The organism is Pseudoalteromonas sp. PAR1, from assembly GCF_947311895.1.
GTDB classification, from domain to species: domain Bacteria; phylum Pseudomonadota; class Gammaproteobacteria; order Enterobacterales; family Alteromonadaceae; genus Pseudoalteromonas; species Pseudoalteromonas lipolytica_C.
Genome location: NZ_CAMZMY010000012.1, coordinates 1 through 57,671 on the forward strand (window position 1 = coordinate 1; position 57,671 = coordinate 57,671).

At 41.2% G+C, this 57,671-nt stretch carries 45 protein-coding genes; 24 read left to right on the plus strand and 21 right to left on the minus strand.

Features of this window, described 5'->3' with window-relative positions:
• The first annotated feature begins 247 nt into the window (after positions 1–247).
• The 5 genes from QL229_RS11480 to QL229_RS11500 all read left to right on the plus strand — a co-directional run bounded on the left by QL229_RS11480 (position 248) and on the right by QL229_RS11500 (position 4,075).
• Complete coding sequence (locus tag QL229_RS11480) at positions 248–1,351, plus strand: AMP-binding protein (RefSeq protein ID WP_281546916.1); 1,104 nt, start codon at positions 248–250, stop codon at positions 1,349–1,351.
• A gap of 81 nt (positions 1,352–1,432) precedes the next feature.
• Positions 1,433–1,852, plus strand: coding sequence for a DUF3429 domain-containing protein (locus tag QL229_RS11485; protein ID WP_135926904.1), 420 nt, complete (start codon positions 1,433–1,435; stop codon positions 1,850–1,852).
• Positions 1,853–1,906: 54 nt separating this feature from the next.
• The gene (locus QL229_RS11490) at positions 1,907–2,278 is read left to right on the plus strand and encodes a hypothetical protein (protein WP_135926903.1); all 372 of its coding nucleotides are present in this window, start codon (positions 1,907–1,909) and stop codon (positions 2,276–2,278) included.
• Positions 2,279–2,282: 4 nt separating this feature from the next.
• A complete protein-coding gene (locus QL229_RS11495; protein ID WP_138557784.1) occupies positions 2,283–3,083 on the plus strand; it encodes a class I SAM-dependent methyltransferase in 801 nt (266 codons plus the stop codon).
• Between the two features lie 2 nt (positions 3,084–3,085).
• Positions 3,086–4,075: a Gfo/Idh/MocA family oxidoreductase gene (locus tag QL229_RS11500; protein WP_138557785.1), complete on the plus strand. Its 990-nt coding sequence runs from the start codon at positions 3,086–3,088 to the stop codon at positions 4,073–4,075.
• Between the two features lie 16 nt (positions 4,076–4,091).
• Here QL229_RS11500 and QL229_RS11505 read toward each other — a convergent pair whose 3' ends face one another.
• Positions 4,092–5,447, minus strand: a complete 1,356-nt coding sequence (locus tag QL229_RS11505) for a flagellin (protein WP_171040421.1) — start codon at positions 5,445–5,447, stop codon at positions 4,092–4,094.
• 289 nt (positions 5,448–5,736) lie between these two features.
• On the opposite strand from QL229_RS11505, the gene QL229_RS11510 reads away from it, so the two are divergent.
• The 4 genes from QL229_RS11510 (at position 5,737) to QL229_RS11525 (ending at position 12,739) form a co-directional block, all read left to right on the plus strand.
• Complete coding sequence (locus QL229_RS11510; protein ID WP_138557787.1) at positions 5,737–7,308, plus strand: methyl-accepting chemotaxis protein; 1,572 nt, start codon at positions 5,737–5,739, stop codon at positions 7,306–7,308.
• A gap of 212 nt (positions 7,309–7,520) precedes the next feature.
• Complete coding sequence (locus QL229_RS11515; RefSeq protein ID WP_138557788.1) at positions 7,521–8,405, plus strand: DMT family transporter; 885 nt, start codon at positions 7,521–7,523, stop codon at positions 8,403–8,405.
• A 167-nt stretch (positions 8,406–8,572) separates the two neighbouring features.
• Positions 8,573–10,219 (plus strand): hypothetical protein, encoded by a 1,647-nt coding sequence (locus tag QL229_RS11520; protein ID WP_135926896.1) that lies wholly within the window; start codon positions 8,573–8,575, stop codon positions 10,217–10,219.
• 441 nt (positions 10,220–10,660) lie between these two features.
• The gene (locus tag QL229_RS11525; protein WP_281546917.1) at positions 10,661–12,739 is read left to right on the plus strand and encodes a TonB-dependent siderophore receptor; all 2,079 of its coding nucleotides are present in this window, start codon (positions 10,661–10,663) and stop codon (positions 12,737–12,739) included.
• Positions 12,740–12,785: 46 nt separating this feature from the next.
• On the opposite strand, the gene QL229_RS11530 is transcribed toward QL229_RS11525, so the two are convergent.
• Entirely contained in the window at positions 12,786–14,966 is a 2,181-nt protein-coding gene (locus QL229_RS11530; RefSeq protein WP_138557790.1) for a PHB depolymerase family esterase, read from the minus strand.
• 220 nt (positions 14,967–15,186) lie between these two features.
• Positions 15,187–17,163, minus strand: coding sequence for a ligand-gated channel protein (locus tag QL229_RS11535; protein WP_138557791.1), 1,977 nt, complete (start codon positions 17,161–17,163; stop codon positions 15,187–15,189).
• Positions 17,164–17,281: 118 nt separating this feature from the next.
• Between QL229_RS11535 and QL229_RS11540 the strand changes: the two genes are divergently transcribed.
• Positions 17,282–18,190, plus strand: coding sequence for a LysR family transcriptional regulator (locus tag QL229_RS11540; RefSeq protein WP_138557792.1), 909 nt, complete (start codon positions 17,282–17,284; stop codon positions 18,188–18,190).
• Between the two features lie 51 nt (positions 18,191–18,241).
• Here QL229_RS11540 and QL229_RS11545 read toward each other — a convergent pair whose 3' ends face one another.
• Positions 18,242–18,859 (minus strand): LysE family translocator, encoded by a 618-nt coding sequence (locus tag QL229_RS11545; protein ID WP_281546923.1) that lies wholly within the window; start codon positions 18,857–18,859, stop codon positions 18,242–18,244.
• Between the two features lie 91 nt (positions 18,860–18,950).
• A complete protein-coding gene (locus QL229_RS11550; RefSeq protein ID WP_138557793.1) occupies positions 18,951–19,697 on the minus strand; it encodes an SDR family oxidoreductase in 747 nt (248 codons plus the stop codon).
• A gap of 120 nt (positions 19,698–19,817) precedes the next feature.
• On the opposite strand from QL229_RS11550, the gene QL229_RS11555 reads away from it, so the two are divergent.
• Entirely contained in the window at positions 19,818–20,726 is a 909-nt protein-coding gene (locus QL229_RS11555) for a LysR family transcriptional regulator (protein ID WP_138557794.1), read from the plus strand.
• Here QL229_RS11555 and QL229_RS11560 read toward each other — a convergent pair.
• The 3 genes from QL229_RS11560 to QL229_RS11570 all read right to left on the minus strand — a co-directional run bounded on the left by QL229_RS11560 (position 20,700) and on the right by QL229_RS11570 (position 24,343).
• Positions 20,700–20,996, minus strand: coding sequence for a hypothetical protein (locus tag QL229_RS11560; protein WP_138557795.1), 297 nt, complete (start codon positions 20,994–20,996; stop codon positions 20,700–20,702). The genes QL229_RS11555 and QL229_RS11560 overlap by 27 nt on opposite strands.
• A gap of 161 nt (positions 20,997–21,157) precedes the next feature.
• Positions 21,158–21,559: a DUF4345 domain-containing protein gene (locus QL229_RS11565; RefSeq protein WP_281546918.1), complete on the minus strand. Its 402-nt coding sequence runs from the start codon at positions 21,557–21,559 to the stop codon at positions 21,158–21,160.
• Positions 21,560–21,889: 330 nt separating this feature from the next.
• Positions 21,890–24,343, minus strand: a complete 2,454-nt coding sequence (locus QL229_RS11570) for a prolyl oligopeptidase family serine peptidase (RefSeq protein WP_138557796.1) — start codon at positions 24,341–24,343, stop codon at positions 21,890–21,892.
• Between the two features lie 161 nt (positions 24,344–24,504).
• On the opposite strand from QL229_RS11570, the gene QL229_RS11575 reads away from it, so the two are divergent.
• The 4 genes from QL229_RS11575 to QL229_RS11590 all read left to right on the plus strand — a co-directional run bounded on the left by QL229_RS11575 (position 24,505) and on the right by QL229_RS11590 (position 30,472).
• Positions 24,505–25,512: a LacI family DNA-binding transcriptional regulator gene (locus tag QL229_RS11575; RefSeq protein WP_138557797.1), complete on the plus strand. Its 1,008-nt coding sequence runs from the start codon at positions 24,505–24,507 to the stop codon at positions 25,510–25,512.
• Entirely contained in the window at positions 25,509–26,729 is a 1,221-nt protein-coding gene (locus QL229_RS11580; protein ID WP_138557798.1) for a glycosyltransferase, read from the plus strand. The genes QL229_RS11575 and QL229_RS11580 overlap by 4 nt, the downstream gene beginning before the upstream one ends.
• Before the next feature lie 149 nt (positions 26,730–26,878).
• Positions 26,879–28,105: a threonine/serine exporter family protein gene (locus QL229_RS11585; protein WP_138557799.1), complete on the plus strand. Its 1,227-nt coding sequence runs from the start codon at positions 26,879–26,881 to the stop codon at positions 28,103–28,105.
• Positions 28,106–28,228: 123 nt separating this feature from the next.
• On the plus strand, positions 28,229–30,472 hold the full coding sequence (locus QL229_RS11590) for a tetratricopeptide repeat protein (protein ID WP_249930222.1): 2,244 nt from the start codon (positions 28,229–28,231) through the stop codon (positions 30,470–30,472).
• Between the two features lie 53 nt (positions 30,473–30,525).
• On the opposite strand, the gene QL229_RS11595 is transcribed toward QL229_RS11590, so the two are convergent.
• On the minus strand, positions 30,526–32,022 hold the full coding sequence (locus QL229_RS11595) for an arylsulfatase (RefSeq protein ID WP_135926884.1): 1,497 nt from the start codon (positions 32,020–32,022) through the stop codon (positions 30,526–30,528).
• A gap of 357 nt (positions 32,023–32,379) precedes the next feature.
• Between QL229_RS11595 and QL229_RS11600 the strand changes: the two genes are divergently transcribed.
• From QL229_RS11600 to QL229_RS11610, 3 genes are all read left to right on the plus strand, one after another.
• On the plus strand, positions 32,380–33,171 hold the full coding sequence (locus QL229_RS11600; RefSeq protein ID WP_138557800.1) for a hypothetical protein: 792 nt from the start codon (positions 32,380–32,382) through the stop codon (positions 33,169–33,171).
• Positions 33,172–33,206: 35 nt separating this feature from the next.
• On the plus strand, positions 33,207–34,373 hold the full coding sequence (locus QL229_RS11605; RefSeq protein ID WP_281546919.1) for a BamA/TamA family outer membrane protein: 1,167 nt from the start codon (positions 33,207–33,209) through the stop codon (positions 34,371–34,373).
• 110 nt (positions 34,374–34,483) lie between these two features.
• The gene (locus QL229_RS11610) at positions 34,484–34,942 is read left to right on the plus strand and encodes a hypothetical protein (protein WP_135926882.1); all 459 of its coding nucleotides are present in this window, start codon (positions 34,484–34,486) and stop codon (positions 34,940–34,942) included.
• Between the two features lie 84 nt (positions 34,943–35,026).
• On the opposite strand, the gene QL229_RS11615 is transcribed toward QL229_RS11610, so the two are convergent.
• Positions 35,027–36,511, minus strand: a complete 1,485-nt coding sequence (locus QL229_RS11615) for a S41 family peptidase (RefSeq protein ID WP_253040142.1) — start codon at positions 36,509–36,511, stop codon at positions 35,027–35,029.
• 206 nt (positions 36,512–36,717) lie between these two features.
• Between QL229_RS11615 and QL229_RS11620 the strand changes: the two genes are divergently transcribed.
• Positions 36,718–37,191: a hypothetical protein gene (locus tag QL229_RS11620; RefSeq protein WP_135926878.1), complete on the plus strand. Its 474-nt coding sequence runs from the start codon at positions 36,718–36,720 to the stop codon at positions 37,189–37,191.
• Between the two features lie 294 nt (positions 37,192–37,485).
• Here the strand turns inward: QL229_RS11620 and QL229_RS11625 are convergent, their stop codons facing one another.
• Both QL229_RS11625 and QL229_RS11630 read right to left on the minus strand, forming a co-directional pair.
• The gene (locus QL229_RS11625; RefSeq protein WP_138557128.1) at positions 37,486–37,971 is read right to left on the minus strand and encodes an arsinothricin resistance N-acetyltransferase ArsN1 family B; all 486 of its coding nucleotides are present in this window, start codon (positions 37,969–37,971) and stop codon (positions 37,486–37,488) included.
• A 138-nt stretch (positions 37,972–38,109) separates the two neighbouring features.
• The gene (locus QL229_RS11630) at positions 38,110–39,630 is read right to left on the minus strand and encodes an aldehyde dehydrogenase family protein (protein WP_138557127.1); all 1,521 of its coding nucleotides are present in this window, start codon (positions 39,628–39,630) and stop codon (positions 38,110–38,112) included.
• Between the two features lie 177 nt (positions 39,631–39,807).
• Here QL229_RS11630 and QL229_RS11635 point away from each other — a divergent pair, with 177 nt between their 5' ends.
• Entirely contained in the window at positions 39,808–40,716 is a 909-nt protein-coding gene (locus QL229_RS11635; RefSeq protein ID WP_135926876.1) for an AraC family transcriptional regulator, read from the plus strand.
• On the opposite strand, the gene QL229_RS11640 is transcribed toward QL229_RS11635, so the two are convergent.
• Positions 40,706–41,377 (minus strand): YoaK family protein, encoded by a 672-nt coding sequence (locus QL229_RS11640; protein WP_138557126.1) that lies wholly within the window; start codon positions 41,375–41,377, stop codon positions 40,706–40,708. The genes QL229_RS11635 and QL229_RS11640 overlap by 11 nt on opposite strands.
• Before the next feature lie 130 nt (positions 41,378–41,507).
• Here QL229_RS11640 and QL229_RS11645 point away from each other — a divergent pair, with 130 nt between their 5' ends.
• Entirely contained in the window at positions 41,508–42,539 is a 1,032-nt protein-coding gene (locus QL229_RS11645; RefSeq protein ID WP_135926874.1) for a LacI family DNA-binding transcriptional regulator, read from the plus strand.
• Here the strand turns inward: QL229_RS11645 and gtfA are convergent.
• Positions 42,536–44,008 (minus strand): sucrose phosphorylase, encoded by a 1,473-nt coding sequence (gene gtfA, locus QL229_RS11650; protein ID WP_138557125.1) that lies wholly within the window; start codon positions 44,006–44,008, stop codon positions 42,536–42,538. The genes QL229_RS11645 and gtfA overlap by 4 nt on opposite strands.
• Positions 44,009–44,146: 138 nt before the next feature.
• On the opposite strand from gtfA, the gene QL229_RS11655 reads away from it, so the two are divergent.
• Both QL229_RS11655 and QL229_RS11660 read left to right on the plus strand, forming a co-directional pair.
• Positions 44,147–45,367 (plus strand): MFS transporter, encoded by a 1,221-nt coding sequence (locus QL229_RS11655; RefSeq protein WP_135926872.1) that lies wholly within the window; start codon positions 44,147–44,149, stop codon positions 45,365–45,367.
• Between the two features lie 152 nt (positions 45,368–45,519).
• Positions 45,520–47,922: a TonB-dependent receptor gene (locus tag QL229_RS11660; protein ID WP_138557124.1), complete on the plus strand. Its 2,403-nt coding sequence runs from the start codon at positions 45,520–45,522 to the stop codon at positions 47,920–47,922.
• A gap of 47 nt (positions 47,923–47,969) precedes the next feature.
• Here the strand turns inward: QL229_RS11660 and QL229_RS11665 are convergent, their stop codons facing one another.
• The 4 genes from QL229_RS11665 to QL229_RS11680 all read right to left on the minus strand — a co-directional run bounded on the left by QL229_RS11665 (position 47,970) and on the right by QL229_RS11680 (position 53,354).
• Positions 47,970–49,187: a sugar efflux transporter gene (locus QL229_RS11665; RefSeq protein WP_249930192.1), complete on the minus strand. Its 1,218-nt coding sequence runs from the start codon at positions 49,185–49,187 to the stop codon at positions 47,970–47,972.
• Positions 49,188–49,473: 286 nt separating this feature from the next.
• Positions 49,474–50,982, minus strand: a complete 1,509-nt coding sequence (locus QL229_RS11670; RefSeq protein WP_138557123.1) for a trehalase family glycosidase — start codon at positions 50,980–50,982, stop codon at positions 49,474–49,476.
• A 9-nt stretch (positions 50,983–50,991) separates the two neighbouring features.
• Complete coding sequence (locus QL229_RS11675) at positions 50,992–52,245, minus strand: MFS transporter (RefSeq protein WP_253040139.1); 1,254 nt, start codon at positions 52,243–52,245, stop codon at positions 50,992–50,994.
• Positions 52,246–52,346: 101 nt separating this feature from the next.
• Positions 52,347–53,354, minus strand: coding sequence for a substrate-binding domain-containing protein (locus tag QL229_RS11680; RefSeq protein WP_138557121.1), 1,008 nt, complete (start codon positions 53,352–53,354; stop codon positions 52,347–52,349).
• 270 nt (positions 53,355–53,624) lie between these two features.
• Here QL229_RS11680 and QL229_RS11685 point away from each other — a divergent pair, with 270 nt between their 5' ends.
• The gene (locus QL229_RS11685) at positions 53,625–55,895 is read left to right on the plus strand and encodes a TonB-dependent receptor (protein ID WP_281546924.1); all 2,271 of its coding nucleotides are present in this window, start codon (positions 53,625–53,627) and stop codon (positions 55,893–55,895) included.
• A 53-nt stretch (positions 55,896–55,948) separates the two neighbouring features.
• Here QL229_RS11685 and QL229_RS11690 read toward each other — a convergent pair whose 3' ends face one another.
• From QL229_RS11690 to QL229_RS11700, 3 genes are read right to left on the minus strand one after another with little or no spacing between them, the layout of a single operon-like run.
• On the minus strand, positions 55,949–56,572 hold the full coding sequence (locus tag QL229_RS11690; protein ID WP_138557120.1) for a GDSL-type esterase/lipase family protein: 624 nt from the start codon (positions 56,570–56,572) through the stop codon (positions 55,949–55,951).
• On the minus strand, positions 56,572–57,096 hold the full coding sequence (locus QL229_RS11695; RefSeq protein ID WP_138557119.1) for a DsrE family protein: 525 nt from the start codon (positions 57,094–57,096) through the stop codon (positions 56,572–56,574). The genes QL229_RS11690 and QL229_RS11695 overlap by 1 nt, the downstream gene beginning before the upstream one ends.
• 47 nt (positions 57,097–57,143) lie before the next feature.
• Positions 57,144–57,608: an NAD(P)H-dependent oxidoreductase gene (locus QL229_RS11700; protein WP_135926865.1), complete on the minus strand. Its 465-nt coding sequence runs from the start codon at positions 57,606–57,608 to the stop codon at positions 57,144–57,146.
• Positions 57,609–57,671 lie beyond the last annotated feature (63 nt).

Sequence of the window (57,671 nt, forward strand, 5' to 3'; positions counted from 1 at the left end):
TTAAGCTAAAACTTACCCCAAACTACTATGGCGCATTATGACGCCGTTGGGGAGTGGAGAGAGTCCATTCCATTAATCCGCTTTATACTGCTCGTGAAATGCTTCATCAGTTCAATGACGCAGGCGTAAATGCCATCGTAATACTGGACGCACTAACCGATAAACTAGCCACTATCATTAGTCAAACCTCCATAGAAAAAGTGATTGTTACTTCAGCGGTGGTGAACCTTCACTGCAACCGGGCCAATTGTCATTACCTGAACTCATTCACCAAGGGAAAAAACTCGCTCCACTTAAACCACACCAAGCAAGCCGTGATGATATTGCCGTTTTGCAATATACGGGGGGAACAACAGGAGTTGCTAAAGCTGCAATGCTTAGTCATGGCAATATCTTAGCTAATGCCGAGCAAATGAATGAACGCTTTGACGAAATTTTAACCCCTGGCCAAGAAACGGGTATTTGTCCACTTCCGCTTTATCATATTTACGCCTTTACGGTGAATATGGTTGGCCTATTCGCAATGGGGCAATTTAATGTACTTATCCCAAATCCTCGTGATTTAGATGCCTTAGTAAAGCAAATTGAACCATTTGAAATTAATTACTTTTCAGGCATTAACACCTTATTTATTGGCTTGTGTATGCATCCTGGTTTTAAAGCCCTGAATTTTTCAAACCTAAAAATGACAGTCTCTGGGGGCGCAGCTCTAACACACGCAGCTGCTGATGCATGGATGAGCACCACAGGTTGTACAATCACAGAAGGCTATGGCTTATCAGAAACCTCGCCAGTTGCGACGTTAAACGACTTTAAAAAAGAAGAGATTGGCAGTATTGGCCGCCCATTATCAAACACCACAGTTGAGATTTGGGATGAAAACGATGAGCCTGTTGCTGACGGTGAGTCTGGCGAAATTGTTGTTAAAGGCCCGCAAGTGATGATGGGCTACTGGCAGCGCCAAGATGAAACCGATAAATCTATGAAACGAGGTTTTTTCAAAACCGGTGATGTGGGTCTGAAGCTACCAAGTGGTAATTATAAAATTGTAGACCGTTTAAAAGACATGATTATTGTCTCTGGCTTTAACGTGTACCCTAACGAAGTTGAAAACGTACTTTGTCAGCACCCTGCTATCTGCGAAGCGGCCGTTATTGGTGCAAAAGATGAAAAAACCGGTGAGCGTGTTTGTGCCTACATAACCTTAAAAGAGCAGGTTGATGAGCAACAAGTGACTGACTATTGCCGCGAAAACTTAAGTGCTTATAAAGTACCTAAATCAATCATTTTTATGGAACAATTGCCTAAATCGACGGTTGGCAAAATTCTACGTCGAGAGTTACGCCAATAATAAAGCGATCGTTTTAGCCGCCTAACTGGTATAAAATAACTGCGAGTTATTTTATACCAGTTAGGCGGCTTTAAGGTCATTATGGAAAAGTTTATTAATCACATTCAACTTGGTTACTTAGGTTTACTACCGTTTTTAGGCTGCGTAGGCTGGCCACTTATTGCAGGAAGTAATGCCGTCAACTTAGACTTTTTCACTTTTTATAGCATCGCTATTTTAGCCTTTATGGCTGGTAACTTATGGCATGCAGGCCAGCAAACGCATGCTGATGCTATAAAAGCGATTATTCCTATCTTACCGATTGGCTTTTTAAGCTTTTTACCAGCAACTTGGACACTGGCTTGGCTCGCAGCAAGTTTTTGGTTAGTGCTGTTATTTGAAAAAAGCTCACCACAGTGGCAAACCTATCACGTTGATTATCAAAAAATGCGTTTTGTTTTAACGTCAGTGGTGTTTGTATGCCACATCTTTGTAATTGGCATCAGCATCTATCCTGAGTAGCCCTTTAGGCCGGTTTGCGGTAACATCCGCGGCTCAGTTTCTTAAGGACTTGCTATGATAGATCAATTGCGCGCCAAACTAGACCTACTCGGCGAAAATTACGTTGAAAAAGGCGCTCACTTTAAAATTAAAGTGATTCCCTTTTTTTGTGCTATCCACATTAAAAAAGATCACAAAAACCAAGGTACTTTAAAGATATATTCTAATCAGTTGATTGAAATATTTTTAGCCACCATGTTTTTGCTTTTCGGTTTAATGCTCTTTGACACCGACGCAGGGTTTACGCACGGTCCTATCCATATCGTTATTGCCGTTTTGATTAGCTTTAACTTGATCTTTAAACAAATTGCCATTGAAGGGCTAAAAACTCGTTTAGCGCTTTGCCCAAAAACTGCAGTTGAAACAGCGCCAGAACAAGGCAAATAACGACATGTTTTTAGACCCAAGTTGGCGCATTTTGACGGTAGGCGATGGTGATTTGTCATTTTCGCACGCCATAGCTCGTCATATAAAACCAACCAAGCTTGTTGCTTCGACTTATGATAATGCAAACACTATTGAGCAAAAATATGCCAACAATGCACTAAGCGCATTGCAACAACTAAATGTAACTACACTCACTGAATTTGATGTAACAAAGCCAGACTCGTGGCTGCGCTTAGTCGATGCACGTTTCGATGTAGTTATTTTTCAATTTCCACTTATACCCGCATTTAAAGGTGAGGCAGCATTTAAAGCAAATACCCAACAAGGTGGTATGAATGTTTTAAACCGTGCCTTGTTGCATCGCTATCTAGACTACGCAAGCCAATTTGCATTAGATAAAAACGGCCCGATGCTGTGTTACATCACCTCTAAAGATGTAAAACCGTATCGCGAATGGAATATTGAAGGCAGCTTAAATCAGGGGCTAAACTGCCATTATTTAGGCCAAATGCCATTCGATATTAATTTATTCCCAGGCTATAAAATTCGCAATGTTGACCGTGATAAACATGTAAAAGACACCAGTGGCATTACCTATGTATTTAGCGAAAAAACTGACAACAACATTACAGCTAAGCTGACTTTACCCGCTTATTTAGGTGATAAGCACTGTGCATTATGTCGCGTTGGCCCTTATATGGCCCAAGAAGACGAAAACAAACATTTGTTAAGCAAAAAGCACAAACAGATGGAAAAATTTGAACAGGATTGGCAAGCATGGCTTGCACAAAACAACGAGGAGTAACCATGAACTTTGTGATTGTAGGTACCAATTTTATAAGCGACACGCTTTTGAGCGCAGCCAAACAAATTGAACAATTCTCCTTGTATGGCGTTTGCTCTCGAGAGCAGCAAACAGGCGAGTCTTTCCTTGCAAAGCACGACATGACAGACGCTAAAGTGTTTACCAATATTGAACAAGTATGCCAAGACCCTCTGGTCGATGCCGTCTACATTGCGGCACCAAATAGCTTACACAAAGACTATGCTGTTATGTGTTTAAAAGCGGGTAAACACGTTTTAGGTGAAAAGCCTTCGGCAGCAAACAGCGTAGAGCTTGAGCTCATTATCGAAGCAGCTAAAGAAAATCAACGCTTATACATGGAAGCGATGATGACCACGCATTTACCAAACTTTGCGCGCTTAAAAAATGCCCTCACTAAAATTGGCGTACCTCGCAAATATATTGGTCAATATAGTCAGTACTCATCACGTTACGATAAGTATAAAAATGGTGAGCGCCCAAATACCTTTTTACCGGAGTTTGCTAACGGCGCATTAGTCGATTTAGGTATTTATCCGCTGTATATTTTACTCGCTTTATGGGGCGCGCCTCAGAGTGTAAAAGCCAGTGGCGTGTTACTTGAAACCGGTGTTGATGGCGCCGGCGATGTATTATTAAATTATGCCGATAAACAAGCAGTAATAAGCTACTCTAAAATCTCACAAGGCGATAATTTTACTGAAATTCAAGGTGAAAAAGGCCGTATTCGTATCGAAGCTGTCTCTTTATTAAAGCGTATGCAATATATTGGTAACGATGGCACGGTCGAAGAACTCTCTGAGCCATTTGATGAACACTTTATGCGCCATGAAGTAAGCCACTTTATTCAAGCGGCCAATGCAGGACAAATTGAGTCATCAGTTAATACCCATGCACTTTCAAAGCAAGTCATGGCAGTGCTTGATGAAGCGCGAAGTCAGCTTGGTGTTGTGTATCCTGCAGATAAAAGCTAATAGCGTTTAAGGGCAACTATTCTAGTTGCCCTAACAAACTCAAAATTCCATTCTTAGTAATATCCCTTGCTTGCATAGCAACACTAACACTCGCTTGCTGAACAATATCTAGAGATACTTTTTCTGCCATTACTTTTGCAAAATCAGTATCTTCAATTCGCTGATTTGCTGAGCTTAGCATCGACGATTGATTAGATTGATTGCGCATAGTTGACTCAATAGCGTTCATTTTTGCACCGATTTCAGCTCTAAATCCACCGATACGCGACAATGCAGTGTCAATTCTGGCAATTGCATTTTGAGCCAAGTCTTCGCTGCTTATAGTAATGCCGTCAATCGTTAAAGAGCCAGCACTGGCATCGATATCTTCAAATATAATATAACCATCTTCGCCGACCGCTTGGTCTGTTGATGTTACCATCATTGGACCATCACTTGATTCAGCAGATGATGAATTTAAACTCCCCAAAGAATCCCAACTGGCAGTAATTCGAAACATCCCCGAGCCAATCACAGTCAGAAGCAGCGGCTCGGTTACATTATCAATGAATATTTCTTCATTTGAACTTCCTGAGCTTGGGTTACCATTCCCCGAGTAGGTAAAGTTCATTCCGTTAATTGTTTGACTATTTACAGCTGGGAAATTAAAACCTCCCCCCGTAAATAAATTGCCATTGCTATATGTTTCTGTTCCTTGGTAACCATTTGCTGGAGTAAATAGATTTGCTTCAATTCTAGATTGCACAGACGATAAATCTTGCCCCACTAAATGCTCGCCAGTTTGGGTAAATAGATTTAAATCATCATTCGCACCATTATCATTTATTTGAATTCTAACGTTCGTTGAACCTGCAGGTATTAGGCCTAAAGAAACATCCCCTGATCTCATTCCTTGCTGAACATTATTAGAAAACACCTCATTCAATACAGGTACATTATCTAAATTCGTCTCTTGCTCAGGCTTAGACATTAATGGTTTTTTACCAAAAATTTCTGTATTGGCTACAACGCTGTTTATATGATCTCGTAACTGTGAAAACTCTTCATTTAACGCTTCCCTATCGATATCTGTATTTGAGCCATTTGCGGCTTGAAGGGCTAAAGTTCGCATGCGTTGAAGCGAGTCTGTTAGCTCGGATAAGCCAGCATCTGCCACTTGCCCATAGCTGATCCCATCTTGTAAATTTCTAAGCGTTTGCTGCTTTACTGCTATTTGCGTTGTTAATCTATGGCTTATTTGTAGGCCTGCAGCGTCATCTTTAGCAGAGTTTATACGCTTTCCAGAAGCTAACTTCTCATAGGTTGAGGTGATAGATTGCGTATTTTGCAGTAAATTTGGCGTTCGTAGTCGTGGCGAATTGATCGTCAACATTTTGTCTTCCTTGGCAAAAAGGCTAGACACAGCAAAACTCATACCATTTTATTAATAATTAAGACTTTTAACTTTCCTTAAATTAACCTTTTTAATAAATAATCATTTGTAACAATATTTTTTGCGGTTGAAGGTTATTGCACTATGTTTAAATCATGCATTATTTAATTTGTGAGAATTAGCCTTGTCTATACGATTTTTATTAAGAGCGGTTTTTGCGGCTACCATTACCCTTGCAACCGGCCTACTCCTCATAATTTTATTTCTACAATCAGGACAAGAAGAAAGTATGGAGTCGGCGCAACAGCGTTATGAGCTAAGCCACCTTGCTAAGTTTTCATCTTCAAATTCGATTCACCTTACAGAACTTGCTCGTCAACATGTTGTAACCTTAGACCCTCGCTATAAAGTGGAATACCAAAATCTTGTTGATCAAATTCAAGGAAAAGCTGCTTGGCTTAATGGCGAAAAGAAAAGTTATGTACAGCGCTTAAGAGCTTTTAATGTGGCTGCTGATGATTTAGCTCTCTTGCAAAAATCCAACGACTTATCACTCAAACTAGTCGAAACAGAAGAAAAAGCATTTAGCCTAGTCAGTGATTTGCTTGGTCGTGATACAAATAACTTAACCGTAAGCGAACATAAAAGATGGGTGCAAGCTATCGAGCTTTTAACCAACGCGGCTTACATGGCAGAAGTTGAGAAAATTCAGCAACCCGTGAAAGCATTTTTAAGTTCAATTGAGAAAAAAAGTGCCGCAGAAGTAAAAAGTAATCATGACCGTGTGGTCACCTTAAGTTTAACTAGCACCGTTTTAGTGCTGACCATTATAGCTACCTTGATAGTGTGTTACTGGCAATTAGAGAAAAAAGTGATTAAAGCAACCCATGCCTTAATTGATGAAGCTAAGCGTATATCTGAAGGTGATTTATCTTGTTATATTGACCATAAAGCTGATGACGAAATAGGTCAGCTTGCGAGCACCTTTAACGTTATGGTTGATAAGCTTTCCCAGCTTCTTAAAGAAATTCATGATCATTCAGAGCAGGCCCAAATAGCAGCAAAAAGCCTCGATGAAATTTCACGACAGGCCAAAACGTTGAATGATATGCAAAGCCAAGCAATTGAAGTGATTTCAAGCTCTGTCTATGAAAACTCAACAGCCGTTAAAGAAGTTTCACAAAACTGTGCAGAAGCAGCAAACAGTGCGACCTCTGCCAATCAAAAAACCAAAGAGGGTTTGCAAGTTGTACAACAAGGAGTGAGCTCTGTTGAGTCAGTGGCCGATACCTTAACCAAATCACTAACAGACCTTAACCAACTAGAAGTCTCAGTGAATGAAGTAACCGCTATTTTAAGTGTTATAAGTAACATTGCTGAACAAACTAATTTACTGGCACTTAATGCCGCAATCGAAGCTGCAAGAGCCGGTGAACAAGGGCGAGGGTTTGCAGTTGTTGCTGACGAAGTAAGAACTTTGGCTAGTCGTACGCAAAGCTCCACTCTTGAGATCCAAGATAAAATTAACTCCTTACAAACGGCAACCAATGCTGTGACGCAAAGGATCCGCGCAAGTGATACGCAAATAAAAGAGGCGGTGGTAAATTCAGAAAAAGTGGGCCATATGCTAGATGAAATTAGCGTGCAAGCAAAAGCTATTTCGGATGCTAATATGACCATTGCTTCTGCATCTGAGCAGCAATCTCAAGTGACCGAAGAAATAGCCCAACGCTTAAACGAAGTACAAGACACCAGCCGAAAATCACAGCAACAAACGCAAAGCATATCGGATTCATCGAGTAAACTGGCAAGCTTGGCAAATAATTTAAACAAGCAGATAAATCGTTTTAAATTGAGCTAATTAAAAGATAAATTATGCTGGCTTTAATTAACTTAAAGGCAGCATAATCCAATCTAATTTAGACTACATTTTCCGCAACTTGACGTGTTCCGTTACGCACACAACAGCTTTATCGATAATCCATGTCCATTTAACGAAAAACATTTCTTATCCCACAAAACATCAGTAAAATCGCCGCAAACTTAAGCTCTTAATAATTCATAAGGACAGTGATGCAACGCACCATCCCACCGTTTTTTGTTGCTGTTATTTGCGTACTTCTTGCAATGGTTACCATTCAATCGGGAGCCTCTGTTGCAAAGCAATTATTTCCTGTAATAGGCCCTGAGGGAACCACTGCCCTACGCTTGGGTTTTTCAGCTGCCATTTTGTGCCTTGTGTTTAAACCTTGGCGCGCGCTTCCGCCAATGGGTCAACGCATGCCGATTATCATCTATGGTCTGAGCTTAGGTGGTATGAACATTCTATTTTATTACGCAATTGAGCGTATCCCTTTAGGAATAGGTGTTGCGCTGGAGTTTACCGGTCCCCTTGCAGTTGCTTTACTTTCGTCACGTAAAAAGCGCGATTTATTCTGGGTAGCCTGTGCTATTGCAGGCATTATTTTATTATTACCTGATATGAAAGGCGAAGACAGCCTCGACCCCGTCGGTGTGATTCTAGCCCTTGCGGCTGGTGCCTGTTGGGCGTTTTATATTTTGTTCGGCAAAAAAACAGGTAACCAAGGCTCTGGCGGGATGACGGTTGCTATGGGGATGAGCGTTGCCGCGATTGTACTTGTGCCTTATGGCGCAGCTTCACAAGGCGCAGCACTCTTGAGCTGGGAAGTTCTGCCGCTTGGTATTTTAGTCGCCATCATGTCAAGTGCGCTGCCATACACTTTAGAGATGGTTGCGCTGCGTAATATGCCAGCACAAGGCTTTAGCATCATGATGAGCCTAGAACCTGCTATTGCTGCACTTGCTGGATTTATTATTTTAGCTGAGTTGCTTAGTGTATGGCAGTGGTTAGCGATTTTATTGGTTATCACGGCTTCTGTTGGCAGCTCAATGTCTCACTCATCGGAGCAGGATCAGAAAAGTCAGAAATGTGATTGATTGACTCTAAAAGAGCCTGTTTTTAATAGTAAAGGATTAATTTCAAGACTTAAAAACAGCTTTTCTCGGCATTCGTAAAGTTACTGTTCTCACTATAATGCTCATTATTAATACAAGGCTCACCTTTTTGCTTTGTATCCTAATGTACTAACTAGTGGAATATACGAATGTCTAAGAAAAATAACTTGTTATTATCGACCCTTGCTGTTGCTGGTGTTATGACAGCAAGCAATGCAACTGCAAATAGCTGTCAGGGCGAGTTGTTTGCGATGAATTCAGGCCGAGGCGAACTTGGCATTATGTTTAGCCTAGACGAACAAAATAAAACAGCTAAAGCCGATTCAATCGCTAAATTTAGCTCATCGGCTATTGCTTATGATGAAACAACAAACCGAACTTATTATGTTTCATCACCTATTCCACTAGAGTACAAAGTTGATACCTCTCACCTTAATATTAGTGAAGAGCAATCATCACAATTGCCAATCCAAGGCGAAAAGTTTAAATATAGTCGTTTAGCGTATTTAGACCATGCTACAGGTGAGCATGTTTCTGTTGGCAGAACGAGTTCTGTTATTGGTTTAACCTATGATCCTCAAACTGACTCATTAATTGCAGTTAGTTATTCTAAGCTACTAAAAATTGATAAAAATACAGGTAGTACAACTGAGCTTGCAGACTTTAGTGATGTTGAAGGCTTAAGCCGAGCTGATTTAGTTATCAAAAATGGCGAACTTTTCCTGATCACTGCGACATCGGTTTACAGTGTTGATCAAAGCAATTATCAATACACAAAGCTTGCTGAACACAACTTAGTAAATGTTGGTGGTGCAACACTGAGTCAAAAAGGTGACATTATCATCAGTCGCTCAGTTATCAATGACCATGGTGACAAAAACGAATCTAAACTTTATAAATTAAGCCCATACACGGGTAAATCATGTTTTGTTGCAAGTTTGCCTGTACGTATCAATGATTTAACGACTAATACGCAAAATACGACGGAATGTTACACGCAAGCGCCTTGTTTAATCGAGAACGAAGGTATCGCTTATTATTCAGAAAAAGTGATGGACCAACTGGGTGCCAAATGGAAGTCATTCGACTTTGCTGACCAATATTTTACAGCACCGGCTATCTTCACATCGGCGCCTACTAATAATGATCCTAATGGTGGAGCGCTAAGATTAACCAATGTAAGCGACAATAGCTATGCTGTCTCATTTCAAAAATGGCAATACATCAAAGATGCGCATAAAGATGTTGAGTCGTTTGACTTTCTAGCAATGGATGAAGGCCGTTACACTATGAATGATGGCACTATTGTTGAGGTTGGCAGCTTTATGTTAAGTGGCACGAGAGAATATAAAGCTGTTGAGTTCAAAGACTCATTTGCAAAACAGCCATATTTGTTTTTACAAGTACAGACTTTCAATGGAAGCCATACCGTTTATACGCGCGCTGCTAACCTAACGAGCACTGGATTTGATGCAGCATTTTACGAGCAAGAAAGCTTGAATGAAGGACACTTTGCTGAGCGTGTTTCGTACCTTGCTATTTTACCTGGCTCTGGTACATCTGGAACGCTAGAGACTATTGCAGGCTACAAAGAATACAGTCTTCACGAAGCTAATATCGATCATAGTGGTGGCCAGATTGGTAATCACTTCTATATGCTTCAAGAAGAGCAATCTCTTGATTCAGAAGTCCTTCACTCTAGAGAGCGTGTGGTTGTAATGGATATTGAAGAGGTAAGTCTTGCCCAAACTGTAACGCTAATAGGTCATGATACGTATTCTCTGCGAAGAAAGTAAAATACCCCGAATTTAAGGCGCCAACTGGCGCCTTTTTTGTGTTTACTTCATTTGAATTTCATTAATTGGCATTAAAGCTTAATTATTTTTAAAAATAACACCTTTCACTACTAGCTTTAAAATTAGCTTATTTATAGCTTTATAGGCGTCCCAGCTAAAGCAATCGAGGTTCAATTGCAGAGAGCAACTAAGCAACAAATTTTTTCCTAATATTACTCAGGTTTAATTACCTAAAAACCTTTCTCTTAATTAGCCGAATTAATATAAGCACCTCAAAAGCATTTCAAAAAACTAATTTTTAAACTTATTTGTATTAACATATCACCATTTGAGATAAATGGTGATGATAGTTATTATCATTTGTGATAACTTACCCGCAAATAGTTTCCTTATCAAACACAAAAACCCTAAAAACCAGCTAAATAACACGCGGAGATAAAAATGAAATTCACTCAGTTGCCTGTTGCAACCGCTATTCTTTATGCACTTTACCCTCAAATCAGTTTTGCTGAGCAAACAGCTGACGTAGAAGCTAATCTCGAAAAAATCGAAATTGTTGGCATACGTCAAAACCGTATTAGTGAAGGCGCAACAGGTTTAGCATTAGAAATTGATGAAACGCCGCAATCAATCAGTGTGATCTCTGCTGAGCAGCTAAAAAATTATTCCGCTTTTAACATTAATGATGCTTTACGCTTAGCCCCGGGTATCAATGTTGAAGAATGGGAAACGAACCGTACCAACTATACATCGCGTGGTTTTGAAATTAAGAATACACAAATCGATGGAGTTGGCTTACCGAATGACTGGGGTATCGTTACCGGCGCAATGGAAGCATATGGCTACGAAAAAATTGAAGTTGTTCGTGGTGCTAATGGCTTACTTACTGGTGTAGGTAATGCATCGGGTACCCTTAACTATGTACGCAAACGCCCTAAAAACGAAAACGGCGGCGAAATCGGTGTCTCTATTGGCTCATGGGATTTTAAACGTTTACAAGCTGACTACTCACTATTATTAACCGAATCAGGTAGTTGGGCTGCTCGCTTTGTGGCTGCCGCAGAAGATAAAGAATCATATCTGGATGGCCTTGAGAACAATCGCGAGTTTTTCTCTGCAGTGGTAGATGGTCAGCTTACTGATAACTCAACGGTTACTATGGGTTACTCATATCAAGACGCTGATACCGATGGCAATACTTGGGGCGGCCTTGTTTATAACTACACAGATGGTACGCAAGCTAAATGGAATGTCAGCGACACAACCACCCAAGAGTGGACAATGTGGGACACCATTAACACCTCTGCATTTGTTGAATACAACTATGTTTTTGCAAACGCATGGCAGCTTCAAGCGAGCTACAACTTCCGTGGTTTTGAAGAGCAAGACAAACTATTTTATGCCAGTGGCAGCATTGATAAAGACACCAATCTTGGCCTAAGTGGTTGGCCGGGTCGTTATGATAGCGAAGTGGATGCTGATTTATTTGAAATCAAAGCATTTGGTGCCTTTGAATTGTTTGGTAAAGAGCACCAAGCAAGCTTTGGAGTAAGCCATGCAAAAAGTGATGATGTGATGTATCAACACCCGTTTGATTTTGCAAATACACCGGCGTATGGACCAACGCCTGCGTTTCCGTACGATTTAGATGCGATCCCAGAACCTGATTGGTTAACGCCGGTTCTGTATTCAGATATTGAACAAAAGCTAACCCGTTACTTTGGCTCGGCTCAGTTAAATATTACTGATAAATTATTTACCGTGGTTGGTTTTAACGCTATTGAATTTGAACGCTCAGGTATGAATGCCGGTGCATCTATCGATAATGACGAAAGCGAAACAAGCCCATATATCGGTTTTACCTATAAGTTAAACGACGATTTAAACTTATATGCCAGTTACTCAGATATTTATCAGCCTCAAGAACAAGCTGATTACAACGGCCAATATTTAGCACCTACCAAAGGCACTAACTTTGAAACTGGTGTTAAAGCTTCTTGGTTTGATGATGCCTTAATGACAACATTTGCTTATTTTACTGCAGAGCAAGATAACTTTGCGCAATACGCGGGCCTCACTGAAGATGGTATTTATTACTATGAAGGCGTGTCTATTGAGTCAGAAGGCTATGAATTTGAAGTCACAGGTAAAATCACCGACGCTATGAATATCGTTGCATCTTATACACATATTGATGTAACAGATGAAAATGGTGATAACACTAATAAATGGGCACCTCGCGATGTGGTCGGTGTAACAGTGGATTATGCACTAACAGATGCAGTGGTGGTTGGTTTAAATGGCCGTTGGCAATCTAAAATCGAAAGCACTGATTACAATGTTAAACAAGGTAGCTACGCCCTACTAAACGCCTTCGCACGTTGGAATATTAATGACCAAGTTGCAGTACAGGCAAACGTTAATAATATTACTGATGAGCAGTACATCAATAGCTTACAAACCGTGGGTTATTATGGCGCGCCAACAAACGGTAGCCTAACTCTGACCTATAAGTTCTAAACCTTGCTTAGAAAAAAGTGTCGCCCGTTTGGGCGACACACATCTATTAATTAGGGCAATTACCTAATTCATAATACCCAGCACTAGTTTGCGCTAAGGTACTAGTATAAAAGGTGTTATAAAGACCAAGGTTATCACCTGAGCCCACCGCATAGGCGTAAGAGCCATTCGTAGTTGCGCGGTTTGCTTGCACATGTGCATAGTTGCTTGAAGTGGTTTCGCTGCATTGGTAATCACCATTCGGTGTTGAATCACACGCATCACCCACACCATCTGCATCACTATCTAGCTGATCACTATTGGCCACCAGCGGGCAGTTATCTAGGCTATCACTGACACCATCGCTGTCAGAGTCACTCGTTTCACCATCTGGAGTGCTGTCACACACATTACCAATACCATCATTATCGTTATCAGCTTGATCAGCATTTGCTACATTCGGGCAATTATCTGCGCCGTCGAGCACACCATCGTTGTCCGCGTCATTACTAGGTTCAGTGGTGGTTCTGCATGCCTGTAATGGCCCTGCACAACTTGAATCATCATCAGCAATCCACTGACATTGATTTGTGCCCGCTGAATACTCGCGCATAGTAAATGCTGCGGTTCCAAACGCTAAATAACAGGCAGAGTAACCTTCGCCCCAGCTAATGTGGCCTTCGTTGATATGAAGATTGTAATCGCCTGTCACGCCAGCATCGATGACAAAACTAATGCTATCTGTTGATGTCAGCAAAGTATCATCGCTCGCGGTGATCACTGCGCTATTATTGCCACCCGCTATATTGCATTGCTCAGCAAAGTACTCAAGCCCATTTACTGTAGCCGTCACATCACCATTGCTAAAACTTACCACAACGCTACTTAAGTTTTGATTATCATCAATCACCGTGCCCGTTACTGTAGCGCACTGCCCGTTTACACTTGCCGCAGTATCACTCAGTACCGGTGCTGTAGCTGCAGGCTCTGGTCCAACGCGTACCGTAAGATTAGCTTCATCACCTTGTTTCGCTTCGTTATCTGTGGCACTTACACGCACTTCATAAAGACCATCACTGAGTGCACTTGTCACCCCGCTAAAGGTATTATTCGCATCGACTTGCACGTTCAGTGACTCAATTAAGCTTGCCGCGCCACCGGCTAGGCTATACACGTTAATATCAACATTCGTTACACTGCCTTCTGGGTCGATTGCACTGCCAGTAATGGTGAGCTGGTTATTATTGTCTGTGGCAGTTAAATTACTAATTTCAGGGCCTGCATTACGATCAACTCGTTTATTATTAGCCGCAAAGTACTCACCGAGATAGGTTGCAAAATTAATGCTGTTTGCCGCAACATAATCGCCAGACGCACCTTGCCCGCCCGACCAAGAGTGATCCAAATTATTAAACCACAGCATAGCAACCCGATTGTCTTGCCAAAGTGACAGCTCAGCGGTACGTGTTGCATCATCACTTATTGTCGTCGTGCCTGAAAGTTGATTCACCCCATAAAGCGCAGCAAAGCCATCTGCGTTTTGCTGGTTATAACAGGTATTGACTGTGGTATCGGCAGTGCCGTGACCTATTGCCGCTATTTGGGTGGCAAAATGATCTTTATAACTACCAGCATAGCTTTCACAGCGGGATACAAAGGTGTTTTCAGAAACTGTTTCACAAGTCGAAATTGCCCCACTTGAACTTGTGCCGATGGTCGGCCCGGCGCTTGGTGCAACCCCGGCAAATACATCAGGCGCTACACAAGCCGTTTGTGCAGCCATTGCCGCCCCAGATGATAAACCTGCAATGTACACTTGTTTAGGGTCAATATTTCGCGCCGCATCACCACTTAATGTATTGGCTAAATTAATCAGATTTTTATAATCGCCAGAGCTACGATTGATTGCTCCTTGCCAATATGACCAGCAGCTATAGCCTGCTTTATTCATAGCATCAGGAACGGCTATTACCATACCATGTGCTTCGGCTGCATCTTCAAGATTCGCAGTTAAGTAGTTATTAATGGGTTGCACGCAGCCATGCAGTACTAGCATCAAAGAATGGCCATTGCCTATGCTTGATTGCGTATCAGGAGTGTAAATATGAACATTATTAAAACCGCCAATGCTGACATTTTGCTGCCAACTCCCTGCAAAACTTGGCTGTGAGAAAATAGCAGCACAGAGCACTGCGAGCGGAGTAAACGACGCTGATTTTCGTTTACATAATTGTGTTACTTTTTGCATATATCGCCTTTATAGTTGTTATCATTGTTGTCTGTCAGTTGATGACTAACTCAATGTAGTAGAACTATTTAAAAAGCGACCTATAACTATAGTGTTATACGACCATTAAAAAACAACCCAAAAGTAGCACAACTCAATTTATTGTTATTTTTGAAATTAAAGTCAATTATATTAACAAAGCCAACATAACTCGTTGGCTTTGCTTTTGCTAATGAAGAGCTTAAAAATTAAACCCTACAGATAGCCAATAACGGCGACCATCTTCAACATAGCCGTATTCAGCTTCGGTGATTTCTTTATCAAACAGATTATAAACACCAAATCCTAACTTAATGCTGCGGCTTAAATCGTAGTTACCACCTATATCAGCCAAGGTGTAATCTGGCGCAATTAAGCTGTCTTGCGACGGGCCTGTTGTCGGCTGGCTTTCTTCGCCGCGGTAATGAACACGCAGCCAGGTACCTAATTTATCAACCGGGCGCCAATTAACTGAAGTTTGTAAAATATGCTTAGGTAATTGGTTAAGTGGGCTGCCTTTGTATTCACCGGTTTTTTGCTCAGAATCGGTGTAGGTGTAGTTGGCACTGACATCAAGCTCACTGGTAATGTCGTAAGATACTGATAACTCAAAGCCTTGCGTAACGGCTTCATCCACATTGACATAGGTCGTTGGCATTGAACCAAACTGGTTTGGTCCATCAGTACACTGTGTAACTGGGCACGAAATGCGTGTAATTTTATCTTCAAACTCGTTGTAAAATACGGTGCTTGAAAGCGATAAATCACGGCTTGCATCATAGTAGATACCCATTTCGTAGTTTATTGATTTTTCAGGGCTTAAATCTGGGTTACCGTAAATATTACCACCTCGGCTCACTTGCCCCCAAGCTGCGGTAGATTGACGAATATTCGGCGCTCTAAAGCCTGTTGAGATACCGCCTTTCACCGTCAACGACTTAGTTGCTGTATACACACCATATAAACGCGGGCTGAAATGGCCTGAAAAATTACCATCATGATCATAACGAAGACCGGTAGTGAGTTTAAACTGCTTGGTTGCAGCCCATTCATCTTCGGCAAATACTGACCATTGCTCGTTCTCAACATGCGTTAAGTCACTAATGCGGTTACTGGTGTAATCGTCCAGCTCTTCTTTTAAATATGACGCACCAAATGCTGCATTATGATTGGTAAACGGTAAAGTCCAGCTTGTTTGCGCATCGGTATTTTCGACGTACATTTCGCGCGAAGTATTATCAAATTTATCGTACTTTAAGTAACTGCGTGATGAGCCAAAATCATAAAAGCCATTATGGCTTAGTGAGTAGCTTTCTTGGTCATACTCTGTAGTGGATGACTCTGGGCAACCATTACGGCCACAACTTTCACCTTCAGCTAAGGGAGCAACTGTTTTACCAAGTGTTTCGTCGAGTTTTTGTTTTGCAGAGCCTACTTCAAACATGATTTCGTGGTTATCAGAGGGTGTTAAGATAAACTTTGCTTTGATATTGCTTTGCTCTTTACCACGAAAACCGGCTACAAAATCGTCTTCGTCACGTTTTGAGAACTGACCCGATAACTGCATACCTAATAACTCAGGAATTAAGCCACCCGCAGTAAAGAAACTACCTTGATTAATATCACCCGATTCACTTGATTCTTGAATGGTGCTATCTAAACGTAGCTCTCCGTACCACTTTTCTGGTGTTTTACGAGTTATAATATTGATAACCCCACCAATGGCATCTGAGCCATATAACGACGACATAGGACCGCGAATAACTTCAATTCGATCAATCGCTGAAATAGGCGGAGTCCATGCCCCTTCAACACCTGGGCCATCACTATTTGGTCGTGTTTCACGTGAGGTTTGACGCTGACCATCAATTAAAATCAAAGTATATTGACTTGCCATACCGCGAAGGCTGATATCTTTTCTGTCGCCACCACCTGTAACAACCACACCGGGTACGTCAGTCATCGCATCGGTTAGATCACGATAAAAACGCTTTTCAAGCTGCTCACGATCAATAACACTGATACTGGCTGGCGCCTCTTTTAGCATTTGCTCGTAACCGGAAGCCGATACAACGATGACCTCCATGTCTTGTTTTTTGTCATCAGCGTATGCAAAATGGGAAAGACCTGCTAACACAGCAGCGGTGAGTGGTAAAACAGAAGAAACAACCCTCGTCATAATAATACTCCGTGACTTTTTGTTTATAAATGATAATAATTAGCGTTTGCATACTAATGAGAAGTCCCGATTTTCACAATTTACGATTTCTTAAAACTGAATTAAGAAGGCCTGAACCATGAATTCCAAGCTGATCAAAACATTGCGTGTATTTTCTCGTACTGTTGAAACGGGCAATATGAGCAGTGCAGCGGCAGAGTTATCGATGACCACATCGGCTGTCAGTCAACACATTAAGCAATTAGAACAAGAAATCGGATTGAGCCTATTTAACCGCAGCCCGCGCGAACTCACTTTGACCGAAGCTGGCCACCTGTATTATCAAAGCTGTTTAAAAATGCTGGCACTGGCAGATCAAGCCAGTACGCAGTTACAAAATCTACAAAATAAGCCAAGTGGTGAGCTCAAATTAGTTGCGCCAGTGGGGTTTGGCGGTGGCCTATTAAGCGAGCCATTAGATCGCTTAATTAACGAGTTTGATGATTTACGTATTCAGTTAATTTTGACTGATGAGCCAATTGATATGATCAAATGCGGCGCTGACCTAGCGATTGCGATTGGCCCATTAACTGACTCAAACCTCGTTGCTCGTAAATTAGCAACTTGGCCGTTAAAGCTATGTGCTCATAAAGACCATGCAATTAGCAAACTCGATAAAGCCAATTGGGAAGACCTTGGCAACTTTGCCCGTATCGCCCACAGCAACGCCGACAGTAATGCGTTTAACCCGTCAACGCTGGCAAGTAAGCCGTTACCGAAAGCAAAGATCACCGTAAATAATATGCAAAGCTTAATTAAATTAGTGTGTGATGGTGTTGGCTATGGCGTATTACCTGAGCCAGAAGTAAGGCATTTATTAAAATCGAAAGAGCTGGTTGAAATTGCACCCGAATGGGCAATGCCAAATTACACTGTTTACGCCGTAACGCCTGCCAGAGACAGCTTAGCGGCAAAAACAAAAACTGCCATTGATACTTTAAAACTGTGCTTTAACCATGTATCAAAGCAAGTTGAATTAGTTAATTAAGACTCAATAAGGATAATACCCATATGCGGATGGGTATTATCCAAATTAGCGTTAACCCAGCGCTAGCCAAAGGCCCACACACATCATTAGCGCGCCAGCAATACGGTTTAACCACTTCACATTATCGCCTTTATCTAAAAACAGCCTTAAGCTTTTACCGCCTGCGGCGTAAATCAACATACAGATAAATTCGCTCAGCATAATAATGCTCACTAATACCGCAAGCTGGGGGGCAACCGCTAAATCAACATTAATAAATGGTGGCAATAAAGAAATCATAAATGCCCACCCTTTTGGGTTTGCAATGGCAGTGATATAACCCTGCGAAAATAATTGCCCACGACCAATTTGTTGCTGTGTATCATCGTTAGGTTTAAAGCTGGTTTTAGCGCGCCACATATTAACCCCTAGGTAAATTAAGTACGCACCACCTAAGTATTTTAAAAAGGCAAATAACTCAGGGGAATTAAGCATAATACTGGCAACCCCTATCACCGCAGCAATGGCTACCGTGGCAACGCCTAACACCTCGCCTACCATCATCCAAAGCGTACGTCTAACGCCCACACTCATCCCCAACGTCATAGCGAGCGTCATACACATACCAGGTGTAATAGAAACAAAGAAAAAGGTCGGAATAAAAACCGCGAGTACTGCTAAATCGAGCATAAATGCAATCACATGTTTATTGCTTAAAAAGAGAAAGCGATTAAATCACATTCACTTAAATAAGCAAACAAACACGCGATTGCTAACAGGGTTATAAAAACATACCGCCCGATGCTTCTATTCGTTGCCCGGTTACCCAACGGTTTTCATCACCGAGTAATTGCGCAATCATAGGGCCAATATCATCAGCTTGGCCAACGCGTCCCATGGCTGTAAATGAACTGACTAATTGCGCAACATGCTCATTATCACGGACTGCACCGCCACCAAAATCAGTGGCAATTGCACCAGGTGCGACGACATTCACGGCAATATTGCGTGCAGCAAGTTCTTTTGCCATGTATTTGGTCAAAACCTCAACTGCACCTTTCATGGTGGCGTAGGCCGCTTTTCCTGGTAATGCAAAGCGTGTCAGCCCTGAAGATAAGTTAATAATACGCCCGCCATCATTGATCATCTCATGCAATGTTTGCGTTAAGAAAAACACCCCTTTTACATGAACATTCATCAAATTATCAAACATAGCTTCGCTGGTATCAGCAAATGCACTGTCACTGCCATGGCCTGCATTATTAATTAAATAATCAAATCGAGACGTTTGCCATTGTGTTGCTAAGGTACTTTCAAGTGTTTGTTTAAATTCAGCAAAACCTAAAATATCGCTCACATCAAGTTGAATGGCGACGGCTTTTGCCCCCAGTGCAGCTACTTCCTCTACAACTTGCTGCGCTTCATCTTTATGGCTTCTGTAAGTAAATACGCAATCAATGTTCTTACGTGCCAAACTTAAAACTGTATTTTTACCTAAACCGCGATTACCACCGGTGATCACTGCAATTTTTGCTCATCATGCTTACCCTTTTGCTTTGAAGTAATTGTGAGCAACCAGTATATTTACACTGCAAAACCAGATAAACCATGTAAAATTGAATTAACTGTTCGTAAATAACAAACAATCATGAATGAACTGAATGCCATGAAAACCTTTGTTCAGGTTGCAGAGCTAAAAAGCTTTTCGGCTGCAGCACTTGCGTTGAGCATGCCTAAATCATCCGTCTCGCAGTTGGTCAAACAACTCGAAGATACGTTAGGTGCTCGGCTTCTAAACCGCACAACAAGGCGAGTTACGCTGACCAACGAAGGCACGGTTTTTTATCAGCGCTGCAAAGATATGCTTGCTGATATAGACGAACTACAAACCCTATTTCATAAAAAAGACGAAGCGTTATCAGGGCGTCTTAGAGTAGATATGCCACAGCCAATTAGCCGGCGTTTAGTGCTGCCGAATCTAGACAGCTTTTTATCTGCACACCCGCAATTAGAGATTGAACTGAGTAGTTCAGACAGACGAGTTAACCTAATTGAAGAAGGCTTTGATTGCGTAGTGCGAGTCGGTCAATTAGAAGACTCATCGCTGATTGCGAAAAGAATTGGCCACTGCCCGATGATTAACTGTGTAAGCCCAGGTTATATTAAAAACTATGGCAACATCACAAAACTTAGCGATTTAGCCGAGCACTACATTGTTCGCTATAGCCAAACACTCGGTCAACTTGACCCCGGCTTCGAATACCAAGATACACAAGGCGATTGGCAAACCCTCACCATGAAATCGCAGCTCACAGTCAACAATACTGATACTTATAAAGCAGCGTGTTTAGCAGGGCTTGGCCTTATTCAAGTGCCTCGTCATGGGGTTCTCGACGAGCTCAGCCGTGGTGAACTTATCCAAGTTTTACCTGACTATAATTTGCCGCCCATGCCTATGAACATCGTCTACCCAAATCGACGTCACTTACCAAGACGTACCCGAGTGTTTATTGATTGGTTAAGCGAGCAATTAAAACCGATTATCAAGCAAAAATGATAAGCGTTCATCAGCTTCAGATGGCGTTAACTCAATGATTTCAGATTTAACTACATTTTCGATTACAAAAGGATCTTCAGCGATAATTTCTTCGATCTCCTGTTTTGAAACATCGACTGCAATAATGCCGCCGCCTGCGTTAGGCTGCAAGCTTCCTGATAATACAAAAATACCTTTATCAAAGCCTGTCTGAAGCCACTTTTTATGGCCTTCCATGTAATCTTTAGCTTGAGATTTATTATCAGAAAACGTTAGTTGAATTATAAACATTTCATTATTCCTTTAATGTATTAGTGAACTCACTTTCAAATTGCTGTAGCAATTTTAAATAAACGCTGAAAATTAAAAAATAAAATTAGAAGCTAAAACCACGTTCATGTAAAGATGGCGGTTTATTATTGACTCAATTCAACCAATCCAATGAGTGTTTTTTACTCTTCATTCTGCTTTTGTGTTATAAGAAACAAAGCACTGAAACCTATAGAAAATTCCAATATAAAATATAAAATTAATAGCCAGTGGGGCAACCCGTCTAACATGAAGCTTAATAACCTACCCATTGCTAAACCAAGCATAAATATAGATAACGCGATTAATGCAATGCGACGATACGATGCTCTTACAACCCCTAAAAGCCAGAACGCCAAATTAAATATATACAAAAACATGACAGCTCTAAAAATATGATTGCCATTAACATTGTTTATATCTAGCTCAAACAGGTAATTTAGACTTAGCTCAGGATTTACTCCATAAGAAAGAGCTATAGGAATTAAGCCAAAAGACGCAATAAGAAGTAAGGCACAACTTTTATCTATTTTCATCTTTACCATTGGTCAAATCTCTTAGTATGAAAATTTAGTTCCGGCCGATACTCACCCCACAACCAGCATCAAAAACCATATACATGACTGATAACTAGAACATCATTTATCCTAGAGTTGGTAAACTGCTTGTTTCACCATTCAGTCTAAATCTACTACCACTTGACGGACTTAGTAAGAATATTTTAATTAATATTGGTTAAATCAGAAAAATCTTACATTCTCATGCTTATGATCATTTGCCAGTTTTTAAATATAAATCGATAAAAGAATATGAAAGTAGCCAATACAAAAATCCCCACTTAAAAGCGGGGATTCTTAATATAAGTATTTTTCTAATTACTGAGTAACACCTTCAACGGCAACTGGCTCTTCGGGTTTTTCGTCACTTAATAAGTATTTATCTAACCACTGCTCTTGCTCCCAAAGCACATGTAGCAAGCTCTTACGAGCGCGATAGCCATGCGCCTCATAAGGCAACATCACTAAGCGAGCCTCTTTTCCTAGGCCTTTTAATGCAGCATACATACGCTCGCTTTGCATTGGGAAGGTACCCGAATTTGGATCTTCTTGACCGTGGATCATCAGCACAGGCTCATTGATTTTCTCAGCATGGAAAAACGGTGACATCGCCGCGTACACATCTTGTGCTTGCCAAAAATCACGCTCTTCACCTTGGAAACCAAATGGCGTTAGGGTACGGTTGTAAGCACCACTGCGTGCAATACCCGTTTTGAATAAATCGCTATGCGCTAATAAATTCGCCACCATAAAGGCACCATAAGAGTGACCGGCAATGGCAATTTTGTCTTTATCTGCCACACCTTTTTCTACAAGTACATCTACCGCTGCCTTAGCACTTGCCACCAGCTGCTTACGGAATAAGTCGTTCGGCTCTTTACCATCAACACCCACAATTGGCATTTTCGGGTCATCAAATACGGCAATACCTTTTGCAAGATAAGGCATTGGACCCCAATAACCGATATAGGTAAATTCATACGGCGATTCGCGCATTTGTGACGCAACAGCTTTATCTTTATATTCAAGTGGATAAGCCCACATTAGAACTGGTAACGGGCCTTGAGTTGCATCATAACCCGGCGGCAAATAAAGCGTACCACTTAGCTCAACGCCATCGTCACGTTTGTATCGAATTAACTCTTTAGTCACTCCTTTAAATTCTGGGTAAGGGTGCTCAAAGGTCGTAAGTTGAGTGAGGGTTTTATCGTCTAAGTCGCGAATAAAGAAGTTAGGCTGCTCAGTTTTAGATTCACGAATGGTAATTAAACGTTCGCCTTCGTCATCAAGCATTGCACGCACACGCTCATAGTATGGCGCTTCTGACTGCCAAACGCGTGTTGTGGTATTGGTTTTTACATCATAACGGTCTAAAAACGGAATATTGCCTTGTTCAGATGCACCGTTACCGCGTAAGAAAAGGTAACGACCGCCAACCACTTTTAATACATCAGCACCTAAGTCATTCTTTTCATAAATTGGATAGCCGGGATCTTTGTAGGCATCGTTATAGCTACGCTCAGAAAATAGCACGCGGTTTTTATCTGCATTACGCGGTTGAATAACAAAAACTCGTTTTTGTCGGTCGCTAAAGCGCCACTCAGATAATAAGGCTACATTGCCATTGCCCCAAGCAATTGAGTCAAAACGGCGTTCAACTTTAGCAAATAACTTAGCATCACGTTTAAATGGTGCTCTTAGGCTATAAAGGTAATCGTGATGAGGCACGTCAGTTTTCATATCACCGCCGTCTTGTGCTTCTGCCCAAATGACTTCAGCGCCTTGATCTGCTCGCCATTGAAATTCGCGGCGACCAGTACGCACACTGTCATAACCTTGTGGAATGTTATCTGCTAAAGGCTGTTTTGCGAGCTCAGCTAAAGTATAACCACGCATGCCCCAAATTTGCCATGTAGCAGCAAAACGACTGAAAGGTACTTGATATGAAAAAGGCTCATCAATCATACCAACCAAAATGTTGGTTGAATCAGGCGAGACCGAAAACGCTTTAATTAACCCAGGTTGACCAATCGGTTGGCCCTGACCACTGAGCGGAATATAAGTTAATTGGCTTTGTGCGTAAAACTTAAATAGGGCTTCATCAAATGGGCTGGTTAATAAGTTTTGATAAGTTCTCGCTGGTGCTTTCTCACCACTACTTTGTTGAATAACAGGCATCACTTGCGTGCTATCGTTTGTTAAGCGAGCTTTACCAATATTAACCGCTGCATTAGCAACAATGGCGCTGCTATCTGGTAGCCAAGTATAAGGTGTGCTGGTTAAAACCGAATTAAGCGAGGTGTCACTTAACTGACGGGCTTGTTTAGTACTAACATTATAAACCCATAAATTAGCACTCGATGCTTGCTCAACCACAAACGCTAAGTACTGACTGTCACTTGACCAACTTGGTGAGCGTAAAATGCCATTTGGCAAACCCGATACAACAATTTCAGAGCCGGTTTCAACATGCTTAAGCACTAAAGATGTAAACTTATTACGTACCCGAGAGCGCGAAAAATTAGCAGGGTTAAGCTTAATACCCGCAAGTTTTAACTCTTCTTTAGCCAAGTCTTGTAGTGTATCAATGCGTTTTCTATCAAATAACGCCAGCCACTGACCATCATTTGATAAATAACTACTCGGCGCAAGCTTAGCGTCAACCACAGCAGCTAGCGCTGGCGATGGAGTTTGATAACCTTGATTAGCAAAACTGGGTGTGCAAACAGCTGCGCCAATGACTAGCGCAAAAAGCAATTTAAATGCTTTCATGTTCGTTCCTTTTTCGTTTTTATTTTCGATTATGTAAACAAGTAGAACATGTTTGCAGCATTTCATAAAGAGTTTCGGCTCTTTTGGCAGCCAATCAGTGACTTAAACACCTACTTTAAGCTAAAATAGACACACGCTATTCACCACTTTTGCTAATAAAAATGAAAAAATCGACAGGCAAAGTCACTATCTGGGATGTTGCTGAACAGGCACAGGTTTCAAAATCAACCGTGTCTTTGGTCCTTACCAACAGTGATAAGGTCAGTAAAAAGAGTAAAGAAAAAGTGCTGGCAGCCATTGATAAGCTAGGCTATGTGTATAACCGTGATGCAGCAGCGCTTCGCAGTAAACGATCAAACCTAGTCGCGTTGGTTATAAATGATTTAACCAACCCCTACTCAGCTCAACTTGCTGTTGGCCTCGAAAAACACATTTTTGAGCTTGGTATGTTGCCGATGCTGGTAAATATTGCAGAGTGCGTAGAAAGACAAACCCAAGTGGTGAAAACCTTAAAAGAATATAATGTAGCAGCATTTATTATGTGTCCGGCTCCGGGCACACAGCAGCAGTGGCAAGATGATCTCATAAATAGTGGTTTTCCGGTTATTAATATCATGCGCGAAATTCCATTTTCAGCAGCGCCATGTATTTTGCCTGATAACAAGAAAGGCACACACATTTCAACCAGTCATATTTTATCGCAAGGTATTGAAGATATAGCCTTTTTAGGTGGCACCGCAGAAATATCTGATTACCATGAACGTTTAAGTGGTTTTTTATCTGCGCTGGAGCAATTTAATATCACTGACGAAAAACCTGTTATTCAAGCGCCGACCAATCGCCAAGGTGGTCGAGAAGCCTTTAATACCCTTATAAAGCAAGCTCCAAATACCAAAGCCATTGTCTGTTTTAATGATGTTATTGCCTACGGCGCGATTGAAGCAATGCGTCAACACGGTCTCGAGCCGGGTAAAGATATCAAAGTTATTGGCTTTGATGACTTAGAAGATTCGCGCTTAATGCTGCCTTCTCTTTCGACCATCGCTATTAATGCCGACGAGATCGGTAAACGCACCTGTCAGGTGCTAAAAGAACTATTAGATAAATCAACACCCCCAGTTCGCACCTTGGTGGATGTTAACTTAAAAATACGAGACTCAAGTCAATGAAAAAAGTGTTAGTGATCGGCTATGTTTGGCCTGAGCCTAATTCGTCTGCAGCCGGCACCCACATGATGTCACTCCTACGCGCCTTTCGTGCAGAAAATTGGCAAGTTGAATTTGCAAGCCCAGCGCAAAAAACCGAACATATGGTAGATCTCAGCGAAGATGGCATCACCACACAGGTCATTGCATTAAACTGCTCAAGCTTTGATGAGTACGTGCAAGCGTATAATCCTGATATTGTGATGTTTGATCGCTTTATGATGGAAGAGCAATTTGGCTGGCGAGTCGATAAATACTGCCCTAACGCACTTAAAATTCTTGATACCGAAGATTTACAGTGCCTCAGAAATGCACGCCACGAAGCTCACAAAGCAGGCCGAGAATTCAGCCATAGCGATTTACACAGTGATATTGCAAAGCGAGAAATCGCCGCTATTTTACGCTCAGACATCAGCTTAATTATCTCGCACTACGAGATGCAGCTACTCAATGACGTTTTCAAAGTTGATAGCGCCCTACTTCACCACTTACCATTTTTGGTTGATTTGCAGCATATTCCTACCAGCACCAAAGCATTTGCAGAGCGTAAACACTTTATGACCATAGGTAATTTTCGTCATGCGCCAAACTGGGATGCTGTTTTGTACTTACAACAAATTTGGCCGCTGATCCGCAAACAATTGCCCGATGCCGAACTACACATTTACGGCTCTTACCCGCCACCAAAGGCGACAGCGCTGAACAATCCAAAAACTGGTTTCTTAATAAAAGGCTGGGCTGATGATGCCTACAAAGTCATGGAAGATGCACGCGTGTGTTTATCTCCACTGCGTTTTGGTGCAGGTATTAAAGGCAAGTTACTCGAAGCGATGATCATGCAAACACCAAGCGTAACAACTCCGATTGGCAGTGAAGGCATGCATCAAAACGAGCCGTGGTCAGGTGCAATATGTGAAGATGCACAGCAATTTGCTGATGCAGCAGTGGCACTTTATCAAGATGAAGCGTTATTTACTCAGGCACAGCAAAATGGCCAGCTGTTATTACAAAAATATTATGATAAATCAAAACTTCAGTCGCAGTTAATCGCTAAAATCACCGCCATTAGTGAGTCATTAGCACAGCATAGACAGCAAAATTTTACCGGCCAAATGCTCAAACATCACACCATGCGATCTACCCAATATATGGCGCAATGGATTGAAGCTAAAAATAAGTGATTTTGCTGTAAATAACACTAGACATAGCGGCTTTTGTCGCTAAAATCGCGCTGGTCAATTTAAGCGATATTGTCTTACGACTAGACTATATCTTATTGAATTTTGGTCTATCCTTAACTGAACAATTTAACCTTTGGTTCAAAACGCCTTTGAAAACCGCAACGTTTACTGAAAAACGAAAATTTATCGTGAAGCTTGGCAAAATGCTTCATAAATACGGTACACCTGCTTACCGACTAGAAGCGCACTTAATGGAAGTTGCGACTTACCTCGGCTTAAAATCATCTTTTGTTATGTCGCCAACATCAGTGACCTTTGTTATTTGGACAGATGGTCACGAAGAAGAGTACACCCATGTTGCGCGTGTTGATCCGGGCGATCACGACTTAGGCTCGCTGGCAGATACCGATGATTTAGTAAACAAAATGCTTAACGGTGAGCTAACGCTACAAGAGGTCGATAAACAACTCGACATCATTTACAACCTGCCAAACCCGTATAATAAATTTATGACCGGCGTTGCTTTTGCAACCTCTGGCGGTGCATTTGCCATGTTAATGGGTACCGGTTGGAATGATGTGTTTTGGTCAGCACTGATCACCTTAGTGGTGTACTTATTTGTGCTTTGGTCAACACGCTCAAAACGCGTCGCGCATATGCTTGAGCCTTTAGTGGCCATTGTTTCTGCAATTATCGCGTGTGCGGTCAGTGTTTACCTAGACGCCGAAATAAACATACGATTGGTGGTGCTATCAGCCATCATTGTGTTTATACCCGGCTTAGCATTAGCTTTAGGGTTAGCTGAGCTTGCAGCACGGCACTTGGTGTCTGGTACAGCACGGGTGATGGACTCATTCATGCTGCTGTTTAAGCTGTATTTTGGTGCTTTTATTGGTATTGGCATTGGTTTCGCTATGTTTGGTCAAGCAGACTACGTGCAACCAGAGCCTTTACCAAAATGGACAGCATGGCTTGCTATATTCATGCTATGTAGCAGCCTAATCGTGATTTTTAGAACCAAACTAAAGCATGCGGGTTGGTCTATTGCGTCTGGCTTTATCGCCTATGGCACAAGCATTGGATCTGCCATGTATCTAGACTACACACTTGGCACATTTGTTGGCGCTTTATCTGTAGGGGTTTTTAGTAACTTGTTTAACCGTGTTGCTAATGCACCTGCCTCCATTGTTGCTATGCAAGGTTTAATCGTATTAGTACCGGGGAGTAAAACCTATATTGGTTTGAACTCATTAATTGAAGGTCAAGATTTCGTCTATGCAGAGCATATTGGCCAACAAACCTTCTTGATATTTATGTCATTAGTGGCGGGGCTTATTTTTGCTAACGTCGCGCTTCCACCAAAGAAAAGTCTATAATCTACTGAGCCCGAGTTTATCGGGCTTTTTTACACCCTCGTTTTAATAAGCCGACTTTGCTTATCAGTAACAAACTGATATAACTCATAAGTGCATGTGGTAAAAATAAAAAGGATTTATTTAGTGATAAGATTGGCTTGGCTGCTATGCAGCTTGTTCGCATTTAGTGTGTTTGCAGAATCCCAGTGTGTTAACTGTCATCAGAGCCAAGTTGAAGACTGGCAAACATCCCATCATTTTCATGCTATGGAAAAAGCCACTCCCGCTTCGGTGCTTGGTAATTTCAATGATCAAACTCTAGACTACCAAGGCCAACCAGCGCGCTTCTATCAACAAGGCCAACAACTTTTTATAAGCATGCCAAACCTTGATGGCAAGCTGACTGACTACCCTGTTTTATACACATTTGGCTATGAGCCACTGCAGCAATACATGTTTGATATGGGCCAAGGCCACATACAGCTATTTCCGTTTGCGTGGGACTCACGCAGCAAAGCGCAAGGCGGTCAGCGCTGGTTTGTATTGCATCCTGAGCAGAAACAGCACGACCTATTTCATTGGGCGCAAAAAGGCCAAAACTGGAATCATATGTGTGCTGATTGCCACTCAACTGATTTCAAAAAGCAATTTGACCTTAAAACGAATAGCTTTAACTCAAGTTATTCAAGCATTAACGTGAGCTGTAAAGCGTGTCATGGCGATAGCCAAGCTCATTTAAAATGGGCTGATGGCGATAGCAGTATTGCCGATAAGGGCTTTACCCATAACATTAAAAAGCAAACCCCACTGTTTACTCAACAAGCTGATGGCAGTATGCAAAGCGTACAGCCACTGGTAAAAAGCGAGCAAGTGCAAGTGTGTGCAACCTGTCATGCTCGCCGTTCACAGCTTGATGACCGCAAAGACCCACATAGCTTTTTACAAAACTTTCAAGGCTCGTTACTCACTCCTGAGCTTTATCACGTTGATGGTCAAGTATGGGATGAAGACTATGTATGGGGCTCGTTTTTACAAAGTAAAATGTTCAATGCAGGGGTTACCTGTACTAACTGCCATAACCCTCATTCGGGTAAATTAAAACTGCCTGGGAATCAAACTTGTACGCAATGTCATAGCCAAGAGGTGTTCGATACACCTAAGCATCACGGCCATAAAGTGGCAAGTACAGGTAGCCAATGTGTCGATTGTCATATGCCCACCACTACCTATATGCAAGTAGATGCAAGGCGCGACCACAGCTTTCGAGTACCTCGCCCTGATTTAACGTTAAAAACCAATGCTCCCAATGCCTGTAATAGCTGCCATGAAGATAAAACGCCGCAATGGGCGGTCGCCAAAATAAAAGACTGGCACCCAAATTCAAAATATCTTGGTACTGCGCATTTTTCTGAGGCGTTTTATGCCGCCGATAACCGCCTACCTAATGCATCGACCATGCTGACTAAAATTGTGCAAGATAAGGGCTTTCCTGAGATTATTCGCGCATCAGCGCTCAGCCGCTTAGCCGCAAGCCCCGATAACAATGCTATCGTTGCGATTGCTCGCTCAATAAAAGACAACGAGCCATTAAAACGCCAAGCAGCCATTGAAGCGGCAATGCCTTTTGATATCAACCAACGCTGGCGTTTATTAAACCCGCTTTTAGATGATGAGCATTTACCAATCAGAGCCGAAGCTGCAAGAGCTCTGGCGGCCATGTTAACTCAGCCGTTCCCAGCTGGCCTCAATGAGCAAGACACTAAGCGCTTAAATTCAGCGCTCGATGAGTACAAAGATATTCAACAATACCAAGCAGAGCGCGGCTACTCACATACTAATTTAGGGAATCTGGCGCTCACATTACAAAAGCCAGAACAAGCCAAAGCATATTATTTACAAGCCATCAGTATTGAACCTATTTTTGCTCCCGCTTATGTGAATTTAGCTGATTTATATCGCAATCAAGGCGATGAAAAAGCTGCGCAAGCTATCTTAAAACAAGGCTTAGCAGTGAACGCAGAAAGCGGCGATATTCATTATGCCCTGGCAATGAGCCTTATTCGCTCTAAACAAAAGAACACCGCGCTTAATCATTTACAAAAAGCTGCACTGTATGCACAAGAAAATGCAAACTATCAGTTTACCTACGCATTACTGTTACAAGATTTAGGTAATATGCCAGCAGCTATATCTGCCCTTGAACGCGCCTTTAATCTGACTCCGAATAACCCGGATATTAGCTACAGTCTGGCACAGTGGTATGTGGCACAAGAAAACTACAATCAAGCGTTGTTTTATGCCAGAAACTTAGCGAGGTTAGTGCCCGGTAACCAGCAAGTTCAGCAGTTTGTGAAACAGCTCGAAATGATGAAGAGTATTAATAAATAAGCATTAGAAAAGGGCCAAGTAGGCCCTTTTCTATTGAACTTTAAGGAGAACTATTAATGTCCATAGTTCAGTGATTTTGCTTTTTCGATTGCTTCATTCACGTTAAGTGACGCCGCTTCCTGACGCGGTGGAAACTCAACAAAAGTTTGTACATGTTCATTTAACTTAGCAATGATCGGCTGTAGCAACCAACTCTTACGCATAATTTGGTGAAAGCCAGTGATACCGTCGTAGTGCTCTAATGGATCTTTACGTAAGTTAAATAGCTTAGGCATACTGTGCGTTACCATATCATCGTAATATAACCCTGTTGGTTTGGTTGCAAAATGCATTTTCCACGGGCCAAAACGAACAGCTGTTAGCTGTGATTCATAGTAGTAAAAGAAGAAGTTCCGCGCTGATTTATCCGCCTTACCAGTCCAGTACGCTAAGTTATTTTCACCATCAATATAAACTTTATCTGACTTTTTAAGCTTTTCACGTAAGTTGTTCTCGCCAAGTGCTGCGGCAATCGTTGGGAAAACATCTTCATGCGATGAAATACCATTTAGCTTTAAGCCTTTTGGTATTTTGTTTGGCCAACGAACTAAGAAAGGCACACGCACGCCCCCTTCCCATGTTGTCATTTTTTCGCCGCGGAACGATGTTGTTCCAGCATCTGGCCAACTTGATTGTTCAGGGCCATTATCGCTGGTGTAAATAACAATGGTGTTATCGGCAATTTTTAGCTCATCCAGTTTATCCAGTAGCTTACCAACATGACCATCGTGTTCCATCAAACCACTACCAAAAATATCTTCTTCAGAGCTAATGCCCGTCGCTAAATTACGACTTTCAGGTTTTAAGTGAGTGTATACATGCATTCGGCTTGTAGCGTGCCAAATAAAGAATGGCTTTTTCGCTTTAACTGCACGCTCCATAAAGTTAAGTGAACGCTCTAACACTTCTTCGTCAAAGGTTTCCATACGTTTGCGAGTAAGTGGACCCGTATCAATGATTTTGCCATTGGCGTAAGATTCGATAACACCACGTGGGCCAAATTTTTTCACAAACTTAGGATCTTTTGGGTAATCCGCTTGCTCTGGCTCTTCAGATACATTTAAGTGATACAAATTACCGTAAAATTCATCAAAGCCATGCTTTGTTGGTAAGTGTTCATCTAAATCACCTAAGTGGTTTTTACCGTATTGCGCCGTCATATAACCGCGATCTTTTAAAAATTCAGCTAAGGTGGGATCGGCTTCTTTAATACCAAGAGGATTTCCCGGTTGGCCTACCGTTGTTAAGCCAGTTCGAATAGGTAATTGCCCCATTAAAAATGCGGCACGACCCGCTGTACAACTAGGCTGAGCATAGTGATCTGTAAACAACGCACCTTCGTTAGCAATGCGATCAATATTAGGGGTTGGGTAGGTCATACCATGTGAGTAGGCACTGAGTGAAATTGGCGCAACGTCATCAACCATTATGGCCAATACGTTTGGCTTATCTGACGCTAGGCTTACTGTTGAAACCAAGCTGCAAATAGCCGCCGCTATTAGTTTTTTCATAAATTATCCCTTTTTATTAATAGTACTATTTACTCCTAAAGAGCTCAGTTTAGTATAAGATGAAAACAAAATACGTCTAGTTTCTAATCTAGTAAAAAACGATTTAAATCAATTATTCATAAAATCAAAACTTTTTTATTAAAGTATACTCTCTACTGTTTTTACTAGGTTAGCCATTATCATAATTAAACCCAAACCCACTTTATTATATTGCAGCGGGTAGATTCTAAACCGCTATATTCATTTAAACTACTCCAAATTATTTAGCGGCTTGATGATTGAATTCAATAAATAAATAGACTATAAGTACCTAAAGAATTAGTAAGCAACTTTTTATTACTTGTGTAAGGAAAACACATGCCTTTTCTACGAATTTCGTTCTTATTTTCACTTGCGTTTCAACTATCAAATTTGTCAGCTAATGAAAAAGAAGTACAAGATATGTCGGACCCACTTGCGGTATATACCCAAATAGGCGCAGGCTCAACTAACAAGGGGATTAACCTTAAAGTAGGACAAGCCTATGACACCGGTATAACAACAACTGCTGGCATGAATGTTATCGAAGTGAAAGGGATTTACGGTGATGCGCTAGGCTGGGAGAGTGATAACAAAACCACTGATTCCATTGATTCTTTTCGCTTTCGTAACTTTTCGGTTGATTTAACTTCGATGAGCGCTAAACAACTTGATGCTTCCTACAACCTAAATGCGAATTTGGTTGCAGATGAAAGCATGGATATTTCGTATAGCTACATAAAAGCATTAAAACCAGTGGGCAAGTTTAGCTTTTACCCGCTTGCAGGAGTCGGAGCATCGATTGGAGAAAATGCCCTTGAAGATGACGGTAGTCGAGACAGTGGTTACTCCATAATGGGAGCCTATGGCTTAGTTGGCATGTACGCAAAAGTGACTATAACTGACAAAATATGGCTTAATTACAATCCTTTTTGGCTAACCACCATTGGTGGAAGTGATAATTATAAAGACCATTACTATGGCCTAAACCAAAGCCATATTTTAACTCATGAGTTTGCTGCAAGTTATCAGATTAACCCGCGTATGAATCTACGCTATTTCGCTAACTGGAATAGAAACGTTGACTTTATGGATGGCGATCATCGTCTAGAATTTAACTATCAACTTTAACAAGACAGCAATTGATATTTAAGGTAAGGGATTAAGTGAAAAAAGTAGTAGTAATAAGTGTATTGTCAGCAAGCTTACTAAGTGATTATTGCCTTGCCTCTAGCTATGATGAATACGCAATTAAACCAGCAGAGCAACAATTAAGTAATCAGCAACAAAAAATTGATGAGCCCATTTCGTTTTTACCCATCCCCACGTTTATTACAGAGCCAGCAGTAGGGCCTGGTCTTGGTGTGGTTGGTTTATTTTTTCACGATAATGAAAAGAAAGCTAAAAAAAAGAAAGAGGGCTCTACCCTACCTCAAAGCATCAGTTTAGTTGGCCTAATGGGCACTAAAAATGGCACTAAAGGGGGTGCTGTTGGCCATATAACGTTTTGGGACGAAGACAGAATTCGCTACCAAGGGATTGTTGGCTGGGCGAGTATTAATCTCGATTTTTATACCTTTGATGAAATAAAACTACTCACACCACTTTCGCTAAATATTGAAGGCCCTGCAGTATTTCAAAATCTTAAATTACGTTATGACAACAGTAACTTTTTTTATGGTTTTAAGCAGATTTATCGCCAAGTGGATATTAGTCTAGCAGAAAATCCAATTGAAAATTACTTGCTCGAGAATGGCATTATCAAAGAACACCTTTCTCTAGATGTAAATACGTCAGGTATTGGCCCCTTGTTAGAGTACGATAGCCGAGATAACCCACTTAACCCTGAGCGTGGCTTTAACTATAAAGCCGAGTACTTATATTTCGATGAGGCAATTGGCAGTAAAGTTGATTACAGCAGCTTAAAATTAACCGCTCTCAATTACTGGCGTTATACCGATAAGTTTAACTTTGCATTACGTATGCAATATGACTCTGTTAATAATCGAGGTGAAAAACGCTTACCAGTTTATATTCCGCCAAGTATTAGCCTGCGCGGTGTGTCTGCTACCCGTTATCAAGGTTTGGATGTTTTTGTTACTGAAGCAGAAGCAAGCTATAAAATCACCCATAAAATAAAGCTTAATGTGTTTACTGGCATGGGCTGGGCTGCTGATAATTTTTCTTATTTATCAAAGGCAGAAACCATTGATACAGTCGGTGCGGGCTTTCGTTATCTCATCGATGAGCATTATGGTATTACCATAGGGTTAGATGTAGCACATGGCCCAGAACAGAATGCTATTTACATTCAAGCCGGTTCGACTTGGTAATAAAAACAATACTTTTATTGTTATTTTAGCAATCTTGTTGGGCTAAATATTGAATTAATCTATTACACTGCTATTATCAATAGCTTAATAAACATTCAGGGATTGAACGGATGCATAACAAAGTATCAACTAACCATTATCCATTCAAAGATTTTAAGCCACATGGTCTTGTCGAGTTTTACCAACGAGAACACACGCTTTTAACGACTGCTACTGGGCCGTTCAACGAAGAAATAATTGAAGCTCACTCTTTCATGCAACAAGATTATATCAACAAACTCACCACGGCTTATGGTCAATGGTATGAATTGGTTGAATTTGAAAACTCATGCATGGCAACACCTGGGGCTCTTGAAAAACTAATGGTGTATTTTGTTGAGCTTAGACGCAAAGGCATTGCGCCGGCTAAAACAGCCTTAGTCATAAAAGAGGGGCTTGAAGGTGGTAGCTTGCTCACCGATACCTACTGTAATTTATATAAACGAGCAGGTATGGTGATGAATGTATTTAAGTCAAAAACAGCGGCTCTAAATTGGTTAGCAGAAGAGCCTGTTGCTGAATTAGCTTAAAAAGTGGAGCTCTTCTTCGCGCAAGGTTAGCACTTTCCCCCCCCTCAGGAGTCTAGCAAACGCTTTGCTAAAGATACTGCTTAATTACAACTCAGCTATCATTTTAACAAGCGCTTGTGTTGTCCATTCAAGTTCGTTGAATTTAATATCAGGTTGATAGTAAAAGCCTTTTTCGCGAGGCCTATTTACATATACTTTAATAGGCAGTATGACTTTTGCAAAGCCTGAAGGTAGGGTTTCGAGCCTCACTTCCATGTAGGTAGAGTCTGTACTACTTGGTGCGCCAACTAATTGTGTGTTTGCAAAAAGCTTAAAACTATCCAGCGCATCTAAACAAGCACTGGCACATTGTCCTGGCACAATCACATAAACAGGTGTAGTAAACTGACTGGCGCTTTTTGGCATTGCTTGTTGCTCTGCTGAGACTATCTCGACATAAAATTGTTCACCCTTTTCATAAGCAGCTTGCATACTTTTGTGGGTTGTCTTTAACCATTGATGCCAAGGGCTAGCCGTATCATAGCTTGCGACTACATCGCCAAAATAGTCAGTATTGCCTTTAGAAGTTCGCCACCACACTTGGGTATTTTTGTGTAGCTTATAGCGGCCATATTTGAATTGTTCACTGCCCCAAAGTGCTGAGGCTATTTGCTCACTCCACATCGATGAGCCACCTTGATTATGGCGAAGATCAAGCACCACAGCTTTAGCTTGCATTAACTCACTATGCTGCTGTTCAATAGCGCTCAACATCGCTTGATAATCCGCTTGCTGCTGCTCATTAGGTGCATAAGTTGGCATACTGATCCAAGCAATATTCTCTAAAGGCCAATTAAGTTCAATTGGCAACTTGTCGCCATTGTAGGCATTTTTAAGCTTTTCAGTGACATCATCAGGCCTAACAGTCCAGTTTAATTTTAGGCTATAGGTAGAACCGTCGGCTTTTTCAAATGTACAGCTTTCAAGCGGCGACAAAAACGGGTTGCCATCATCAATTGTTAGTCGCCAGCCATGGTTCCACCAACTACCAGGCTGCTGAACTTCGCCGTAATAGCGAAAAACACGCTCAACCAGCAAAGTATTAATTGCTGTATTATCACAACTCACTAGCTTATCGCCCTTGGCAATTGCATCTAACTCACTGTAATACACTTTTAACGCATCACCGCGCCATACTGTTGAAAAGCCCGGCCAGCTTTTTTGTGGCTTAAGTTCTCTGGGCAAGGTATCGATCGCTCCTGCATGACCATCTTGTAGAACAGTTCTAAAACGTGAAATAGCCGCAGCAAAAGCTTGTGAACTATGCGCTTTTACTGCCAGCTTTAAGCCTTCTTGCTTTGCTTTTTCGAGCTGTTTAGCAAAGCCTGGGTTACGTACATCATACATACCAGGGTGATTAATAACCGATAACTGATAGGCCGCTTCAACATCTTTTACAGCAAGTTCAGACCAATTAATCTCAGAGTTAGTTACTGAATGGCTATCTTCGCCATTACATAAGCTCACACCAAGTGGGCTGAGGTTAAGAGCTGTAAAAATAAGTGATGAGTAAAGCGTCAAGGGTTTCATAAAAATCCATTTTAAATAATTATTATGTTTAAAAAACATCCCATTTAAACACTAAGGCATTGTTGTGGCAATAAAAAGTACAACACATGCCAATAGATTAAAAAAATTCATCTATCAAGTTTATTTTAATCGTTTGTCGGTTTAGATGGATTACTCTAAAGTTAACTCATCAGCAAACGATGCTGCGATTAATGAGGAAACCAATCATGTTTAAACCACTTTTAAAACGACTTGCTCTTAGCTCTTTGCTGACATGTTCAGCTTTTGCAATCGCTGATCAAAGTGACTACAAACTGATGGTAATTAGCGACTCAGATTCATCGCAAGCTATTATGCAAGGCCAATATGAAGCAGTGTTAAATAACACAGCTAAAGCGTCTGACGTAAACAGCCAATACGAACTTGCTTTTAATCGTTGCGCAGCAAGTGTGAAGTCTAAAAACTTCAGCCACGCAGAATCACTTTGTACTGAAGCTATCAAGCTTCTTAATCAAAGCGAAGTACGCGGCTACAAACGTCGAGAGCTTACTTCATTCGCTTTAAGTAACCGTGGTATCGCACGCATCATGTCGAAAAACGACACTGCTGCACTGTCTGATTTTTATGAAGCGGTAAAAATGTCGGGTAATGATTTAGTTAATCACAACCTAAACCGCGCTAAGCAAAACTTAGCTTTATAACCGAATTGTTGTCACAAAAAGTCTAGTTTGTGTGTTCTCTGGGCTTTTTTATACACCGAGTCATTGCACACGCGGTAACTCAACCAAATTGTTGTCAAAAGCTTAGTTTGTGTGTTCTCTAAGCTTTTTTATTCCGAGTTACTGCACACGCGGTAACTCAACCAAATTGTTGTCAAAAGCTTAGTTTGTGTGTTCTCTAAGCTTTTTTATTCCGAGTTACTGCACACGCGGTGACTCATCCAAATTGTTGTCGAAAAGCCTGGCTTGTGTGTTCGCCGGGCTTTTTTATGTCCGTTATAAAATGACTTGCCAATACGCTACATCAATCCACTGCCCGAACTTTTTACCAACTTGCTTAAAATGCGCGACTTTTTGCATATTATGCTTCTCATGCAAGGCGATACTTGCTTCATTAGGTAATGCAATGCCTGCCATAACAGCATGTACATTTTGCGTTTTTAACTGAGTAAATAGAGCGGCGTAAAGTTGGGTGCCAATCCCCTTTGTATGACTATCAGCATCTAAATAAACCGAGATTTCCACTGAGTGTTGGTAAGCTTCTCGTGCTTTCCAAGGTGTTGCATAACAATATCCAATGACATTACCTTCAGCTTCAGCAATCAACCAAGGTAAGTCAGCATCAAGATTAGCCTGTATTCGCTTGGCTATTTCAGTACCTGTGATTGCCTCAACTTCAAATGTCACCGTACTATTAACAACATAGTGATTGTAAATTGCCGCAATGGCATCACTATCTTCAATCCTTACATTTCTGATCATGATTGAAAATTCCTTACTCAACATTAATTAATTGGTTAATTAATAACAGAAAAGCAAGTTTGGAAATACATATACGCAAAATAAAAACGCCACTAGATGTGGCGTTTGGGTAGTTTCGACAACAATAAGAAATTGCTTTTAAAAGAAGCCCAGTGGATTCTCACTGTAACTTACTAATAGGTTTTTAGTTTGTTGGTAATGATCAAGGGCGAGTTTATGTGTTTCGCGGCCTATACCTGACTTTTTATAACCACCAAACGCAGCATGCGCTGGATACATATGATAGCAGTTGGTCCAAACACGGCCCGCTTCTATCTTACGACCAAAGTGATAAGCACGGTTCATGTTTCGACTCCACACACCCGCACCTAAGCCGAACTCTGAGCTATTAGCAAGCGCTAACGCTTCATCTTCATCTTTAAAAGTCGACATTGAAATAACAGGGCCAAAAATCTCTTCTTGGAACACACGCATGTCATTGGTGCCTTTTAACAGTGTTGGTTGAATGTAGTAACCGCCGTTAAACTCATCTGACAGTTGCTCGACTTCACCACCAGCAAGGACTTCTGCCCCTTCCTTTTTACCGATTTCGATGTAGCTTAGGATCTTATCAAACTGAGCTTGTGATGCTTGAGCACCTACCATGGTTTCAGTATCAAGAGGGTTACCCCGTTTAATTTGTAAAGTGCGGGCAAGTACACGCTCAATAAATTGCTCGTAAATATCTTCTTGAATAAATAAACGCGACGGACACGTACAAACTTCGCCTTGGTTAAAGTACGCAAGTACAGCTCCTTCAACAGCCTTACTCAAAAACTCATCGTCTTTTTCCATTACATCATTAAAGAAAATATTTGGCGATTTACCACCTAACTCAACCGTCGAAGGAATAATATTATCAGCTGCACATTTTAAGATATGCGACCCTACGGGTGTTGAACCTGTAAAGGCAATCTTCGCAATTCGAGTACTGGTTGCCAAAGCCTCGCCTGCTTCTTTACCATAGCCATTCACCACATTTAATACACCTGCTGGTAATAAATCACCGATTACTTCAAGCAGTACTAAAATTGATGCAGGCGTTTGTTCAGCTGGTTTTAAAATAACACAGTTACCCGCAGCAAGAGCTGGAGCAAGCTTCCACGCAGCCATTAACAGTGGAAAATTCCAAGGAATAATTTGCCCTACTACACCTAATGGCTCATGAAAATGATAGGCAACGGTAGTTTCGTCTATCTCACCGATTGAACCTTCTTGCGCGCGCACACAGCCTGCGAAATAGCGAAAATGATCAGCCGCGAGTGGCACATCTGCCGCAAGTGTTTCACGAATTGCTTTACCGTTATCCCAAGTTTCTGCAACCGCGAGCATTTCTAAATTTTGTTCAATGCGATCGGCAATTTTTAATAAGATATTGCTTCGCTCAGTGACTGACGTTGTTCCCCATGCTGCTTTTGCATCGTGTGCTTTATCAAGTGCCAGTTCGATATCTTCTTTTGATGAGCGAGGTACTTTACAAAACACTTTACCGTTTACTGGGCTAATGTTTTCAAAGTATTCACCCTTTACAGGGGCAACCCACTGGCCGCCAATATAATTCTCGTACTGCGCTTTAAAGTTAACTTTTGCGCCTTCACTACCTGGGTTTGCATAAATCATAATGTGTTCTCTCTTCAAATTGTTGTGTTTCATTTAGCATTGACTAAATTACGCGGTAGGTTATTGTTTAATGAACCGCTAGCATTTGAAGTTAGCTCAGTTACTGAAAACACACTTGATTCCTAGTCCAGACTTTTTGACTATTTGTCCAGAATTTAGGGCAACAGCGAGGCAACAATGAACACATCAGTTAGCAACAGAAGTTTAGATAAAAAACGACAACGTATTGATGTGCTTATTGAAAATAAAGTTAGTTTTGCTGGCGAACATGCCGAGTTAAGTATTTACGACACCTATTTAGATGCGCAAAAAGTGGCCTTACATTCAACTGAGTTACTATTTTGTGGCATGATCAGCGGCAAAAAAATCATGCATGTTGCCGACAGTGATTATCATGAAGAATTTTTGCCAAACCAGTCATTTGTGCTTGCTCCAGAGCAAGGGGTGTTAATCGATTTCCCTAATGCGTCTCTTAATCAACCAACAACCTGTTTAGCGATTGAAATCAGTACCGATAAGATAAGCCAAGTAGTTGATGCTCTTAATTTTAACCAACAAATTACACAGGATGACTTTTTCCAATATCAAGCAAAGCTAGTTCATGCCCAGCATAACCAACAAACTCAACAACTACTTGAACGGATGATCACCCTGTTTAGTGAAAATGAGCAACACCGGGATTACTTAATTGATTTATCACTCAATGAACTGATAACCCGCCTGTTACAGCAGCAAAGCCGAGATTTAATGATAGCAAGCTGTAAACAAGGCAAGCTTGCAACCCCACTAAGCCATGTAATTAGTTATATTGAACAGCACCTTGCTGAGAATATTGATATTGATGTGTTATGTAAGATAGCGTGTATGAGCCGCAGTAAGTTTTATCAGCAATTTAAGCTAGCGTTTGGTGTTACGCCAGCTCTTTGGCAACAGCAATTACGCTTACAAAAAGCGTATAAACTACTTCAAAAAGGTGAAGCGATTAGCCAAGTTTGTTATCAGTTAGGCTTTAATAACCCAAGCCATTTTAGTCGTGTGTTTAAACAAGCCTTTGGCGCAACCCCCAAAAGTATCGCTAATCATTAATTTTAGGGTTTCGATGAGAATAAACCCGATAGGTAAATGCCAACAATATACAAATGGCGCTTGGCACATAAAGCGCTGCAAAGCTTAATTTAGCAAATAACCATGCCCCAGCTAAGCCACCAAAGATAAAGCCTAAAATGATTAGGCCAAACAGTTTAGCCTTACGTTGATCAAGCGCCTCGCCGCGGAAAACTCGACCAAACATAATACCTAAATCGGTAAAGATACCAGTTACATGGGTAGTGCGAACAATTGCGCCGCTGTAAGTTGTTGCCAATGCATTTTGTAACCCACATGCCGCAGAAGCTAAAAAGTGTCCGTAGCCAGAGCCATTACACAGTAACCAAAGTGCACCGAGTAAAAACCCTGCCTCAATAAATAGTGCGGTATCGTAATGACGCCCTAACTTAAGTGCTGAACTGTGCAGTAAAAACCCAGCAATACCAGACCCTACTAAAAATGACAGTAATACGCCTAATAAATGTAAAGCATCAAGGCTATTGCCATGCATAAGATCTGCGCCAAGCAAGGTTGCTGTTCCCGATAAATGCGATACCGCTTGATGCTCAAAGCTAAGTAAACCAACCGCATTCACACATCCGGCAACCAATGCCAAAATAAATGCGCCTACTTCAACCCACTTCGGTAACTTAGAAATCACTCGCTCTTTACCTTTTTTATGACCTGTTCTCTCATTCTTTTATGGTACGCCTATTTTTATGACTAAAAACACTTTTTTTCGACTCTTTATATGGTAATTTACAGGTAAGTAAATCGATTAAGTGACGATAATGCCCAAGCCAAAAAATTGGACGCTAAAAAGTATTGCCCAAGAGTTAGGCGTTTCAAATGCCACCGTATCAAATGCGTTTAACCGCCCTGATCAACTATCAAAATCTCGCCGCGAGGAGATTTTGGCTGCCTGTAAAAAACTCGGCTACTTTGGCCCTAACAAAGCGGCGCAATCGCTGCGCAGAGGGACCTTTAATATTGTTGCCTTGGTGTTGCCAGACAGTGTTGAATACATGGTATCAGATCCGGTTGCTAGCAGCTTTATGCGGGGCGTATCGGCGGTACTCGAAAAAAATGGCATTAACCTTTTATTATTTTCTGGTAATAGCAATAACCTAAATAGCGTAGTCGATTTTGTAGATGGCTTTATCTGTTATGGCCGCCCTCGTAATAAGCAACTTGTTGAACAATTGAAACAAGTACCAAAACATGTGGTGACGGTTGATTTTAATATCGGTCGCGATGCCTCGGTAAACGTTAATAACCAACAAGCCAGTTTTGATATTGCTAAACACGCACTCCAAAAAAATGATGATCGGGTGGCAATTTTAGGGCTGCGCTTACTTGATAACGACGTACTATGCCGAGTTTACGAGCATCACGAGTTTGAAGCTGGTCAGTCTATCGCTCATCAGCGACTACGCGGTTATCACCAAGCAATCAGTGATGCTGGCATCACCCTTGGTGATGATAGAACATGGAATATTCCAGAAAGTAGTGAGCGTTTTGCTAGTATTGCCGCCAAAGAAGCGCTTAGCAGCACACCAAGACCAAACGTTTTGTTGTGTATGAGTGATTTAATCGCCCTTGCTGCAATGCGTGAAGCATTAAAAATGGGCTTATCTATTCCAGAAGATGTCAGAATTGTTGGTTTTGATGGCATCGATGAAGGACAACGATTTGTGCCAAAGCTTACGACTGTTCACCAAAACAGCGAAGAAAAAGGCCGCTTAGCAGCGACCTTATTTTTATCGAAAGAGCAGCAAACAGCCGAAATCGACTATCAACTGCAATTGGGGCAAAGTAGTTAAGCTAAAAAGTCAGCCAAATCAACTATGCTTTGTTCGCTGTCGCGGTGATCGACAATGAACACTTCACGGCTAGTAAAGTCGACTTTTAACTCAATTGAGCTGGTATCATCATGCCAGCTTAAACGACACACACTGCCTTCACCGTTCACTGTGAATTCACCGTTAAAAGCTGGGTGCTCATTTCGTAATTGAATAAGTTTAATCAATCCTTTAACCACAGGTTTTGCTAGAGCAGCTTCAATATCTTGTGCATTTAAATAAGGACGATTGATATCACGGCCAACATTTGTACGTGCCAGTAATTCCATATCGTTTTCACAAGCGAACAGACCGCCATAATAAACTTGTGGAATACCTGGCGCGAAGAATTGAATCGCACGCGCTAATAGATAATCAAAGTCATCTGCACCCAAGGCATTATAATACGTACAATTTACTTGATATAAATCAACGTTACTGGCTGCAGCCCCTGTTGCAAGGCGACTTTGCCCATCACTTTTTTCATGAATGGTTTCAACCAAGTTATCAATTTGCTCGGCGTTTAGTAAGCCTGGTTTATCACCCATTGGACCTGCGTCAATAATGCCAATGCCATCATGAGTATCAAGCACTGTTAAACAGTTACGCGGTGAAATTGTTAGCCAATTCACCAATGCTTGCGCATCATTGCTAAATAAACTGTGCAAAATAAGCGGTGGAAGTGCAAAGTCATATACCATATTTACACGTTTTGCGACTGCTACCTGAGTTTGATAATGGCTATGAATTTCGGCAATAGTCTCCATACCAGCATCATTTGCCTGTGCTGAAAGCTTATTTAAATACTCAAATGTTTCGTCCAGCATAAAACAGTTAGTGCCTGCTTCTTTGATAGCATAACCAGCGGCGTCTAAACGAATGATGTTGACATTATTATCAGCAAATTTGCCAAGTACAGTGTTTAAATACTCAATGCCTGCTGTTGATTTCACATTAATATCAATTTGGTTATCGGTAAATGTGGTCCAAAAATCATAGGTTTGGCCATCTCCACATTTAATTGGTGTAAAGCAACTACCTGGACGCGGACGATAAATCGCTTTTTGTTCAGCCTCCGACATGCCATTTGGGAATACATCGTCTTTGGTTAGAAATAAATCCCAAAATTCAGATTGTTTGCCTTTTGCTAGCACGTCTTTAAATTGAAACGACTGTGCTGAAACATGGTTAACAATCAAGTCAGCCATCAAATCATAGTTTGCACCAAGCACTTTGATGTCTTCCCAGCTACCAAGACGCGAGTCTACTTCACTATGATCAATAGGATCAAAGCCAGCATCACTGCCATCAATCGGATTATAAAATGGCAACAAATGTACACCTGCAAACACATTGTTAAGTGGGCCATTTAATAAATTACTTAATTCATCAATACCTTGACCGGTAATACGGTCTGCGTAGGTGATTAATTGCACTTTATTGTTGATCATAATTGTTAATACCAAGTTGAAACTTAATCGATTAAGATATATCTTTAACCACGACAGCAAATTATTCAAGCAGTTTTTACAACTTTTATACACTAAGATACATAGTAAAGGTGTAAGCCTTCACATGAGGATACAACAATGAATAGAACACACGATCCTTTGCAAATGATTAGATGGTTGACATACATGATGTTTTTTATGTTTGCCATGACCTCTGATGCGGTTGGTATGATCATTCCTGAGTTAATAAAAGAATTTGACCTCAGCATGACACAAGCCAGTGCATTCCATTATGCCCCAATGGCACTGATTGCTTTTAGTGGCCTATTTTTAGGATTTCTTGCCGACAGTTTTGGCCGTAAACAAACGATAATGTTGGGCCTGGGTTTATTTACGATTAGTTGTTTTTTATTCGCGATAAGCAGCAGCTTTAGCATATTTGTAGTGCTACTTAGCTGTATTGGCCTTGCTATTGGTTTATTCAAAACAGGTGCTTTAGCATTGTTAGGTGATATCTCTAAAAACAATTTAGAGCACACAAAAACCATGAATTTAGTCGAAGGCTTTTTTGGTATCGGTGCTATCGTAGGCCCTGCTTTAGTGAGCTTTTTAATTACGCAAAAAGTTAGCTGGACTTACCTATATGTTATTGCAGGGGTTTTATGCTTAATTTTAACCATTATAGCTTGGCGTGCAGATTACCCTAAACCTAAAAAGCAAGAAGAACACGCAAAACCTGCCTCCCTTGCCACCACTATGAGCATGATGAAAAACCCTTACGCACTTGGCTTTTCTTTAGCGATTGCCCTTTATGTAGCAACCGAAGTGGCTATTTATGTGTGGATGCCTACTCTACTTGGCGATTACACTGGCCCATGGCAATTACTGGCAACCTACGCATTGACCTTATTTTTTATTTTACGCGCTGCGGGACGTTTCTTAGCGGTATGGCTGTTAAATCACTTAAGCTGGCAAGCGGCGATGCTGTATTTAAGCTTAGGGATCGCACTATGTTATTTAGGCTTAATATTTGGTGGTGTTGATTGGGCAATATTCTTATTACCCTTATCAGGTCTGTTTATGTCAATGATTTACCCAACCTTAAACTCGAAAGGTATTTCTTGCTTTGCCGTTCAGCAGCACGGTGCGGTAGCTGGGGTCATCCTGTTTTTCACTGCATTATCTGCAGCTGCAGCCCCACTACTTATGGGTATGATCAGTGATTTCTTTGGCCACATTCGTTATGGGTTTTATCTCGCAACAGGTTTCGCATGTTTACTGTTTTTAGCCATGCTATATAACTACTTACGCAACCCTGCTGAGCAAGCTTTAGCGCAGCACAGTGCATTAAGCCACTAAATAAAAATCGTTAAAAATCAATTATCGAACATAAATTGTGCAAGTTTTTCGCTAAAAAGACTTGCACTGTGTAAAATTATTGTTATCTTTACTTAATCGATTAAGATAACAATTTAGACAACAAACCATCTGGGATTGACACGAGGCACATTATGACAACACACAAACATGCCCTTTACACATTAAGCGCGCTTGCGCTAGCAGTAAGCCAAAACTTACACGCCGAAGAGCAAGCACAACCAGCAGAGGCTAAAAAAAGCGGCCTTGAAACAATCGTCGTAACAGGTGTACCGCGCCGTACAACGATTATGGCATCAAGTTCATCGGTTAGCAGTGTTACATTAGCAGAAATTGAAGTATCAACACCACGCTCTACAGCAGAAGCATTCAGAACAATCCCGGGTGTTCGTTCAGAATCAACAGGTGGTGAAGGTAACGCGAATATCGCAGTACGTGGTTTACCTGTTGCATCGGGTGGTGCTAAGTTCTTGCAACTACAAGAAGATGGCTTACCTGTTATGCAGTTTGGCGATATTGCCTTTGGTAATGCAGATATCTTCATGCGTTTAGATTCAACAGTACAAAGTGTTGAATCAATCCGTGGTGGCTCAGCTTCGACAGCAGCAAGTGACGCACCAGGCGGTATCATCAACTTTATTTCAAAAACGGGTGAGAACGAGTCAGGTAGCGTATCAACCACGGTTGGCCTTGATTATGACTCTATCCGTACTGACTTTGAGTATGGTACGTATTTAAACGACAGTGTGCGCTACCACATTGGTGGCTTTGTTCGCCAAGGTGAAGGCCCACGTGAAACCGGTTATACATCAAATAAAGGTGGCCAAATTAAGGCAAACCTGACTAAAGAATTTGATGCCGGTTATGTTCGTGTTTACTTTAAGCACCTTGATGATAAAAGCGTAGGTTACCTACCTATGCCAATGTACTCAGATGGCGATTCAATCCCAGGCTTTGATTCGCAATCAGATACGCCGCATTCAGCACTTTTCACACAAACTCTGCGTTTAAATGGCGATAACCAAATTAGTACTGGCGATATGACCGACGGTATGAATCCGGTTGTTACCTCAGTCGGTTTTGAAGCGGCATTTGATTTAGAAAACGACTGGCGTATCGAAAACCGCTTTAGAACATCGTCAGTGAGCGGTAACTTTATTTCTCTTATTCCAGCTGAAGTTGCATCTGCAAGCTCTATTGCCTCTAGCATTGCTGGTGATGGTGCATCACTTGTTTATGCAAATGGTGGCTCAGCAGGCGAAGCTTACGGCGATGACGATTTAGCAATGCGTATTCACACATTCGATGTAACGCTAAATGACATGGGTTCAATTGTTAATGATCTTAAGTTAACTAAGTCGTTCTCTGATGACACTAGTGTTACTTTTGGTTACTTTGCATCAAGCCAATCAATTGATATGTCTTGGCTTTGGAACTCGTATGTTATGGAGCTAAAAGGCGACAACGCAGCATTACTTGATGTTACCGCTGCTAATGGCGATAGCTACTCTGATAATGGCTTGTACGCTTATGGTACTCCATACTGGGGTAACTGCTGTCAACGTAACTACGACACAGAATACGAAACGCGTGCACCTTACATTAACTTAGCAACTAAGTTTGGCGATTTAAGCATTGATGCAAGTGCTCGCTATGATTCAGGCGAAGCACGTGGCAACTACGCAGGTGCAGTTACATCTACGATTGATATGAACGGCGACGGTACCATCTCAATTCCAGAGCAAAATGTTGTTGGTATTGATAACGCAAATCCAAGCATTGTTAACTACGACTGGCACTACAGCTCATACTCAATTGGTGCGAACTACCAAATTGACCCAAGTTTCGCGACATTTGCCCGCTTAAGTAAAGGTGGCCGCGCAAATGCAGACCGCTTACTATTCGGTAAAGTAGAAGCTGATGGTTCAGTTGCCGAAGCCGATGCAATTGATGAAGTAAATCAATATGAGTTCGGTGTGAAAAAACGTTTTGATTCACTATCAGTATTTGCAACAGCATTCTACGCAGAAACTGAAGAGCAAAACTTTGAAGCAACATCACAAAAATTCTTTGACCGCGAGTACGAAGCAAAAGGTATTGAGGTTGAATCAACGTACTACGTTGGTGATTGGGACTTCCGTGGTAACTTTACTTGGACAGATGCAGAAATTGCTAAAGATGCGTTATCGCCAGAGTTAGTTGGTAATACACCACGTCGTCAAGCTGACCTAATCTACTCATTAATGGCAACTTACAACTTTGACAAAGGTGCTGCTGGCCTGAGCTTTATTGGTACAACGGATGCTTACGCACAAGACAGTAACGATCTTAAATTTGATGGCTATACACAAGTGAATGGCTTTGTAAGTTACAACCTGTCTGAAAACTTAAGCCTATCGCTTAACGTGAACAACCTGTTCGACACCGTAGGTATCACAGAAGCAGAAGAAGGCTCTGTACCAGATAACGACATTATTCGCGCCCGTACTATTAACGGCCGTACAACGTCGCTTACTTTAAAATATTCTTTTTATTAATACCTCTCCTCCCTCTTTAGCCCAGTATTTACTGGGCTTTTTGCGTTTTATGTATTCTTAGTAACAGCAACAAAAGGGCTTTGTATAAGACTAGGTTGTTGCTCTTTTCTTTTCACATAACTAAACAGTATTAAGCAGCCTAAAGCTAAGCTTACAGCAAGCATTGAACCTAGGCTTGCAAATCTAAAGCTGTGAAACTGTGCAATAACTCCTGTTGCCCCTGCCCCACACATAACCCCTAATTTAATCGCGTTCGTGTAAAACGCCGAGGTAAACCCAATACGCTCTGGTAGCTGATCTTGTAATACGGTTAAACCAATGCCCGCAAAAATACCGTAAAACAGGCCATTTAAAACTTGCAGCGCGATTAAATGCCATACCTGTGTGGCAAAAAACACCCCTAAATAAAATACAATGGCACAACAAAATGCGACTACAAGCATCGAAACCTTACTGTATCTTTTAGCAAGCTTTGCCGCATACAGCATGATAGGAATTTCTAACAGTGCCACAACACCCATAAATAGCCCAGGCGTATGCTCAGCAAATCCTAGTTCAGTAATGCTATAGAGCGGCAGTGCCGATGAATACATAATATTGCCCGTTGAGCCAAGCATAATAGCTAAGCCTAGCAACCAAAATGATAAACTCGCAGCGGCTGCTGGCTCTGAGCTATGTTGTGACTTTTTAGCGCTATAGTCAGGAATGAACTTAAATGCAAAGATAAGCGCAACCAATGCACACGCTGCAGCAAAGTAAAACGAGCGGCTAAACTCTCCTCCCGAGGCTAACAAATAGCCAAGCGGCGGGCCGCCCACCCAAGCAAAAGAAATAGCGGCACGTAAACGCGAATTAAAACTGGTGATGTCGATGTTCTGTTGACGCCCTGCCCATTGCCTTGCCACGGTCATCATTTGCGGAATTGCTGCATTTCCCATAGCTAGAAATAACACGCCCGCAAGTAACACTTGCCAAAATGCAGTGGCATTAGCAAAGGTCACTAACGCACACACCATACCTGATACAGCCACCATAAATAACTTACGTGCACTAGTTCCTTTATCAGCCATACCACCCAGCCACTGACTAATAATTAACCCCGTAATAGTTACTGCTACCATATAAACACCCAAATAAACGGGTGGTGTCTGCAGCCCTTCTATAATGAATAAGCTCATCAAAGGGTTAACGAATGCCCCCATTAATCCCGTTAGCATGCTTAGAAGAATAAAAATTACACCATGCTGTTTAAGCAATGCTTTCACCAACAACCCCACATCAAAACGACAATTTAATAAACAAATTAAAGGGCGCAGATTATACACAGCTTTGCTGTAATTTTCATTTTGTAATACAAATAATAGAGAAGGAGTTTCGCATAATGAAGCTATGCTTTTAAGAAGAGACAATTAACTGTTAAGAACAAACAGTTACTTGCCAATAGGGTTATCCCTTAAGCTGTACTATGACTGTAACAACTTAAGAGATACAGCTTGAACTCGCAATATACTTACAGCTGCGAGAATTGCTTGAAGTGATAAACCAATACCTTTAAAGCGTGCTATTTAGTAATTTATAAAAGCGAGATGTCACCCCGTTTGTCCAGCCAAACCCTTGTTGCACAGTATATTCACCGCCACCGGCTCGACTAACTAAATCACAAACGTTATATTTTTCTAATAAGCACTTATCTTCAGTAAAACGCATTTCAATCATGCTCAACCAATTTTTCATAATTGCCTGCGCTTCACTAACATAACCATAATCAAAGAGCCCTTTTACAGCAAACCACTGCAGAGGAGCCCAGCCATTAGGGCTATCCCATTGTTGTGAAGTACTACATAAGGTTGTTACTAATCCACCCGGTTTTAAAAACTCTGACATCAGCTTTTGCTTTACCTGTTCGGCTTGCCTAGCAGACGCTGCGCCAACAAACAACGGCACCGCTGTTGCCAATGAATCAACCTCACTTTGCTGATTTAAACGAATATTAAAATCTCGATATACCCCAGCCTCACTATGCCAACAATATTGGTCAATTGCTTGCAAACGAAGAGCGGCTAATTCTTCTATGGAATGACATTTTTGATCCTTACCCAGCAGTCGATAAAAGTCTCCAAGTGTTCTTTCAAGGTTATAAAGCAAACAGTTTAGGTCAACTGGGACGATATTGGTGGTTTCAATCGTTTTTAAATCATGATGATCTACAAGCCAGCGACTACTGAAGTCCCATCCTGACTCGCATGCCGCTCGTATATGTTGAAAATAACTTAACTTTTGTACCTCATCGAGACCTTCAGCATCGTGTAAATCTTCTTTTAATGATTCAGGTCGAGGAGTTGTAGAGCTATCCCAATAACGGTTTAAAATTGCGCCATCAGGCATTCTTACAACTCGCTTTATTAAAGGTGTTTGCGTTGATAATTCGCTACAATCTTGCATCCAAAATTGATACTCAGACTCTAAAGCTTCAATAGCACTTGCAAGCCAAGTTAAATCATCCTGATGCTGATATTTAGCTTTCCAAAGCATAGTAAGCATGAGTGCTAATACAGGTGGTTGTGAACGACTACTGTAATAGATTCGATTACCATTTGGTATGCAACCATTACGATTTTGTAGGTCAATAAAGTTATTTACCATTGCTTCTATCGTTGCAAGATCACCAATATCCTCAAGGCCTAATGCGGTAAAATAACTGTCCCAATAATATATTTCCTGAAAACGTCCACCAGGCACAATATAGTCATAAAACAGCGGTAACAATGAGCTTGATAAGTCTGTATCTGCACTGCGGTGTAAGTGAGGCCATAAATCAGCAATATACTGTTGTACTGAAGAAGTATCTATTTTGGCTGTTGGGATTGTTTGGTCGGCAAACATAAAATGAGTCATTACGAACTCACGAAGCTCCTCGCCTCTCAAAGGTCCAACGAGCAAATATAATTCACAAGCACTTTGCCAAGACAAATTAGGAATGGCATCAGCAAACATCTTAGAATCGGCAAACACCTCTTCTAACTGCACATCTTTAAATAATTGACTATCAAGAAAGCTCATAAATACCCTTTATTGTTCAGCTGAAGAAGTTGTATGAGAAAGAGGTTTTAACGTGTGTTTCTTGAACACTGAAACACTCACCAATAACAATGCAATAGGTACCAAAGTTAAATAAAAGGCATGTTGGCCACTAAATTTATCAAATACCAACCCTGTAATAATTGAGCCAGTAGTCCCTCCAAGAGCAGAAAAAACAACTATCAGTCCTGTCATTGCTGCGTGCTGATACTTAGCCAATGAACTCAACATAACTGAGTTAAGTACCGGATAAATCGGTGCCATAAAAAAGCCAATCAGGGGTAACATGAATGCAGCAAGTGGTACATCAAATATTGTTTTTACTTGGCTACCATCAACGTTGTGCGTCATAGGTAATACAAGTAAAACCAGCACAGCCATAGACATTAAGCAACTGATTAATATACTAAACCAATTTAGATAGCGCAGTAATTGACCAGCAACCAAGCGACCTAGCGCAAGCGCCGCAGCAAATATACTTGCTAGTTGAATACTTACATCAACGGGGAGCATTAAAACTTGATTATTAAAAGTAGGTAACCAAGTACCTACTCCCTGCTCGATTAATACATAAAGAAAGGCACTGATAATAAAAATTAACACCAACGGTTTATACGCAAGCCTTAGCATGTCAATAAACGCGTGAATTTGTGAGTAGTGCGAGCCCTTTAATTCAGGTGATTTAATTGGTGCTGTGAAAACAGCTAAAAAGGCTACGGCAACAATCAAGGCAAGCAAATAATACACGTTTAACCAGTGAGTGCTCTGCACATCATTTGGATCGATAAATAAAGCAAAGATCCAATAGCCTGCTAACACACCTAGCATAAACACCCCTTCAATGGTGTTTAGCAACGCTGAGTGCTTATTAGCACTGTCTGTTACCTGGCCAATCACTGAATAAACAGAAATTTTCATCACTGCAAAGCTACAACCAATTGCTGCAAACAGTGCCTTTAGTATCCAGAACTGTGCAATTGTTGGTACAACTAAACACATAACAGCGACAAAAACTAAGGCAGCCAACATCGCGATTTTATAACCAACCCGAGGAATAAACGACGCAACTAAGAATGAAACAATTGCTATGCTTAAGTCTTTAAAACCCTCTAAAACGGATGCGTCTGTTTTAGTCACACCTAAACTATTTATTGCTTGCAAAATAACAGTACCGACACTGTTTAGCATAATAGCAAATACAAAATAGCTGCACGCCAATGCGACTGTTATTCTGATCGGATTCATTCACTCAAACCTAAGATTATTTTTATTTAGTCTAGTTTAGCAATCAAGTAAATGCAAACGTTTGCAAACGCATTTAAACAAATATTTAACAACACCCCAAATCAACGCTGACTGGATTGTCTACAAATTAATTCAATATCAACAACTTGAGAGGTGGTTGTTTGCCCCGAAAACTGCGCTATTAATTTTTCCACAAGAATAACTGAGGCACGCTGCGTATTCTGTTTAATACTTGATAAGGAAGGATGGCTGATATCTGCCATTGCGATATCGTCAAAACCGACTAAAGCGACATCATTTGGAATACTAATATAACGCTCTTTTAACGCTTTCATAGCGCCAAGTGCCACCATATCGCTACATGCCATAATACCGTCAAAATATAGGCCTTTTTCAACCAAGAGTTTATTTATATTTTTGTAAGAAGCGCCGCTTGTAATATCAATAGAAACCACATGAGGTGTGGCTTTCGCACTCGCTATCGCATCTAAATAACCTCGGTGGCGCTCACCTATTTCGGCATGCCCTGGATCGCCTAAGAACAAAATATTCTTGGCTCCTTTATTCAATAAATGCTCAGTAGCAAGCCGACCACCTAAATAATTATCGCTCCCTACAATAGGGTAATTGCTGGGCGATTTAGGATCTCCCCAAACCACTAGGGGCACTCCAGCATCTGCTGCAGCTTCGATATTTGCTTGATTCTTACCCTGCCCAACTACTATAAGACCGTCAGCACGACGACTATTTATGAAGTAGTTGGCCCAATCGTCGCTCGCCATAAATGAGTTTGAAAGCAGCAATTCTAAGCCAAATTTATTCAATGCAAGATTAATTTCGCCAACAACTTTAAGTAGAAAAGGGTCATTTATAGACTGCTCGGTGTCCCCATCTAGGTTAATTATCACGGCAACAACATTGGTTTTTTGTGTTCGTAAACGACTTGCAGCAGTGTTTAAACTAAAATTATGCTGCTTGGCTAAGCGTTGAAGCTTTACCCTTGTTTCCTTTTTAATCAATGGGTTATCATTCAGGGCGCGAGACACAGTTGATGTCGAAACCCCTGCTAATTTAGCCAGATCAGCGAGCTTCAATTTTTTTTCATTCATAATGCTAAAACACTGGGTGCTGTCCTTAGAATATGTGCCAGCAATATAACATCATTTTAACTAAACCGCTGCGTTTCAGCAGATAATATTTTTTCAGTAGCACGCATTTCATACTCTAATCCTGTGTTCAAATTTACAACAAAAAGTTATAAAAACCATTTGCAAACGTTTGCATTGATCTTTATGGTTTAAAAAAGCAAGGCATTAACAATTGCAAAAATCGTTTCAATAACTTGCTTTACACACAAAAGGAAATGGGAACACACAATGATGACAACAACATATACTCGCAGTGCATTAGCCTCTGCAATCCTGCTAGCAATCAGTGGCCAAACTGCAATGGCCGAAGAACAGCCGCAAAAATCAGCAAATGAAAAAGTAGAACGAATTGTCGTATCGGGCACACCTGCCGGTATCGGTGTTCGTAAAATCGACGCTGGTTACGCCGTGACAAACATTGATGCCGATCAAATTGTTAAACTATCGCCAAAAAGTACAGCTGACTTGTTTAAAGCCGTACCAGGTGTGTGGGTAGAAAGTTCAGGTGGTGAATCTGGCGCAAACGTGTTTGTGCGTGGTTTTCCCGGTGGTGGCGATGCGCCATTTTTAACATTGAGCCTTGAAGGCTCACCAATTTACCCTGCACCAACTTTATCATTTTTAGAAAACTCGTCGTTATTCCGTTTAGATGAAACCATTGAAACAATGGAAGCACTGCGTGGTGGTCCAAACCCTGTTGTATCAAACGGCCAGCCTGGTTTAACAACGAATTTCCGTTTAAAGCGTGGTGGTGAATACACCGAAGGTGTTTTCAAATACACGACCTCAGATTATGACTTGCAGCGACTTGATGCTGTGGTAAGTGGTGAGATTTCTGATGATCTATACTTTATGGTGGGTGGTTATGTTAAAAGCTCACCAGGTATTCGTGATGCTGGGTTCACATCAGAAAAAGGCAGCCAGTTCACTATTAATATCACAAAAGAGTTAGAAAACGGCACCATTAATTTATACACCCGTCAAACAGATGACCACGGTGCTTGGTACTTACCAACACCACTGAATGTTGACGGTATTGATGCTGAGTACACGCAACTAGGTACTTTAAATCGCCAAGCAACTATTTACACAGGCCCAAATAATGACGAACGACAAATCGACTTAGGTAAAGGCCGTGGTTGGAAAGGTCATGTTTCTGGCGGTAGTATCAAACTTGAATTTGATAACGGCTGGAGCTTTACAGATCGCTTTAACTTCACCAAGGGTGATGCTAACACATACGGCTTAGTACCGGCAGGCTCTGCAACAACGATTGAAACAGCTGCTGAAACCGGTGAAACGATAACAGGTCCAGTAACAGGTGCAGTAACTGGCACAGAATACGGCGCAGACACGGCGGTGCAAAAAGTTGGCCGTTGGGTGGCATTAAAAGAGATCAGCGCATTCACCAATGATTTAGCGTTTGCTAAAAAGCTTGATAATCTATCGCTGGCATTTGGTTATTACACAGCAAGCACATCAGCAAATGACTGGTGGAGCTTAGGCAATGTAGCGTATCACGTGCTTGAAGCAGGTGGCGAAATGCTAGACGGTTTCGAATGTAATGCAAGTGTTGATGGTTGTGGCTTTAACTACGATATCAATTCAACAGGTGATGCACGCACCAATGCGTTTTACACAACAGCTCAATATAAATTCAACGATGACTTTACGCTTGATGCAGGTATTCGTTTTGAAAACCATGAAGTGGAATACTCAGTTGATGAAGGTCTTGACGGTGTGATCACTCAGTCTGTTCAATATGACGAAAGCAAAACATCGTGGACAACAGGTATTAACTACTCAATTTCCGATGACATGGGCGTATTTGCTCGTGTAAACCGTGGTTACAAAATGCCTTACTTCGACGACTTCCGTGATAACTATGGTGCTTACCAAAATGGCGAAAAGCTAATTAAAGAGGTAACACAAGCCGAGTTTGGTTATAAATTATTAACAGACAGCACCGACTTTTACGCAACATTCTTCACTAACGAAGTAAAAGGTGACACATTTAATCGTCGACCAGGTGACCCATCTGAAATTTTAACCAACGAAGCATACGGTATTGAGCTTGATTATAACTACAACCATGAATCTGGTTTCTCAGTTAACTTAAACTCAACGCTTCAAGAAACTGAAATAACAGAAAGCCCAACTAACGAAGGCAACGAAAGTCAGCGTCAGCCAAAATGGCAAGTACGTTTAACACCAAGCTATGACTTTGAAGTTAGTGACATGTATGCAACCTTGTACGGCACAATCTCAGCGGTTGATGACCGCTACGGAAACAACGAAAACTCAGTTACTTTAGAAGGTTACGAAAAAGTAGACATAGGTTTAATTGTTGAACCTATGGAAGGTATTAAAGTGCAGTTAGCGGTTGATAACTTAACTGACGAACAAGGCATAACAGAAGGTGACCCTCGTAATGCTGATGCACCGAATGGTCGTTACATTATGCCGCGTACTACACGCTTAAGTATTAGCTACGAGTTTTAAAAATAACTCCCTAATCCCTTGATTGTAAAATCAATACCCAAGCCACTGAGTTGTTAAAACCTGTGGCTTTTTTCATTTATTAGTAACTCTAGCAAATGCTCTGCAATAGCTCGATGCGATTCAAGGGTTAAATGTATACCTTCTTGCTGGCAAGGCGGAGCTATTGCTGTGATATCCAGGAACAGCGTTTGCTGTTTCACACACAGTTCAGAAAAAGCCTTAACTAGCTCATTAGACTTTGCAGCCGCTCCCGCATAAATAGATTGATATGCGCCAACTTCATAAACCCTAGGAGCGCTTAGTATTATAATTTTGGGTAAGTCTCGATGTAGATAATATTTCTTTATGTTTGAGATGAGGGCTTCTAGTGCCTTGGCAATATCAGCAACCGAGAGCGCAAAACGGCGCTTTAAATCATTAGTGCCAAGCTGAATAATAATCACATCTAAATGGTAAGCCGCTAGGTAAGGCTCTAAGTACTTAATACCCAGTTTATCGCCACTGAAAGGCGGGTCGTTCACCAGCGTGCGATTAGGCTGGCCAGCTTCAATAACTTGATAGCCGGCACCTAATTTAATACCCAGTAAACTAGGCCAGCGCTCATCAGCAGCAAAGCGCTTACCATCGACGGGGGAAGTACCATAGGTGTTTGAATCACCGAAACATAAGATATTCATTAGAATGGATTCAGTGTGTAACCTTGCTGCTGCAACTGTGCATGCGCCGTCATTGCTGATAATGCCATTTGCACACCAGGAATAAGCTGTTGCTGCTTTACTTTCATGTGCGTTGCAGACTGCCCACACACATACACAACGGTATTATGTGCCAACAATTGTGAGATCAATTGCTGATTTTTATTGTCACTGTCAAAGCGCTGTTTATAAAAACTGTTTTCCAGTACATCAACACTCGCGCCACCATGTACAACTAAAGCAAGTTGAATGTTCTCAGGCTTCACACCATGGGCTATATGCATATTAATGAACCTTGCTAATGAGTTCATTTTGTTATTCTGCGCCCCTTTTTTTGCCGCATCAGCTACATCAAACGCCACTTTGAAAACCGTTTGATCAGAGATTTCTGCATGGTTTGGCACATCATAATAAAAACCAAAACCTTTGATAGCAGGCTCAGCTTGCTCTGCATAACTAAACGAAGATAATAAGGCTAAAGATAAACCTAATAGTGTTGATTTCATGAAAGTTCCTGTTGTTTTTTACTTTAGCCTACCTTGTTTAGACGCGTTTAACTAGCATCAATATGTTGATGCGCTTTAAAGGTCATTCCTAAGTAATTGAAGGTGTTTTTAAACATCTCGATAAACGCGTTAGGTGCGTGTGCAGAACCTGCATTTGACAGCAATGAAAACTGCTTTTCACGCAGTGTTCTCAGTTTTGGCCTTAGCGTTTCATCATCCATATAATCAGTGATCCGGTCTAAAAATGCTTTAAACTGCGGTGTGGTGTTATACCAATATACTGGTGATGCAAGCACCCAATGTTGATAATTTAACAGCGCTTCGAATACCGCATAAAAATCATCATTTTTATATTGCTTGTCATAGCAATAAGGCGAAATAACATAGTCATCTAGGCATACCACATCGCCACCATATTGCGTTTTATAATCATTAACTTGTAAGCTCGTGTTACCCTGTTTTCGCGCACTTGAATAAATAATTACCGTATTTGTTGTTGGTTTTTGTTGCATTACTATCACTCCTTTTTTATGATGTGCGCAGCGTAAAACCTCAAGCTAACTTTAGGTCAATAC

Coding starts and splice junctions, on each gene's coding strand:
- QL229_RS11485 (WP_135926904.1), top strand. CDS start 1,433: ATGGAAAAGTTTATTAATCACATTCAACTTGGTTACTTAGGTTTACTA.
- QL229_RS11490 (WP_135926903.1), top strand. CDS start 1,907: ATGATAGATCAATTGCGCGCCAAACTAGACCTACTCGGCGAAAATTAC.
- QL229_RS11495 (WP_138557784.1), top strand. CDS start 2,283: ATGTTTTTAGACCCAAGTTGGCGCATTTTGACGGTAGGCGATGGTGAT.
- QL229_RS11500 (WP_138557785.1), top strand. CDS start 3,086: ATGAACTTTGTGATTGTAGGTACCAATTTTATAAGCGACACGCTTTTG.
- QL229_RS11505 (WP_171040421.1), bottom strand. CDS start 5,447: ATGTTGACGATCAATTCGCCACGACTACGAACGCCAAATTTACTGCAA.
- QL229_RS11510 (WP_138557787.1), top strand. CDS start 5,737: ATGGAGTCGGCGCAACAGCGTTATGAGCTAAGCCACCTTGCTAAGTTT.
- QL229_RS11515 (WP_138557788.1), top strand. CDS start 7,521: ATGCAACGCACCATCCCACCGTTTTTTGTTGCTGTTATTTGCGTACTT.
- QL229_RS11520 (WP_135926896.1), top strand. CDS start 8,573: ATGTCTAAGAAAAATAACTTGTTATTATCGACCCTTGCTGTTGCTGGT.
- QL229_RS11525 (WP_281546917.1), top strand. CDS start 10,661: ATGAAATTCACTCAGTTGCCTGTTGCAACCGCTATTCTTTATGCACTT.
- QL229_RS11530 (WP_138557790.1), bottom strand. CDS start 14,966: ATGCAAAAAGTAACACAATTATGTAAACGAAAATCAGCGTCGTTTACT.
- QL229_RS11535 (WP_138557791.1), bottom strand. CDS start 17,163: ATGACGAGGGTTGTTTCTTCTGTTTTACCACTCACCGCTGCTGTGTTA.
- QL229_RS11540 (WP_138557792.1), top strand. CDS start 17,282: ATGAATTCCAAGCTGATCAAAACATTGCGTGTATTTTCTCGTACTGTT.
- QL229_RS11545 (WP_281546923.1), bottom strand. CDS start 18,859: ATGCTCGATTTAGCAGTACTCGCGGTTTTTATTCCGACCTTTTTCTTT.
- QL229_RS11555 (WP_138557794.1), top strand. CDS start 19,818: ATGAATGAACTGAATGCCATGAAAACCTTTGTTCAGGTTGCAGAGCTA.
- QL229_RS11560 (WP_138557795.1), bottom strand. CDS start 20,996: ATGTTTATAATTCAACTAACGTTTTCTGATAATAAATCTCAAGCTAAA.
- QL229_RS11565 (WP_281546918.1), bottom strand. CDS start 21,559: ATGGTAAAGATGAAAATAGATAAAAGTTGTGCCTTACTTCTTATTGCG.
- QL229_RS11570 (WP_138557796.1), bottom strand. CDS start 24,343: ATGAAAGCATTTAAATTGCTTTTTGCGCTAGTCATTGGCGCAGCTGTT.
- QL229_RS11575 (WP_138557797.1), top strand. CDS start 24,505: ATGAAAAAATCGACAGGCAAAGTCACTATCTGGGATGTTGCTGAACAG.
- QL229_RS11580 (WP_138557798.1), top strand. CDS start 25,509: ATGAAAAAAGTGTTAGTGATCGGCTATGTTTGGCCTGAGCCTAATTCG.
- QL229_RS11595 (WP_135926884.1), bottom strand. CDS start 32,022: ATGAAAAAACTAATAGCGGCGGCTATTTGCAGCTTGGTTTCAACAGTA.
- QL229_RS11600 (WP_138557800.1), top strand. CDS start 32,380: ATGCCTTTTCTACGAATTTCGTTCTTATTTTCACTTGCGTTTCAACTA.
- QL229_RS11610 (WP_135926882.1), top strand. CDS start 34,484: ATGCATAACAAAGTATCAACTAACCATTATCCATTCAAAGATTTTAAG.
- QL229_RS11615 (WP_253040142.1), bottom strand. CDS start 36,511: ATGAAACCCTTGACGCTTTACTCATCACTTATTTTTACAGCTCTTAAC.
- QL229_RS11620 (WP_135926878.1), top strand. CDS start 36,718: ATGTTTAAACCACTTTTAAAACGACTTGCTCTTAGCTCTTTGCTGACA.
- QL229_RS11625 (WP_138557128.1), bottom strand. CDS start 37,971: ATGATCAGAAATGTAAGGATTGAAGATAGTGATGCCATTGCGGCAATT.
- QL229_RS11630 (WP_138557127.1), bottom strand. CDS start 39,630: ATGATTTATGCAAACCCAGGTAGTGAAGGCGCAAAAGTTAACTTTAAA.
- QL229_RS11635 (WP_135926876.1), top strand. CDS start 39,808: ATGAACACATCAGTTAGCAACAGAAGTTTAGATAAAAAACGACAACGT.
- QL229_RS11645 (WP_135926874.1), top strand. CDS start 41,508: ATGCCCAAGCCAAAAAATTGGACGCTAAAAAGTATTGCCCAAGAGTTA.
- gtfA (WP_138557125.1), bottom strand. CDS start 44,008: ATGATCAACAATAAAGTGCAATTAATCACCTACGCAGACCGTATTACC.
- QL229_RS11655 (WP_135926872.1), top strand. CDS start 44,147: ATGAATAGAACACACGATCCTTTGCAAATGATTAGATGGTTGACATAC.
- QL229_RS11660 (WP_138557124.1), top strand. CDS start 45,520: ATGACAACACACAAACATGCCCTTTACACATTAAGCGCGCTTGCGCTA.
- QL229_RS11670 (WP_138557123.1), bottom strand. CDS start 50,982: ATGAGCTTTCTTGATAGTCAATTATTTAAAGATGTGCAGTTAGAAGAG.
- QL229_RS11675 (WP_253040139.1), bottom strand. CDS start 52,245: ATGAATCCGATCAGAATAACAGTCGCATTGGCGTGCAGCTATTTTGTA.
- QL229_RS11680 (WP_138557121.1), bottom strand. CDS start 53,354: ATGAATGAAAAAAAATTGAAGCTCGCTGATCTGGCTAAATTAGCAGGG.
- QL229_RS11685 (WP_281546924.1), top strand. CDS start 53,625: ATGACAACAACATATACTCGCAGTGCATTAGCCTCTGCAATCCTGCTA.
- QL229_RS11690 (WP_138557120.1), bottom strand. CDS start 56,572: ATGAATATCTTATGTTTCGGTGATTCAAACACCTATGGTACTTCCCCC.
- QL229_RS11695 (WP_138557119.1), bottom strand. CDS start 57,096: ATGAAATCAACACTATTAGGTTTATCTTTAGCCTTATTATCTTCGTTT.
- QL229_RS11700 (WP_135926865.1), bottom strand. CDS start 57,608: ATGCAACAAAAACCAACAACAAATACGGTAATTATTTATTCAAGTGCG.